Raw genomic sequence first — 57,671 nt, 5'->3', positions numbered from 1 at the left:
CGCTTTAAGCTCCGGAATGTAATTAATAACCGGCTCTTCAACAGACTGTATAAGCCTGTCATCTAGCGCACAACCTATTAATATTGACGTAACCGACTTAGCCATTGAAAACGACGCTACAACCGATTGCTCATTGTACCCGCTAAAGTACTTTTCGCACATAAGGCTGTCGTTTTTAATTACTAAAAAAGCAACAGTTTTATTATCCTTAAGATAATTTTCAAAGTTATACTCCTTTCCTTTAACGGTTAGTTTTTTAGGTACCTTGGCATTTTTAGCGTCGGTAAATGTAAACTTAACCGAATCTGCATGAGCCGTGCGGTACGGGAATATTTTATAATCAGTGATGTTAGCAAAGTTATAATAGGCAAACCTTCCTATTTTACATGAAACAGATACACAAGCTATAAGGGTAATTACAATAAAATAACAGGCTACTCTTTTATACATAAACATATTCGTTGATTGGAAAGCTCAAATGTATACAAAAGCAGTTTTTAAACACAATAAAAATTCATGAAATGCGCTTAATTGTTGGTCTAACACGCCACATTGGCAAAATTTTTGTTATTTTGTAGATACACACTGATTAACCGATTATTGAATGAAATATCTCATAATATTATTATTTACTCTTTTTAGCACAGCTGCTTACTCTCAAAAAGATACGGGGGCTAAAGGAGGTATTGCCATACCCCGGGATAAAAAACCCGATACTACGGTAAAACCATCGCTCACTACTGTAAGCCCTGATGTAGAAAATCCGTTTAAACTAAAACCGGATAAAAAAAATCCATCTTATATGCCTGCATTTACCATAGGCAAAAAGAAAGAGGAGTTTAGCATGACGCAGCAGGAAAACTTTATAGACCGGTCTAAAGAATTTGCAGACAGAACTACTGTAAAGCCACGTGGAGAATCTGCTGCAGAGTTTAAGGGAAATCAGGACTTTGGCGAAATACGTACAAAGTCTGAATTTGTTGATATTATGGCGGCCGACTTTGGTGCTGAGGATGGAGACATTGTAAGGGTTTTAGTAAACGGCCAGGTAGTTATACCTGAATTTACACTGTATAACACCTATAAGCCGCTTCATATAAGGCTTGATCCTGGATTTAATAACATAGAATTTGAAGCAATGAACCAGGGAACAAGCGGACCTAATACCGCACTGTTCATTATATACGACAACAACGGTAAGATGTTGATGAAAGAAGAATGGGGCTTGTGTACCGGATTTAAAGGAAGGGTTATGGTTTTTAGGGAGTAGCAAAAAAGGCTATTTAATATACCCTTCTGTATAAATCAGCATCCCAGTTTTTAAGCATCCAAGAGGTAATTTCTAATTTACTCTTAATGTTTATTGGCACATGATTATATAAAAGCTCCTCTGCTCTTGTAAAAGAATTAGCACTGCTTAGGTTGTGTTTTTTAAAAAAGTCGTTTATAAACTGTAGCACCTGCTGACCATTAGACCGATCCAGGTATTTTCCGTTAACGCTACCCGAACGACTCATTTCCCAACGGTAGCCGTATTTAAGATGCTTTCTCTCAAAAGATTTGGTGGTACAGATTGATATTTCCATGGTTGGTTAGTTTTTTTGGGAGATAAATTATACTTTATATGTAGCTTCAAGCCAGTTTTTCACATCGGCACATGTACGAGCGGTGTATGGAAGCCTGGTTTTAATATGCGTACAAAGCCTATTGAAAGTAATATCAGAATTCCACATTTTCTCCTGCATATAACGTGCTACAAAACTTTCGACCTCTACATTATCCTGCCACCTAAATACAGCGGTCGCATTCGCGCTTTCATTCAGTGATTTGGTGTTACCATTCCACAAATTCTTAATGTTTAGTATAAATAGCGTTACCATACTTTCTGAATTTTTACGTTGAACTTAATATTTCAAAATTCGAAAAACTTTATTGTACTGGTAAGCGTACTTTTACCTGAATTGAAACAATACGTAAATTTACACACGCAAAAAAAATCCCCTCATAATTTCTTATGAAGGGATTGTAAACAATTTAGTAAGATGAAATCAATTTGTATAGCGCTCGTTTAGCTCTTCAAAGTCTTCGTCGTCAGAAGATATGGACTGGTTTTGGTCTTCGTCTAAATCAAGATTATCCTCCAGGATATCGTCATCCTGGTTAAACGCATCACTTTCCAGGCTGTTTCCTCCCTCTTCATTCCAAGTTCCCTCGTCATCGCTGGTGTTGTACTCGCGCGTATCTGAGTTACTGGTAGGGTTGGTATCTTTTGTATAGGATACACCTGGCTGCTCCAGTGCCAAATATTTGTCGGTTTCGTCTGAAGGATTAGTACCTCTGTTAGGTACATCAGCATCACTCCCAGATACATTACTCTTTTCTTTTGGGTTATTTTCTCTCTCTTTCATAGCGTGATTTTTAATGTTTTTAGAAGAAAATAATAGAACGGATATCGTTTAAGTTAAGCAACTTAAGGTTTGTCTTAATCAGATTTTTTAGCAACTGTCCGCAACAAACCTCGCCTACCTCGTTTACATTATTTTTCTCAATTTCATTTGCGGCCTTTTCATAGGAAATGGCTGCCGGGTCTACACCCGATCTGTTGGTAGTAATTATACGTTCCATAATAAGCACTTTAGAGGTTATCTTGTGTGTAATAACATTTCCTAAGTTACTAACATATTTTGTATAAAATCAAAAAATCCTGATAAATAATCAGGATTTAACATATTATATAATTTCTTACAAAAATTCTTATAAAGTATTCATTTAATCAAATTCAAACTCTTTCCCGTCTTCGGCAAGTTCGGTATTTTTAAACACAGTCATCGCTTCTTCCCTAAATAGTTCAATACTATCATAGCGGGTAGAATAATGCCCAAGTATTAAGGTTCCGGCGTTTGCTTTTAACGCTATGTGCGCGGCTTGGCGCGCAGTGCTGTGCATAGTGGGCTCACAATAACGTTCTTCGCTATCCAAAAAAGTACTCTCATGGTACAAAACGTCAACATCTTTTATTATTGGAACTATACTTTCTATATACATTGTATCACTGCAAAACGCGTAGCTTTTTGGCGCCTGCGGATCAAACGTAAGGAGTTCATTATCAATTACTCGACCATCTTCAAGGGTAATATCTTTACCTGACTTTATATTCTGATAATAGCAGGTTTCAATTTCGTAGTCGTTAACTGCATCAATATTCAATTTTCGTTCTGCAGGTTTTTCCTTAAACAAATAACCGTTAGCGTACACCCTGTGTTTAAGCGGTATGGTGGTTACTGTAACCTTATCATCTTCATAAATTAATTCAGACGAAGCAGATGTAAGCTCACGAAAAATAATATTGTAGCTGGTCCAGGAGTTAGTAAGTTTAAGCTGGGTTAAGATAAGTTCTTTTATCCCCTTTGGACCGAAAATAGTAAGGTCGTTCTTTCTGCCAAGTAAAGCAAACGTAGATATAAGACCTATAAGCCCATAAACGTGATCGCCATGCAAGTGCGAAATAAACACCTGATTTATTTTACCAAACTTTATTTTGTGCTTACGGAGCTGCACTTGAGTCCCTTCACCGCAGTCTATAAGGTACATGCGGTTTCTCATTTCAAGTACTTGTGCAGTAGGATTAGTTAACGTACGCGGTGTAGCCGCATAGCAACCTAATATGGTTAATTTCATTACAATAATCGGAATTTATACGTATTTGCAGCATTACCTGCAAAGCCGCACAAGTTACGAAATAAGCGTTTAGTAATTTGCCATAAAAATACTAAAATCCTAAATCGCGTTCTATTTCCTCCATTTCTATAATGTCGAACGCTTCCTGTAAGGTAGGTACTATTACAAGCTCTTCGGGATTTTCTTCGTCATCATAATCAAATCCGTTAACTACCAAAACAAATGATTTTTTTGACGCGCGATGTTTATTAGAAATTTCTAAGTAAGGCAGTAAAGTTTCTATGGATAAATCAGCCTGGTTGCTTAGGTTTATTATAATGTTCTTATCGTTTAAAGCAGCATATTCATTAACAACCTCATGCAAAAACTCAGAAGCATTTGCAGCTGTGTCCTCTAAAATAATCGTATTGCCTTTAACTTCTGAATTCATTTATATAACGGGTTAATTAATGTACTGTTATTGCTTTATTTTACTGGCCAATAGGTAAATCACAGCCATACGCACCGCAACACCATTTTCTACCTGATCTAAAATCACAGATTGCTGCGAGTCGGCTACATCACTGGTTATTTCTACCCCACGGTTTATAGGACCAGGGTGCATAATTATAATTTCTTTATCAAGCGAATCTAAAAACGCCTTGTCTACACCATATTGCTGAGAATACTCTCGCGTCGACGGGAAATAATTAACATCAAGTCGCTCATTTTGTACACGCAGCATGTTTGCTACATCGGCCCATTCCATTGCTTTCCTAAGGTTTGGTTCTACCGTAACGCCAAGGGATTCTACATAACGAGGGATAAGTGTTTTAGGCCCACAAACTTTAACCTCGGCTCCCTGCATCTGAAGTGCAAAGATGTTAGAAAGCGCCACCCTGCTGTGCAATATGTCGCCTACTATAACCACTTTTTTACCTTCAACACCTCCTAAGCGTTCGCGAATGGTATACGAGTCCAGCAATGCCTGTGTAGGATGTTCGTGAGCACCATCGCCTGCGTTTATAATACTTGCGCCAACATGCTTAGATAAAAAGTGGGCTGCTCCAGGTTTTTCATGACGCATAACCACCATATCTACTTTCATGCTAAGTATGTTGTTCACGGTATCTATAAGAGTTTCTCCTTTTTTAACGGAAGACTGTGCCGCACTAAAGCTAATAACATCGGCACTTAGGCGCTTTTGAGCCAATTCAAAAGAAAGCTTAGTGCGGGTACTGTTTTCAAAGAAAATATTGGCTATGGTAATATCCCTAAGCGAAGGCACTTTTTTTATAGGCCTGTTAATTACCTCTTTAAACTGGTCTGCGGTTTCAAAAATAAGGTCGATATCATTTTTATTGATATACTTTATTCCTAATAAATGATTAACGCTAAGTTCTTTCATCTTGTGTGTTGTGTGTTGTGTGGTGTTTGTGCGTGTGTGGTGTTAAACGATGTAAACAGAATCCTCCCCTTCGTTTTCCTTCCAGGAAACCCTTACCTTTTCATTATTTATGGCGTCTACCTGCCTTCCCCTGTAATCAGGCTGTATAGGAAGATGCCTGCTAAAACGGCGGTCTATTAAAACCAGTAATTCTATTTCGCTTGGTCGGCCAAAAGACTGTATTGCCGTTAAGGCAGATCTTATGCTCCTGCCTGTATACAACACGTCGTCTATGAAAATTACCTTTTTGTTCTCTACAATGAAGTCAATCTCAGTTTTATTAGCCTCCAAAGGTTTATCGCCTCTGCGAAAATCATCCCGAAAGAATGTTATATCCAACAAACCTAATTTAATTTGCGGTACATTATATTCATTCTCAAGGATATGCTTAATTCTGCGGGCCACAAAGCTACCACGGGGTTGTATACCAATAAGTACAGTTTCAGAAAAATCAAGATGTTTTTCTATAAGCTGACAGGCCAAACGATGCAATATTATATCTACTTCTCGAGCGGTAAGCAATATTTTATGGCTCATAGTGCGGTGTTGTGTTTCGATGGTAAAATTAGTCAAAAAAAACAGCCACTCAAAATTATAATAGACTGTATTTAAAGAGAGCTAAAATGACTTAATACAAAATATTAATTTTTAGCCAATTAGTCGATTGTTAACACAACTTAGCTTACAATAAGATTAATTTTAAAACTCAATAACCTAAAAACAAAAAAATGAAAAACAAAGCCATCAAACTGTTGTCATTAGTAGCTATTGCACAGTTATTTACAGGATGCGAAGCCATAGAAGCTATATTTAAAGCAGGTATGGGAGTAGGAATTTTTATAGTTATAGCTGTAGTTGTGCTTATAGTGTGGATTATAAGCCGCATGCGTAAGTAGTAAATAAAAAAGGTGTAAACAGCCAAGTCCGTTTACACCTTTTTTTTCTAACTCCTAACGTCAATAACCGTTAAGCTGGCTTGGCATTTTTTAGTACCGCTATAACCTCACTGGCTTTGCTAAGCTGCGCATACTTTAACGCCGTATTTCCTCGGTCGTCTTTAATCTCCGGTCTGGCACCGTTTTGTAAAAGATAACTAACAATCTCTACCTTATTGTAGCGCGCAGCTATCATAAGTGGTGTAAGCCCATTAGATAGTTCGTTAACATCGCAGCCGTATTCTACAAACTTTTTAACCGTATCAAAGTCGCCTTTCATAATGGCAACTACAAGCGGTGTCCTACCTTCGTAATCAACACTGGTAATTACGGATGAACTAATCTTTTGAGTCTGTTTTGCAAAAGTTGCCTGAGAAAATACCAGTAGTGCCACGCCTACATAAATGATCGTTTTTTTCATGATGATGATTATTTTGATGATTGAAATTATTTAACGTAACGGTTGATTAGGCCGTTTAAAATAATAGACGACAAGTTTTAAGATTTGTTACAGTCGCGTGTAATTTTTTTCAAAAAAAAAACCTGCTACAAAAATGTAACAGGTTTCTATAAACTAAGATTGTTGTAAATTATTCTTCGGTAGGAGCTGCAGTTTCCTCAGCAACTACTGATTCTTCAGCAGAAGAAACAAACCCTTTGGCTTGTAACATATTATACCAGTTAAGAATTTTTTTAATGTCAGACACATATACACGGTCTTCATCAAAATCCGGCAAAACAGCACGGAAATAGTCAATAAGAGCCTTGTTATCTTCTTTGTGAGATAAAGCAGGGCCATCATTCTCTTTCTTTGCAATGTTTACAAAAACTTCAGAAAGGCGTGTTTCGCCATCATACGTGTAAACAGATATTTCTGAAAGCAGGCTTACATTACTCCTAAGACCTACCGATACTTTTTTACCATCAGTTAAAGACTCTGCAAGAAAACCGGTGCGGGTTTGCAGCTTAAGCTCATAAAGGCCCGGCTTGCCCGAAATAGCTAATATTTTTTCAATACTCATTATGCTGTATGTTTTTATCCTGTTTTTTTAAGGAAGGCAAATATCTAATGTTTGATTTTAAAAACAAAAATTATCGTCCTTTTTTAGCAATAAATTTCATTTTGTAATCAGGCCTGGTTTTACCCTCCATAATATTTTGAAGCTTTTTATTTATCAAACGCTTTTTTAACGAAGATATTCTGTCTGTAAATAAAATTCCTTCAATATGGTCATACTCGTGTTGTATAACCCTGGCTATTAAACCATCATAAACATCAGTGTGCTTGTTAAAGTTTTCATCAAAGTATTCTATAGTGATTTTTTCGTGCCTGTATACGTCTTCACGAACCTCCGGTATACTTAAACAGCCTTCATTAAAGCCCCACTCCTCTCCTTCTTCTTTAAGGATAACCGGGTTTATAAATGCCTTTTTAAATGTAGACAATTGTTTTTGTTCTTCCTCGCTCAGCTCATCGTCTTCGCCAAAAGGCGCTGTATCTACTATAAATAAACGCACTGCGAGGCCTACCTGCGGCGCAGCCAGGCCTACCCCGTGTGCATTATACATGGTGTCAAACATATCTGAAACCAGTTTTGCCAGTTCCGGATAGTCTTGTGGTATATCTTCACCTTTTTTTCTTAGTACGGGGTCTCCGTATGCTATAATGGGTAGTATCATTTCTGTGTTAGTGTTATGCTTTGTGTTTGAGACACCGTTAATTTCGGCAAAAATAGTAAATAATGCTGACTTTACCACACAGCGTAAAATGCTAATTTTTTGTGAGAATTTGCCCTATGATTTATAAACCGCTGCGGCATTGCTTACCTTTGCAGCTACACTAATAAGCATGATACAACGCGTAAGGCTATTTACAGAAAACACTTATTTTACCCGTGCACTAATTGTTACAGTAGCCGCAGCTCTGCCTGTGCTAATTTTAAACAAATTAGGTCATTTCGATGCTGGCTTTACCATAGCCTTGGGTGCTTTTTTAACCTACCCCGCAGATATACCCAGCAACCTATGGCACCGTACGCGCGGGTTGTTTTCTGCTGCCGTTATCATATCTGGTAGTACGTTGCTGGTCAACTTACTACACCCTTTTCCTTGGGCGTTTTACCCTTTACTTACTCTATTGGTGTTTTTACTGTCTATGATTTCGGTATACGGGCAGCGCGCCAATATGATTTCGTTTTCGGGACTACTGGCTATTGCCTTAGGAACCGGGCACATACATACCGGTACAGATATTTTTATGTATTCTGCACTTTTGTTTACAGGTTCGTTCGTATATATGGTGCTGTCGCTAACGTTTAACTACTTAAACCCGCACCGATACACTGAATTACAAATTGCAGACTGCCTGAAGCTTACAGCAAAGTACATGAAACTTCGCGGTGATTTATGGGATGCGGGCGCTAATCGCGAAGCTATTACAAACAAACAGCTCAATTTACAGGTAGAGATAAACACAACGCATGATAACCTTCGTGAAATTTTATTACGTACACGTAGTAATGCGGGCAGCAGTAATCGCAGCCGAAAAATGCTTATGGTGTTTGTGTCGTTAATGGAAATATTAGAGCTTGCACTTTCCACTTCGTTTGACCACAATAAACTGCATGAAATATTCGGTGCCCATTCCAGGGTTTTAGCTACGTATCAAACCCTTGCTTACAACCTTGCCGCTACCTTAAAAAAGCTTGGTAAAAGCCTTGAAGACCATAAAGTGTACAGCCCAAAACACAATCTTACCGAAAATATTCATGCATTGGAAAAAGTAATTAATGAGTACGAACAAGAGGTAGGAAAAGAGGATGCAGCAGAAGGTGTATGGATGCTTTTAAACATGTTGCACTATGCGGAAAAGCAGGTAGAGAAGATAAAACTCATAGAGCGTGCCCTTCACCCAGAAACCGTTTTTAAGGAATTACCTGAAGGTCGCAGGAAAGACCTTCAAAAATTCCTTACACCGGAAGATTATCCGTGGAGGTTGCTTAAAGATAACCTGAGTTTTTCCAGTACTATCTTCAGGCATTCATTACGGTTAACCATAACCATTGCCATAGGTTTCATCGCCGGAAATATATTTCCGCTGCAAAACTTTTACTGGATACTCCTTACCATTGTTGTAATAATGAGGCCCGGGTATGGACTTACAAAACAACGGTCTTACCAAAGGATATTAGGTACCGTACTGGGTGGGATTGTAGCCTTTGCCCTGCTCCACTTTATATCTCACCCGGTAATTATAGGTACGCTCGTAATAGTATGTATGCTGCTTGGTTTTACATTTACAGCAATAAATTACAGCGTAGGAGCCACATTTGTAACCATGTACGTTATTTTTTTGTACTCACTACTTACGCCTGACATTGGCGCTGTAATACAATTCCGCTTTTTAGACACCGCGATTGGCGCAGCACTGGCATTTGTGGCAAATTATTTTTTCTGGCCGTCGTGGGAGTTTTTAAATATGCCACAATACATAAAAAAAGCTATAGAAGCTAACCGGGATTATCTTCAGGAAATTTCCAGCTATTATAACAATAAAGGAGAGGTTACTACAGGTTACCGGCTTGCCCGAAAAAATGCGTTTGTAGCCTTAGGTAATCTTATGTCGTCTTACCAACGAATGACACAAGAGCCTAAAAGCAAGCAAAAACAACAGCAGCAGGTTTATAAAATAGCCGTGCTGAACCATACCCTACTTTCATCACTTGCGTCTGTAGGAACATACATACAGTCACATAAAACAACTAAGGCAAGCGAAGCATTTAACGCGGTGGTAAATACGGTTACAAAAAACCTGGAACAGGCAGCCGTATTAATGACACTTGAAGCAAACGCCGCAGAAGCTGCAATACAGCAAAACGAAGAGTTGGCCATGCGCTTTACCGAGCTTAAAAATATACGCGCCAGGGAACTACGGGAACTGGAGCTTGAAGACGAACAGGAGTTTAAGCTAAGAATGGAAGAAGCACAACTGGTTATAGAACAGCTGGTATGGCTTAACAGCCTTAGCGAACGTATTCTTAAAGCGGTACGTAAGCTTGAGTTAAACCGTTAAAGTTAACGAAGAATTCAAATATTTAAACATAAAAAAGCCCGGCATTGCCGGGCTTCTAATCTATAAGAAAGTTACGCTTTAGCCGAAACTTTTTTACTTAACTCATCTGAAATAGCAGAACGCTCAAATTTAAGTTTACCTGCCATAGTTTCTATAACCACCGTTTCTTCAGTAAGCTCGGCAAGCCTACCGTGTATCCCACTTTTGGTAATTACCTTATCGCCTACTTTAAGAGCGTTGTTAAATTCTTTTTCTTGTTTAATCTTTTTTTGCTGAGGCCTTATCATAAGGAAGTACATAACCACCACAATGACAAGCATAGGAGCAAATGACACAAATTGTTCCATTGTATAGTATTAAATTTATTTTTTAGTGAGCCGGCATACCAATACCCGCGCTTTCAATATTTGCTTTAAAAGATACCTGTTCTGTGCCCTTCTCTGTGTTTAGGGTAAGGGTAACAGTTTTACTTACATCGCCGCTTTTTCCTGTAGAATCAAACACCACATGAACCTCACCAGTTTTACCCGGAGACACAGGCTCTTTAGTATAATCAGGTACGGTACATCCACAACTTGCCTTAGCATCTGTTATTAAAAGATCTGCAGTACCTGTATTAGTAAATTTATAGGTATACTCTACTTTTTCACCTGCCTTGATTTTACCAAAATCATGCTCGGTAGTTTCAAATTTTATAACTGGCAGTTTACCTGAATTTGCATGTGCAAGCTCGGCTTTTTTTGCTGTAGTGTCATCAATGGTAAGTGCTGCATTTTCCTTTTTGCAAGAAACTAAAAGTAAAGATGACATAACAATAATTTGTATCGACTGTTTTATCATAATATATAGCTTTAACAGGTTATTATTTTACATTAATCCCCTACCGGTTTTCATCATTTTTTTAGACTCCTGGTACTCTTTAATAAGGTTATCCAGGATACCGTTGATAAAAATACTACTTTTTGGTGTACTGTATTCCTTAGCTATCTCCAAATACTCGTTAATAGTAACTTTCGCCGGTATAGAAGGAAACTTAAGAAACTCACATATTGCCATCTTAAGAATGATAGAATCTAATTCGGCTATACGCTCTGCATCCCAGTTAGGGGTTTTATCAATAAACTCTTTAGCAAGTTCGTTGTTATTGAGTACCGTTTTACGGAATAAATCCCTTGCGTAATCTTTATCATCAAGATCTTTATACAACCTTGGTATTAAAAGAAACTCTCTTCCTTCCTGTGGTGGAGTAAGAGATTTTAGCTGTTTGCTGATTGCCGTGTTTACCAGCGGAATATCATCTACCCAGGTTAACTTATAATCCTCAAGATATTCGTACAGCTTTTCGTTTGGAGCTATTACTTCATCAAAAAGAGCCGCCACAAAATCACGATCTTCATTAAAAGTACTGGTACGTGTAGCCATGTAGTTTTTATATAGCTCACTTTCCTTTACCGCCTCAAGCAATAGTAATATGTAATCGTCATTGTTTTTCCAGTTATACACCTTTCGGTCTTCAAGGGCTATACTAAGCGCATTGCTTTCATACAACTGTTTAAGTACAATATTGTTTACAAACTTTTTGTTGGGATTACGCTCCTCTGGCGTGGCAATGTGTTTTTTCTGGATTTTTTCCAAATAATCTTCTTCAGCATTTCGTAGCTCCATAAGAGCCGAAATCATAATGAGGTAGAGGTCCCGAATGTTATCAATACTCTGAAATAAGAATTTCTCTTCCTTGTCCAGGTTATCTGAACCATTTTGAAGCATCGCATAAATGCTCTGCATTACTTTAACACGAATATGTCTCCTGTTTAACATCCGGATATAAGAACTTTAAATTATTACGGGACGAAAGTCTCCTTTCGTCCCGCAAAATTAAAAATAATATCTTTTTCAGCTAATTATTTAGCAAATTCTTTTTTTCGGTCATCTATACGGCGCTGTGCAATTTGCATAGCCGCCTGATGCGTTGTAATATTATGGGTTTCAGCTTCGTGGAATATTTCAAGTGTGGTGTTGTAAATATTCTCGGTCCTTCTTAATGCTTCGTCTTTACCGTATCCGGCAATTTCTCCGTAAACGTTAATGATACCGCCTGCGTTAATAAGGAAATCCGGTGCGTAAGCAATACCACGCTCCTGTAGTATTTTACCGTGAATACCTTCTACAGCAAGCTGGTTGTTAGCAGCACCAGCAATAACTTTTGCGTTTATAACATTTACAGTAGCATCATTAATTGTAGCACCAAGCGCACATGGAGCATAAATATCTACGTTTGCACCGTAAAGATCTTCGCCTGTAAATATAGTAGCACCATATTTAGCAGAAACAGCATCAAGCCTGTCCTGGTTAATATCTGTAATAAACACTTCAGCACCCTCTTTTGTAAGGTAGCTTATCAGTGTTTCACCCACGTGGCCAGTACCTTGTACCAAAACTTTTTTACCTGCCAGTACATCTGTACCAAACTGGTATTTGGCAGCAGCTTTCATACCCATATAAACTCCATATGCAGTTACCGGACTAGGATTACCTGATCCTCCCCTACTTTCAGATATACCTGTTACGTGAGGGGTTACATCTCTGATCAGATCCATATCGGGAGTGGTTGTGCCCACATCTTCTGCTGTAATATATTTTCCACTAAGTGTGTCTACAAACTGACCAAAACGTGTAATAAGTTCAGGAGTTTTATCTGCAGCGGCGTTACCTATTATAACGGCTTTACCACCGCCCAGGTTCAGGCCAGATATAGCCGACTTGTACGTCATACCCCTAGATAACCTAAGCACATCGTTAAGCGCTTCCCATTCGTTAGCATATTTCCACATACGGGTACCTCCAAGAGCCGGACCCAAAACTGTGTTATGGATACCAATTATTGCTTTTAAACCAGTATCTTTGTCATGGCAGAAAACTACCTGTTCATGATCATTGAATGAAGGCTGACCGAATACCGGATCTACCTTAGCAAGCTCATTGGCCTTAACAACTTCTGCTATCATCTGAAAGTGTATTTAGTTTTAAAAAAATTAAAAAGCTGAAAACAAATTTACGAATTTTGTATTACAAATGTGTTTTAAAACGGTTTTTTTGTGTAATTTACAATTTAAAGTCAAATTTCTACACATAGTATAAAATTGAATTATTTTATTTTTTAACATTTTCTTAAAGGCATTTTATAGCTTTACAAAATAGTAATGAAAGAATTACAATACCTAAACAAATACTTTGCTAAATATAAATTTCAATTTCTTTTAGGAATTTTAATTACCATAATAGCGCAAATATTTTCGCAGTTCACTCCAGTGTTTGTAGGAGACGCTGTAACCGCAATAGAAATGTACACTAAAGGGCAATGGGGCGCCGAAAAAGTACAAACAGAACTGATACATGCCATTTTGATTATACTAGGCTCTACTATGCTGGCGGGGGTACTGACCTTCTTTATGAGGCAAACGCTTATAGTAATGTCCAGACATATAGAGTTTGATCTTAAAAACGAAATATTCAGGCATTACGAGCGTCTTCCGCAGAGTTTTTACAAACAGCATCGCACAGGCGACCTTATGAACCGCATAAGCGAAGACGTTAATAAGGTAAGGCAATACGTAGGGCCGGCAATTATGTATTCACTTAACACGGTTATCGGCTTTGTTGTTATCCTTACCCAAATGATAATGATTTCTCCCAGCCTTACCCTATACACCGTATTGCCATTGCCACTATTAGCCTATAGCATTTTTTGGGTAAGCCGCGAAATAAACAAGCGTAGTGCCCTTACACAACAAAACCTGTCGCAACTCGCCACATATTCTCAGGAAATATTTTCCGGTATCCGCATCATCAAAGCCTACGCACTGGAAGACCAAAAGGAAGCCGGTTTTGTAGAACTTTCACGCGAAAGCAAAGCGAAAAACATGAGCCTTGCCTGGGTAAATGCCATGTTTGGCCCCCTAATGGTGCTGCTTATAGGCATTAGCAACTTGCTGGTAATATTTGTGGGAGGCATGATGTACATTAACGGTACGGTAAAGAACATGGGAACCCTTGCCGAATTTATTCTTTGTATAAACCGCCTAACCTGGCCTGTAGCTTCGTTAGGATGGATATCGAGCATGATACAGGAAGCGGAAGTTTCGCAAAAAAGGATAAATGAATTCCTTAAAACGGAACCCGAAATTAAAAACACCGTAAAGGAGAAAACTCCTGTACAAGGCAATATTACGTTTAACGGTGTTAGCTTTACTTATGAAGACACAGGTATTGAAGCACTTAAAAATGTTTCGTTCAGCATCAACAAAGGTGAAACACTAGCCATATTAGGTCGTACGGGAAGCGGAAAAAGCACCATACTATCATTAATATCAAGGCTTTACAATACCAATATCGGAGAAATATTAATAGATAACAAGCCAATAGAACAGCTTAACCTGCACGACCTAAGAGAACGTATCGGGGTAGTGCCGCAGGATGCCTTTTTGTTTAGCGACAGCATAAAAAACAATATAAAGTTTGGCAAAGAAGATGCTACTGATGATGAAATTAAAGACGCAGCCAAAATGGCCGCCGTACATCATAACATTAAAGGGTTTGCCAAGCAGTATGACACTGTTTTAGGTGAGCGTGGCATTACACTTTCGGGTGGGCAAAAACAAAGGGTTTCTATAGCAAGGGCATTAATAAAAGATGCTCCCGTACTGCTGCTGGACGACTGTCTGAGTGCTGTAGATACAGAAACAGAAGAAACTATACTGAACAACCTTAAGAAGTTTTGTAAAAATAAAACCACAATTATAGTAAGCCACAGGGTGTCATCGGCTAAAAATGCCGATAAAATCATTATTCTTGATGACGGTAAAATCGTAGAACAAGGCACTCACAATCAGCTAATAGCCCACAACGGTTACTACAAAGAATTGTATATGTTGCAACTGTCCGAAAAAGAATTATAATAATTGTTGGATTATTAAGATTTTTTTTAGATTTTTGGGATACGCATAAACCAAAAACTAAATCAAAAGGATTATGAGAGAAAATGACATGCTGGAAAAGGAAGAAATTTTTTCGAAGGTATTAAGAGCCGGAAGAAGAACGTACTTCTTTGATGTAAGGGCGACTAAAGCAGACGATTACTACATCACTATAACAGAAAGTAAGAAGTTTACTGAAGAGGACGGTTCATTTCACTTTAAAAAACATAAAATTTACCTATACAAAGAAGACTTTGCTGCATTTAGGGAAATTTTAGACGAAATGACAGAGTTTGTACTGAATACAAAAGGTGAAGAAGTAATTTCAGAAAGGCACCAAAAAGACTTTCGTAAATACTTTTCAGAAGAGACTGAACTGGAATCTGTTACAGAAAGTTTTACAGATTTAAGTTTTGAAGACATATAGCTGGGTACTCCCTTACAGGGGGTATTTTTTTTAGCTGATAGTTATAAAAAAACCATCTGCATATGCAGATGGTTTTTTTATGTTTATAGTATACAAACCACTACCTCAAAGTGAAGCTTGAGTTTGAAACCAAAGTCCCTTTATCAAAAACATTAACCTGGTAAAGCCCTTTTTCAAAGTCTTGTCCCATTAGGCTCTGTTTTACATCCATAGTTTTATTCTCATATTTTGCCGTAGTAACAAAACTATACGTTAATGTTTGTCCGTCAAAACTTTCTACTTTCTTATCACCTATAACATTATTCTTAGGATCAATAACCTGAACATAATATGTTTTGTCACCGGCAATCGCAACTTCGTTACCTGCAATGGTAAAAGCAATATCTATCTGGTCTACTCTCCTAGCCTTATCTGTCTCAATTAACTTACCGGAACTACGCTTTTTAAACGTTTTTGTGGTAAGGTTAGTTATGGTAAGTTTTTGGGCTTTTTCTACTTTCTGGCTCAGGTTACTGTTTTGTGCAGTAAGTGTGTCGTTATAACGCTTGCTTTCTGTAAGCGCGCTACGGGTACTGTCGCGTTGCGTGGTAAGTACACCGTTTTCTTCTTTAAGCTTATTATTCTCAGCAATCAGCGCATCGTGCTCACGTTTCAGTTTTACGTATAACGTTTTAAACTTAGCCATAGAGGCGGCGTTACCATCTGATTTTTCCACTTTAGCAATAAGTTCTACAATTTTAGCCCTTTCCGCCTCAAGATCACCTTTAAGGCCGGTATTTTCTTCAATAGCCTGATCGTAGCTTTCTTTTTGAGCTTTAAGATCTGCAAGTAACTGATCCTTTTCTGACATCAGTTTAACTTCTTTTGTTTTGCTCTCGGTGCTCATTTTGTACATCCACCCAAGGCTACCTGCCAAAAGTAAAGAAAGTACAATAATAACTACCTTTAGGCTAGAGTTGTTCTGTTGTTTTTCCATCTTTTATACTATATTATTTTTTTCAAATTTAATTATTATTTGACACCTTAGTGGGCTTTTAACGAAAAATTACAGAAAAGTGTTAACTTTGACCCAACAAAATTACCATGAAAAATATCGTACTTTTTACCCCTGCAGACCTGCTTAAATACACCAAGCAGCGTAGTGGCGAAATTAAATTTGGCGAACGTATAATTACTGTTCCTAAAGATGCGGACCCGTTTGAATTTATAAAAAGTTCTGAAGCAGGATTTGTTTTACTGGGTATTCCGGAAGATATAGGTATACGCGCAAATCATGGTAAAGCCGGCGCTGCAAAGGCATGGGTACATTCGCTAAAAAGCATTTGTAATATGCAGCACAACCGCTTTTGCAAAGGAAGTAGCCTTATTGTGCTGGGTCACCTTGATGTGACCGAACTGATGGAACAGGCAGCACAATTAACCAATACGGATAACGAAGGCAGAAGAGCACTCTCTGCACTGGTAGAAAAACTAGACAAGGATGTTTCTCACGTCATCTGCAGGATTATTCAGGCAGGCAAAATCCCTATTGTTATAGGCGGCGGACACAACAATGCTTACGGCAATATTAAAGGTGCGGCACTGGCAAAAGGAAAGCCTTTAAGCGCCATAAATTATGATAGCCGCGCCAGGCTCAGGATGCTTGAAGGCAGGCATAGTGGAAATGGTTTCAGCTATGCATTTGAAGAAGGTTTTTTAAAGAACTACTTTATATTTGGGCTACACGAGAGTTATGCAAATAAAGGCATACTGGAAACGGTTAAAAAATATAACGATCGTATTCGCTACAATACTTACGAGCAAATCGCAGTAAGAAAGGAAAAACACTTTACCCAGGAACTGGCGCTTGTAAAAGGTTTTGTTACAGATGACCCGTTTGGGTTAGAGATAGATATGTCTGCCCTGCCCCATTTCCCTACAGATACCATGAGTGCTAGCGGTTTTAGCATAGAGAAAGCCAGGCATTTTGTACACTTCTTCGGGCAACTGAAAAACGTTACCTACTTTCATATTTGCGAGGCTGCCCCTGAACTGGAATGTGAAAACTACACCCATCTTACCGGGAAAGTTATTGCGGCACTGATCTCTGATTTTATAAAGTCGAAAAGTCTCTTAGCGAATAATTTGGTATAACTGAAACATAAACCTTAAACATACAAATGCCTCTGCATAATTTTGCAGAGGCATTTGTATTTTAAGTATCCTGACAAATGGATTAAGATACAAAATAAAAAAGCCCCAGCATCTTACGATGTGGGGCTTACCCGCGGAGAAAGAGGGATTCGAACCCCCGGACCTGTTACAGTCAACGGTTTTCAAGACCGCCGCATTCGACCACTCTGCCATTTCTCCAGTAAAACGCATTCATTACCTGATTGCGAGTGCAAATATAGTAAGGTTTTTCAGTTATACAAGCGCATTATAAACAAAAATGGTTAAGTTTTATGTTAGTAAAACTTAACCATTTTATAATCTGAAACTTAAAAAAAATATTTTTTTTCTAAAAGTTCACATATTCTGTAATTTCAAGGCCATAGCCTATAATGCCTACACGCTTGCCATGTTCAGAATTTGTCAGCAAACGAATTTTGCTCACATCAAGGTCGTGTAATATCTGCGCACCAATACCAAAATCCTTAACATCCATTTTGGGCTGTGGAGCCTTTAATTCACCTTTCTGTTGTAACAACTTTAATTCACTTATACGGTTAAGCAAATGTGCAGGTTCAGTATCCTGGTTAATAAATAATATGGCACCTTTACCCTCTTCATTTATTTTCCTGAACATATTATCCAGTTTGGTATCTGCATTATTAGTGAGCGTTCCCAGCAAGTCGTTATTTATCTGGGTACTGTTTATGCGGGTTAGCACAGCATCGCCATTGTTCCAGCTACCCTTTGTAAGTGCTATATGGATTTGCTTGTTTGTTGTTTGCTCATAAGCCCTTAACCTGAATGAGCCAAAGCGCGTTTCCACCTGAAAATCTTCTTTCTTTTTTATCAGGCTGTCATGCTGCATACGGTAGGCTACCAACGCTTCTATAGAAATCAGTTTTAAATCAAATTTCTTGGCAACCTCCACCAACTGAGGCAAACGCGCCATAGAACCATCTTCATTCAAAATTTCTACCAATATACCTGCAGGTCTAAGCCCTGCCAAACGGGCAAGGTCTATAGAGGCCTCTGTATGGCCCGTACGCCTTAGCACGCCACCTTCTTTTGCTCTTAGAGGAAAAATATGGCCCGGTCGGCCTAAATCATGTGGCTTAGTGTTTTCGTCGACTAATGACATTATGGTTTTAGCCCTGTCGTGCACAGAAATACCTGTAGTACATCCGTGACCTATAAGGTCTATAGATACCGTAAACGCCGTTTGATGTAGCACTGTGTTATTGGTAACCATAGGGTGAAGATCTAACTCATCGCAACGTGCTTCAGTAAGCGGTGCGCATATAAGTCCGCGACCGTGGGTAGCCATAAAATTAATCATCTCCGGCGTCACCATTTCGGCTGCAGCAATAAAATCGCCTTCATTTTCACGATCCTCATCATCTACCACTATTACTACTTTACCCAGGCGTATATCTTCTATAGCCTCTTCAATAGTATTTAGTGTAAAGATTTTGTCTGTTGTTGTAGTTGTCATAGTTAGTGTTTACTGTGGTAATGGGTTACAGCATTTTTAATAGCTGCCTTGTTAATAAAGAATACAATAAAATAAACCGGAGCTAGCAATAATACTGCCAGGAATGGTAGGCCCATTTTTTTACCGGTTATTTTCCTAATGTCTGCAAAACACCTTCCCGAGCTGATTACAAAAGCAAACAACCCTATTAGTACTGCAATTTCAGGAATTAGCAATACTGGCTTAGTCTTCAGTTTAAATGCTAAAATTATGGCAGTAATATTTAGCACAATTGCAGCTATAGAGTGCACCTTAAACCGGTCGGCAAGTATTTCAATATTAAGATAATCCAAATCATATAGATTACCTTGCTCCATAAGAACCTCTTGGTTTATGCCTCTGTTATCAAGTGTCTTAATTATTTTTTTACGGTAAATTTCGGTACTGCCGCGCTGTTTCGACTCTCTTAATAATAAAATAAGCGAATCATTATCCATTTCCTGTAAAGCAAACCATTCATCATCCTGTACCGGTGTAAATGCAGCAATATTAACCGTGGGCTGCAATACTTTCTTCCTTTTGCTAAACAGTTTTGTAAACGGAACAGTAAGCCAATCCATATCTATAGAAAGGTTCATATCGTTTGTAGCCCTATAAGTAAATAAAATGGCAAACGGCGTTAATACAAACGATGACATCCATGAACCGGCAAATGGCGGAATACCATTTTCCTGGGCCACTTTTTTACCAAATGTGTTTATAAAGTGGAATATAATAAAAATCAACACGGCAAATACTATTGGAAGCCCTAGTCCGCCTTTACGTATTATAGCCCCAAGCGGCGCACCTATAAAAAACATCATAAGGCATGCATAGGCTATTACAAACTTATCGTAAAGCGCAATCCAGTGTCCGTTGATGTTTTTAATTTTTTCTTCGAGAGCAGTTTTACCCGATGTTACTACATACTCGGTACTGCCTTCGTTATTAATAGCTAAATCCAGCACCCTGGCTTTCTCTTCCTTGTTTAGTACAGAAAGTAAATCTGCCGGGAACACTTCTTTAACCGCCTTCTTTGTACTATCGGCAGGAGTAGAGAATTTTGGCGGCTTTACAAAAATACTTGTAGGCCTCACTACAAGGTTATCTGCGGTACTTTTTAATTCTTTATTATAATTTTTTTGAAGTGAATCCAGTGTAAAGTTTAGTTCCTTTACGTTAAGCATATTATTAGTATGAACAACCTGGTCGTCCTCGGATCCTGTGTTATTTAATGCTGTAAGATCTATGTTCATTAACTGCCTGGAAAATTTACTTTTCAAAAAAGGCATCTTGTTCATAGTAGCCTGATCTTTAGCATCCAGCTGTTCATAATAATAGCCATCATATAACTCTAATTGCAGTAGATTACTCTTTTCGCTACTTTTAAGCAATCCTGATTTTGCTTTAATAACAGTAACATTTCCCGTAACGGACTTTCGTTTGTGTATCGTTACTCCTGAGAGTTTCTCACCGTTTTCACCATCTTTCTTATCTACCTTTATATTAAAGCTCCCTATACTATTAAACTGCCCGGCAATAATGGCCATAGCAGGTTTTTTCTGTACAATATTTTTTCGGAGATTGGTAAATTTAAACTGCGCTTGCGGAATTACATTGTTTGCAAAGAAAAACGCAACAATACTTAAAAGCACTATAAATATAGTAAGCGACCTCATAGAACGCCCCAGTGAAATCCCCGACGATTTCATGGCGGCAAACTCGTAATTCTCGGCAAAATTACCAAATGTCATTATGGAAGCCAGCAATATAGAAAGCGGTAATACCAGTGGTACTATGGTAGGCGAGTAAAACCCTAAGAATTTTACCACTATAAACAATTCAAGGTCTTTACCTGCAAGCTCGGCTATAAATAACCATATACCCTGTAATATAAAGATAAAGAACAGGATAATGAATACAGATAAAAATGTTTTTATAAACGAGGTAAGTATGTATCGGTCAAGTATTTTCACCGTTTGAATTAATCTAGTCGGTTAATATAATAGTTAGGGTACTTCCCTGCTGTAAAGGTAAAATGATTTTTAGATAATGGCTGGTTTACTTTAAACGAATTTATCGTAAACGTAGTTTTTGTTCCGTCCTTATCTAACTGTATTAAAGTATATATGTGATGTGTTTGAGAATCAACACCTAATAATATATTCTTTACATCAGAATGCGAATCGGTAGGGATCAGTTTAATAAACTGTATTTTCCTGCCCTTTACATTCATGGCAATATCCATATAATACTTGTAACCTGAGTTAAAAAATGTAAGCATCTTACCCGGAGTAAGGCCGTCGTTTTTCTGGTTATCGCCGTTAGAAATGGTTATCTCCTCGTCCTCAGGCACAATGTTATACACTTTCTTACCGTCGAAAATACGCGTTACCCCCATAAAGTTCAGTAAGTATTTCTGACCCTGAAGGGTAACATTACCTTTACTCTCCTGGTTTAAATTCTTTTTGTAATTGCTTACCTGATAACGGAAGTCTATAACAATGTTATCATAACTTTTAATTTTAGCGGTAACGTCATTCAACATTTTCTTGGCTGCAGCAGATTCCTGTGCAAATACCTGTGCGCTAAATAGTAAAAACAGTAAAACAAAAATCCTTGATATAGCCCGCATCTTAATGGTCATTTTCTTCATTTCTAAAAAATTGCTCTAAAGAGACCAAATCGGGGATAAGAACATTCCTGGCTTTACTACCCTCAAAAGGCCCTACTATTCCTGCTGCTTCCAGCTGGTCTATAAGCCTGCCTGCACGGTTGTAACCCAGTTTCAACTTACGCTGCAGTAACGATGCCGAACCTTGTTGTGCGGTTACAATTACTTCAGCCGCTTCCCTGAACATTGAATCTCTTTCGCTGATATCTATATCAAGATTAGTGCCACTTTCCTCACCTATGAATTCAGGAAGCATATAAGCTTCGGGATAACCTTTTTGCCCGCCAATAAATTCTGTGATCTTTTCAACCTCAGGGGTATCTACAAATGCACACTGTACCCTTACAAGGTCGTTACCCTGTGTGTACAGTAAGTCTCCCCTACCTATAAGCTGGTCTGCACCGGGGCTATCTAAGATAGTACGTGAGTCTATTTTACTGGTTACCCTAAAGGCTATCCTCGCTGGGAAGTTGGCTTTAATAATACCCGTAATTACGTTAACCGATGGCCTTTGTGTAGCAATAATAAGGTGAATACCAATAGCCCTGGCTAACTGTGCCAAACGTGCTATAGGGGTCTCTACTTCCTTACCCGCCGTCATAATAAGGTCGGCAAACTCGTCTACTACCAATACTATATACGGAAGAAAACGGTGCCCATTCTCAGGGTTAAGCTTTCTGTGTTTAAACTTCTCATTATATTCTTTAATGTTTCTAACCATAGCATCCTTTAAAAGGCTGTAACGGTTATCCATTTCTATACAAAGCGAATTTAACGTATTGATTACTTTGCTGTTGTCAGTAATAATAGCATCGCCTCCATCAGGAAGCATGGCCAAATAATGACGCTCTATTTTGTTAAACAGCGTAAGCTCTACCTTTTTTGGGTCTACCAGAACAAATTTAACTTCTGCCGGATGTTTTTTGTACAACAGCGATGTAAGGACAGCATTTAACCCTACCGACTTACCCTGCCCGGTAGCACCTGCCATAAGTAAGTGTGGCATCTTAGCAAGGTCTGTAACAAACGTTTCATTACTAATGGTTTTACCCAAGGCTATAGGCAGCTCCATTTCAGCGGTCTGAAATTTAGGCGAAGCTATCACACTGCGCATAGAAACCATAGTAGGCCTTGTATTAGGAACCTCAATACCTATGGTTCCTTTACCCGGAATAGGCGCAATAATCCTGATACCCAGCGCGGCAAGCGATAATGCAATATCGTCTTCCAGGCTCTTAATCTTAGAAATACGTATACCGGCCTCAGGTACTATTTCGTACAAGGTAACTGTAGGACCTACGGTAGCCTTAATTTGAGCGATGTCTATTTTATAATTTCGAAGCGTGTCTACAATCCTGTTCTTGTTCTCCTCCAGCTCGTGCTGATCTATTGTTATCCCCCCTGTAGAGTACTCTTTAAGAAGCTCTAACGGCGGAAACTGATAATTAGACAGTTCCAGAGTAGGATCAAATTCCCCAAAATCGCGCACAAGTCGGGCAGCAAGGTTCTCTTCAACCTCTGCTTCGTCCTCTATTTTTTCGATAACAAAGTTCTCGTCATCGGTTTCTATGATTTCGTGGACTTGTGGAGCTATGGGCACTATTGGTGCAAGTTTTTGCTTTGGCACATCAAGATTGATTTCAGATGCCTTTTCTATGGTAGGCTTAAGCGCGTCTTTGTTTATTTCAAACATAGAAACCGGAGGTGCTACAACGGGCGGCGTAACGGCAGCCGGGGCAATAGGCGTTTCGGGGATTACCCTAAGCTCCATATGTTCAGCTATCTCATCATACTCCTCATCGTCAGCCGGCATATCCTCATAATTAGGATGATACTCTTCCTCATCTTCAACTTCAGGTTCAGGCACCGATGTTGCAACCGGCGTTACAACGCTTTGCACACGCGGAACTGCTTCTGCCACAACCTCCTCATTGCCAATTTCTTCTTCAGCCTTTTCAGGTTTAGGCTTCGGCTCAAAAAATGTTTTAATTGCATCTGGAGAAATCTTAACCTTAAGGAACAGGAATATAGAAAGGGCAAACATAAGCACTAATAATGTACCGCTTTTACCCAAGTAATCCTGAATGAAAAGGTTTAACTCATAGCCTACAACTCCTCCTAATTCAGGGATGTAGACATTAAAGAAACCAAAAAAGACCGATAAGATAACGGTAAGGTATAAATCCCAAAACAATGTACGTTTAAGTTTACCTACCGGCAAATCAAGCACAAGGTAGGCACCAAACATAAAAAAGAATCGTATTAATATAAACGACGCTACCCCAAAGCCGTTGTACAAGAACAACTCGGCGAGTAGAGCACCAAATTTACCCAGCCAGTTTTGCACAGGTACAGCACGGTCTGAAAACTGTGTTAAAGCACTCTGATCTGCCTGCCAGTAAAATAAATACGAAACAAACGATAGCAACATGGCTACAGAAAACAAAAAGAAAAATAACCCGAAAATAACTTTATTCCTTCGGGAAACGCGCCAAGGCCTTTTTTCTGCCTGTTCTGTATTTGGTTTATCGTTTGTTTTTTTCGCTTTTGCCATACGTTTAGTGATTCCTTATCGGTAAAAATATCAATTTCAGAACAATCCTGCTATCCTCGGATAGTAAATAATTGCTCCTACAGCCACCGCGGCCATTGCCGCAAAAAATACGGCGCCGGAGGCTATATCTTTTATAAAACCTATTTTTTCGTTAAATCCCGGGTTAATAAAATCGCACAGTTTTTCTATAGCGGTGTTAGCGCCCTCTATAGCCATTACAAGGCCTATAGCAAGGGTTTGCATCATCCACTCCTCTCTTGAAATGTGGAAATAGAAACCTGCAACAGTAACCAGTATGCCCAGGCTAAACTGAACCATAATGCTATGCTCAGTAGTAATAAGCCTGTAGGCTCCCATTACAGAGTAGTAAACGCTTTTTACCCTGCCCTTAACAAATCTGTTATCTTTCATTTATTACAAAGAAGCCAGCGCATTATCATAGTCAGGCTCGTCTTTAATATCCGGCACCTGTTCTGTGTATACTACTTTACCCTCCTCATTTATAACTACCACCGCACGCGAGTGAAGCCCTGCTAAAGGTCCGTCTGTAATAGTAAGCCCATAATCGGCACCAAAACTACCATCTTTAAAGTCTGAAGCGGTAAGCACATTGGCTATACCTTCAGCACCGCAAAAACGGGTTTGTGCAAAAGGCAGGTCTCTTGAAACACAAATAACTTTTGTGTTTTCTAATGATGCCGCTTTTTCATTAAACTTACGTACCGATGCAGCACAAGTTCCTGTATCTATACTTGGGAATATATTTAGTATTACCTTACTTCCTTTAAAGTCGGCAAGAGATGTTGTAGAAAGATCTTGTTTAACCAAAGTAAAATCCGGAGCTTTAGTTCCATTTTCAGGCAGGTTGCCTACTGTGTGTACCAGGTTTCCACCCAAAGTTATATTAGCCATAGTAAATGTTATATTTTAATTCAACGCAAAAGTAACAAAATATATCCTACTCCCCACAGGTGTTTTTACACCTGGGTAAAAGAATCCTGATAAAAAAAGCCGCCCGTTGGGCAGCTTGTTATTCGTTTGCTATTCGTTATGCAGAAATGCCTGTCGGTTTAGCAGCGTTTCATCACTTTCTACATGGTCCTCATCGGGCACGCAGCAGTCTACAGGGCATACAGCAGCACATTGTGGCTCGTCATGAAAGCCTTTACACTCTGTACATTTACCGGGAACAATGTAGTAAATATCATCGCTAAGCGGGGTTTGGGCTGCTTCAGCATCCACTTCCTCACCAGACGGCAGTACTATGCGCCCGTGTAGTTTTGTTCCGTCTTTATAGCGCCAGTCATCGGCACCTTCATATATTGCAGTGTTTGGGCACTCCGGTTCGCAGGCCCCACAGTTTATACATTCGTCAGTTATTTTAATTGCCATGGTAATCTATGGTATTAATACGTAAATTTGTAGCAAAATTACGTCCAAATCCATTATTATACAAACATAATGACGTTAACAGAAAGAAAAAAAGCATTTGCCACCCTCGGCACTTTCCTGAGCCAGTTTACACCTGCAACTACACAACCCGCGGAAGGCATTCCTTTTAATGAAGATTTTTTTGATAAGTACCTAAACCTTATAACACAATCTCAAATACATAACCACTGGTTTACACCAGAGCAGGTTTACTTCGCTACCGCTCAGTGGGCAGAAGCACTTACTACAGAAAACCTGGATAAATGGCTGGATAATTATAACCTTGAATCCGTAGAGCCGAAAACCGTAGCACTGGTGTTAGCAGGTAATATACCTTTGGTTGGTTTTCATGACTTTATTTCGGTTGTACTAAGCGGGCACCACGTTTTGGTAAAACTTTCCAGCAACGATAAATACCTGCTCCCCGCTTTAGCACAATACCTTATAGCAGTGGCGCCCGAATTAAAGCAACAAATTACCTTCACCGAAGAAAAACTGGAAGGATTTGATGCCGTAATAGCTACCGGCAGCAACAATACAGCCCGCTATTTTGAATATTATTTTAGAGACAAACCAAATATTATTCGTAAAAACAGGAACAGTATAGCGGTACTAACAGGTAACGAAAGCAAAGAAGAACTTTTTGCGCTGGGAGAAGATATCTTCAGGTATTTTGGTTTAGGATGTCGCAATGTTTCAAAATTATTTGTACCTCAAGGCTATGATTTTAAAGTATTTTTTGAAGCAATATTTCCGTATAGCGAAATTATACATTACGAAAAATACGCCAACAACTACGACTACAACAAAGCTGTTTTCCTGATGAGCAACTTTAAACTATTAGATAACGGTTTCCTTACCTTGAAAGAAGACAGCAGCTACGCCTCCCCTATTTCAAGTGTATTCTACGAGTACTATGATGATATTGAAATAATTAAGCAAAAACTAGAGGCAGAATCAGACAAAATACAATGCATAGTAAGTAATGCTGAATTTAGCAATGCCGTAAAATTTGGACATACACAAAAACCGGGATTGTTAGATTATGCCGATAATGTGGACATAATTTCATTTTTATCAAAAATTTGATAGAATTATTTAGAAAAATTTTGGTGGTAAATCAGCCGATAATTAGGAAATTTGTTGCACTTTATAAGTAATAACACAATGAAAAAGCACAACTTTAGCGCAGGACCATCAATCCTGCCACAGGAAGTATTCGAAAAATCAGCTCAGGCAGTACTGGATTTTAACGGTTCAGGCTTATCTATCCTGGAAATTTCCCACCGCAGTAAAGACTTCGTTGCCGTAATGGAAGAAGCCCGCGCACTGGCACTTGAACTTATGGGTTTAACAGGTAAAGGTTACCAGGCACTATTCTTATCCGGTGGCGCATCGCTGGAATTTATAAGGGTACCTTACAACCTATTAAAAGAAGGTGGTAAGGCAGCTTACCTAGATACCGGTACATGGGCTGCGGCTGCAATAAAAGAAGCTAAGAAATTTGGCACTACCGAAGTTGTGGCATCCTCAAAAGATAAAAATTATAACTACATACCTAAAGGGTACACTATACCTACCGATGTCGACTATTTTCACTGCACCAGCAACAATACCATTTTCGGGACACAAATGCAGGATTTTCCTGAAACGGATGTTCCACTGGTATGCGATATGAGCTCAGATATATTTTCACGTGAAATAGATTTCAGTAAATTTGGCATCATATACGCAGGAGCGCAAAAAAATATGGGGCCTGCCGGTACAGCACTTATAGTAATCAAAGAAGAACTGTTAGGTAAAACAGGGCGAAACATACCTTCATTATTAGACTATCAGCAACATATAGATAAAGAGAGTATGTACAATACTCCTGCGGTATTTCCTGTATATGCCTCTTACCTTACACTGAAATGGCTTAAAGAACAAGGCGGTGTTAAGGCTATTGAAGCTAAAAATAACGAAAAGGCAGCACTGCTTTACAACGAAATTGATCGCAACTCACTTTTTGTAGGTACAGCCAATACTGAAGATCGTTCTAAAATGAACGTGTGTTTCCTGCTTAAAGACGAAGCCCATACAGAGCAGTTTGATAAGCTATGGAAGTCAGCCGGTATTAGCGGGCTTAACGGACACAGGTCTGTAGGCGGTTACAGGGCGTCTATATACAATGCCATGCCAATAGAAAGCGTTCAGGTACTTGTAGATGTAATGAAAGAACTGGAAGAAAGCATTTAATTGTTTCAGGTTTTGCCGTTACTAACGGAATCTGAAATCTAAATTCTAAAATCTGAAATAATAAAAATGAAAATATTAGCAAACGACGGCATTTCTAAAGCAGGACTAATAGCCCTTGAAGATGCCGGATACGAAGTTATAACCACTAAAGTTGCCCAGGAACAGGTAGCTAATTACATAAATACAAACGATGTTGCGGTAATACTGGTACGTAGCGCAACAAAAGTGCGTAAAGATATTATTGACGCCTGTCCCGGCCTTAAAATCATTGGTCGCGGTGGCGTGGGTATGGATAACATAGATGTGGAGTATGCGCGTGAAAACGGAATACACGTAATCAACACGCCTGCATCGTCTTCTGATTCAGTAGCTGAACTGGTGTTTGCACACCTGTTTAGTGGTGTACGTTTTTTATACGACAGTAACCGCCAAATGCCGCTTGAAGGCGATACTAACTTTGAAGGCCTTAAAAAAGCATACGCAAATGGTACAGAACTTCGCGGAAAGACGCTTGGAATCATAGGGTTTGGCCGCATAGGCCGCTCTGTGGCACGTATGGCACTGGGACTTGGTATGCGCGTAGTTGCTACAGATAAATTTGTAGACGAGGCTGAAGTACGCGTAGATTTTTACAACGGCCAGTTTATTAATGTAGCCATTAAAACAGAACCGGTTGAAGATATTCTTAAGGAAGCCGATTTTATTTCGCTACACGTACCGGCACAAAAAGAAGGCTATGTTATAGGCAAGGCCGAATTTGAAACCATGAAAGATGGTGTGGGCATTGTAAATGCGTCGCGTGGCGGTATTATAGACGAAGTAGCCCTACTTGCGGCACTAGATAGCGGTAAGGTATCATTTGCCGGACTAGATGTTTTTGAAGATGAACCAAAACCCGCAGTACAGGTGCTTATGCACCCTAAAGTATCGCTTACGCCACACATAGGCGCGGCGACACTTGAAGCGCAGGACCGCATAGGCACAGAACTTGCCGAGCAAATATGCAGCCTGCTTAAACCTTAATTTTTGAGAAAACCAATTATATTATGAATGGAAACGGGATTATCTTACGATAGTCCCGTTCTCTTTTTGTATACATACCATTCTCTTCAATGTACCTTAAACAAAAAAACTCCTGCCAAAAGCAGGAGTTTTTATATACAATAACGTAAAGCGATTAAACAATTTTAAAACGCTTACGGTCGTTTTCGTTAAGGTAAATTTTACGAAGACGCAGGCTCTTAGGCGTTACTTCTACGTACTCATCTTTCTGGATGTATTCCAGCGCTTCTTCAAGCGAGAATTTAATAGCAGGGATAATCCTTGCTTTATCATCGGCACCCGAAGAACGTACGTTTGTAAGTTTTTTGGTTTTAGTAACGTTTACAACCATATCATCGCCACGGCTGTTTTCACCAATTACCTGACCTTCGTAGATATCTTCGTTAGGATCTACAAAGAACTTACCACGCTCCTGTAGTTTATCTATAGAGTAAGGAATAGCCTTACCATTTTCCATAGATATAAGTGATCCGCTTAGACGTCCTGGGATTTCGCCTTTTAGTGGCTGGTACTCAAGGAAACGGTGTGCCATAATAGCCTCACCTGCAGTAGCGGTAAGCAACTGGTTCCTTAAACCTATAATACCACGCGAAGGAATGTTAAACTGAATGATCATACGATCACCTTTTGGCTCCATGCTTAGCATTTCACCTTTACGTAGCGTTACAAATTCTACCGCACGGCCTGAAAGGTTTTCAGGTAAGTCTATGGTAAGTTCTTCGATTGGCTCACATTTAACACCATCAATTTCTTTAATGATAACCTGTGGCTGGCCTATCTGAAGTTCGTAACCTTCACGGCGCATCGTTTCTATAAGTACAGACAAGTGTAGTACACCACGGCCAAATACCATAAATTTATCTGCACTGTCAGTTTCGTTTACGCGTAGCGCAAGGTTTTTTTCAAGCTCTTTGGTTAACCTGTCTTTAATGTGGCGAGAGGTAACAAACTTACCTTCTTTACCAAAGAAAGGAGAATCGTTAATTGTGAAAAGCATACTCATTGTAGGTTCGTCAATAGCAATGGTAGCCAGTGCCTCAGGATTTTCAAAATCAGCAACAGTATCACCAATCTCAAAACCTTCAAGACCTACAATAGCACAAATATCACCAGCGTGAACTTCTTCTACTTTTCTACGGCCTATACCTTCAAAAACGTGAAGCTCTTTAATTTTAGACTTGATGATTTTACCATCACGCTTAACAAGGCTTACGTTTTGGCCTTCTTTAAGCGAACCGCGCTGTAAACGACCAATAGCAATACGGCCTGTAAAGCTACTAAAGTCCAGCGATGTTATAAGAAGCTGAGGCGTACCTTCAGATACTTTTGGGGCAGGTATGTGCTCCAGTACCATATCCAGTAGCGGCTCTATGTTTTCAGTCTTGTTTCTCCAGTCTGTACTCATCCAGTTTTGTTTGGCACTACCGTATACAGAAGGGAAATCTAGCTGCCATTCTTCTGCACCAAGTTCAAACATCAGGTCAAATACTTTTTCGTGTACTTCTTCAGGAGTACAGTTTTCTTTGTCTACCTTATTAATAACCACACAAGGCTTAAGGCCAAGCGAGATTGCTTTTTGTAGTACAAAACGCGTTTGAGGCATAGGGCCTTCAAAAGCATCTACAAGTAGTAGTACACCATCAGCCATGTTTAGTACACGCTCTACCTCACCACCAAAGTCGGCGTGGCCGGGAGTGTCTATAATGTTGATTTTTGTGCCTTTATAAGTAACAGACACGTTTTTAGATGTAATGGTAATACCACGCTCACGCTCCAGGTCATTGTTGTCCAGGATAAGGTCGCCGGTGTTCTCGTTATCACGGAACAACTGGCAGTGGTACATAATTTTGTCTACCAGGGTAGTTTTACCGTGGTCTACGTGGGCAATAATAGCAATGTTTCTAATAGCAGCCATCTTCGTTTTTTTGAAGGTGCAAAGGTACACTTTATTTTGACAAAAAAAACATTAGTTATGAGCATGTTAGCGTAACTGAGTAAAAATTTACACCTTAATAACGAAACGGTTACACTAATGTACATTTTACCACTTGTTAAAGCACACTAACATAAAACCTAAAATTTACAAATTAGAATATAACAACCGGTAAAAAACCTTAAAATGCTGATTTGTATGCCCTAAAAACAGTAAATCACTGCTAATGAATAAAAAGCAATATTAAATAAATTACTATTTTTTAAATTTTAAGATTTGTTTAAGCTAAACACAGTTTTGTTTAATGTAAATTTGTTTAATGTTTTTTCAAAAAAGATGAACAATATAAAAAGTGCTTTTACGATAAAAGATCTTGAGAACCTTACAGGCATCAAGGCACACACCATTCGTATATGGGAAAAACGATACGGAGTACTGCAACCTATGCGTACCGATACCAATATAAGAGTGTACGATACCAAAAGCCTGCAAAAATTGCTCAATATAAATACGCTTAACAACTTTGGGTATAAAATAAGTAACATTGCAAAATTACCCGAAGAGCGTATACCACAAATGGTAAAGGAAATCATTACCAGTAAAACGGTAAACGACCACGTACTAAGGAACTTTAAGTTGTCTATGATGAACTTTGACACAAAGTTATTCCTGGATACCTATAATGAGTTACTTGCCGCAAGGCCTTTTAGGGAGATATTTTACAACAACTTTATTCCGCTGCTGGAGGAGATGGGAAATCTTTGGCAAACGGAGACCATAACACCTGCCCACGAACACTTTATAAGTAACCTTATTAAGCAAAAAATAATGGTAAACATAGAGTCGCTTCAAAATACGCCTCCAAAGTTAACCGAAAGGACGTATGTATTGTATCTGCCCGAAGGAGAAATACACGAAATAGGCCTTATGCTCATCAATTATGAGTTGCTGCACAAAGGCTATCATACGGTCTACCTGGGCGAGACTGTACCCGTGGACGATTTGGTGAATATAAAACAGATTTTTGAGCACGTTACATTTGTTACCTACATGACTATAGAACATGAGCCTGGTGAAACAAACAGGTACATACAAGAACTTAAGTCGAATGTCTTGACTGATACCGATACCGAATTTGTACTTAGCGGACGATGTAGCGATTTCTTAAGCGATACGCTCAAGACAGAACAAATAAAAACATTCAGGGCAGTAAGGGAGTTTACAGACACACTTGAGTAAGTTTTTATGATTTAATTAACACGAAATAAAATACATAACCACATTAAATAGCTAACTTTTGGCATGAAAAAAAATATTAAAATAATAGGTTCGGGATTCTCTTCGCTTGCGGCAGCCTGCTACCTGGCTAAAGAAGGCCACAAGGTTACTGTATACGAAAAAAATGCCACCCCGGGCGGACGTGCCCGTAGGCTGGTTAAAGACGGCTTTGTGTTTGATATGGGGCCTACATGGTACTGGATGCCCGATGTGTTTGAACGTTTTTTTTCTGACTTTGGCAAAAAACCTTCAGACTATTACAGCATAGAAAAACTGTCTCCTGCTTACAGGGTTTATTTTGGAGAAAATGATTTTGTGGATATTGCTGACAACCTGGATGACATTGCAAAGACATTTGAATCCATAGAACCCGGAAGCGGTAAAGAGCTTCAGGATTTTATGGCGGAAGCACGCAGCAACTACGATATAGCTATTAAAAACCTTGTGTACAGACCGGGAGAATCGCCATTGGAACTTGTTACTACACAAACTGTAACAAGGTTGGCTCAATTTGTAAGCAACATTTCTCGAGATATACGCAGGCGTTTTAAAAACACCAAGCTGGTTCAGATACTGGAATTCCCGGTGCTTTTCCTGGGCGCTAAACCTTCTGATACGCCATCGTTTTACAGCTTTATGAACTTTGCCGACTTTGGTCTTGGCACATGGCACCCAAAAAATGGTATGTACAGCGTAATAGAAGGCATGGTACAACTTGCTACAGAGCTGGGCGTTACCATTGTAACTAACGCACCTGTAAGCAAAATTGGCGTTGAAAATAGTGAAGCACATACCCTGGAAATCAATGGAGAAGAAATAGCTGCCGATATGGTAGTATGCGGAGCTGACTACCACCACGGGGAAACATTACTGGAGCCCCAGTACCGTAAATACAGCGAAAAGTACTGGGACACGCGCACATTTGCGCCTTCTTCCCTGCTTTTCTATGTTGGATTTAATAAAAAGCTGAAAAACGTGCAGCATCATACACTATTTTTTGATACCGATTTTGATGTGCATGCTAAAGACATTTACGACAATCCACGTTGGCCGGATGAACCGTTGTTCTATGCCAGTTTCGCATCTAAGACAGATAGTAGTGCAGCACCTGAAGGCCACGAAGCAGGTACGTTCCTCATTCCGCTGGCGCCAGGTATAGAAGACACACCCGAACTGCGTGCCAAATACTTTGACATTATAATAAACCGCCTGGAAAAACTTACCGGGCAAACCGTTCGCGAGAGCATAATATTTACAGAATCGTTTTGCCTTAATGATTTTATTAACGACTACAACTCGTACAAAGGCAATGCTTATGGCCTTGCTAATACCCTGTGGCAAACGGCTTTTCTAAGGCCAAAGCTACGCAGCCCGAAAGTAAAAAACCTATACTTTACAGGGCAGCTTACCGTACCCGGGCCCGGTGTCCCGCCGGCACTTATTTCAGGAAAGCTGGTTGCCGACCTGGTAAAGAAACAACTTACTAAATATACAACTGAAACCTCACCCGCATGAAAACCATTTTTGATAACGTATCATTTGCCTGTGCACGCCTCATCACCCGGGCTTACAGCACTTCGTTTTCTACAGCAGTAAAAATGCTGGGTCCTTCTATACGACAGGACATTTATAATATATACGGCTTTGTGCGCCTTGCCGACGAAATTGTAGATACGTTTCACGACTACAACAAAGAGGTACTTTTTTCTCGCTTTGAGCAAGACCTTGAAAATGCACTTACCGATGGCATAAGCCTAAACCCTGTTTTAAACGGGTTTCAGCATACGGTAAGGAAGTATAACATTCCGCGCCACCTGATCGATGCCTTTATGAAAAGCATGAAGCAGGACTTAATTAAGAAAGACTACACATCGTTTGCTGAATATAATGAGTACATTTACGGCAGTGCCGATGTGGTGGGGCTTATGTGCTTAAAAGTATTTGTAAACTGTAACGATGAGCGCTACGAAGAACTGAGGCCAAGTGCCATGAGGCTGGGGTCGGCATTTCAAAAGGTAAACTTTTTGCGTGATTTAAAGGCAGATACCGAAGAACTGGAGCGCAGCTACTTCCCGAACATGAACCTTAACAACATGACCGATGCTACAAAGCAGGCCATTATCGATGAAATTGAGGCAGATCTTGCTGCGGGATATGCCGGTATTATCCAGCTGCCTAAAGAGGCTCGGTTTGGCGTTTATACCGCTTACGTTTACTACAGCAAGTTACTTACGAAGCTAAAAAACACGCCGCCATTAGAAATAAAAAACCGCCGTATACGCGTACCTGACTATCAAAAGGTAACGTTACTGGCTAAATGCTATGTAAATTACAGGCTGAACATCCTTTAAAAAATATATTATGCCCATCTGGATACACATTATTGTTTTTTTACTCACCTTCTTCATGATGGAGTTTATGGCGTGGTTTACCCATAAATACGTTATGCACGGTTTTTTATGGGTATTACACGAAGACCACCACAAAAAAGACCACGACTCCTGGTTTGAACGAAACGATGCTTTTTTCATATTTTATGCCCTGGTAAGCATAGGATTCTTTTTACTTTGGCAAAATAACATCTTGCAAATAGGCCTTGCCATTGGCCTCGGAATATTTGCCTACGGTTTTACCTACTTTATGGTACATGATATTTTTATTCACCAGCGCTTTAAAATTTTCCGTAAGGCAGAAAGCCGGTACGGAAAAGCGGTAAGGCGTGCGCACAAAATGCACCACAAACATATTGGTAAAGAGCACGGCGAATGCTTCGGTATGTTGCTGTTTCCGTTTAAGTATTGGAAGGATGCTAAATAACATCTGATTTTAAATATAACAACAGGCTATCTTCGGATAGCCTGTTTTGGTTTTATAAAAGTCCAGTGGCAAACCTTTAAATATCATAAAGAATTGATAAATAAATATTTACAAATTATACTAGATTATATTTAAAATAATATTATTAATAATAAGTTATCAACAATTTTACAACTATAAGGGTCAGTTTTGTTAAATTAACCTAATTAACAACTGATTATATGAAAAAAATTACAATTTTCGCAGCATTGCTTCTCAGCATATCTGCGTTTTCACAAAAACTTACCGATTACGAGCGTATTGAGGTAGACGGAGAATTTACCAATCCATTATTCTCACCTACGGGCGAATATGTACTGCTTTCCGGTGAGCACCTTCAGGGTGTATATTTGTTAGAATTAAAATCCCGGGAGGTAAAACAAATTTCTAAAGCTCCGGGGAGCGGGTATGCCTATACCTGGGACAGTACGGGTAATTCATTCTACTTTAAAGAAAAACCGGAAAAAGGGTACTTTTCAGAATCGAAGGTTTATAATTATACGTAAGGGATAATTATAAAACTACGGTTGAAAACTTTAACCACAATTACTTACCAAGCTTTACCGGAAATAAAGATGGTATTGTTGTGTACACCAACCTTGCTACTTTAAAAATTGAAGCAAAAGACCTATCTTCTAAAAAAACCTGGACTATAACAAATGAGCCGGGCCAATATTACAATGCACTTTTATCTCACGACTGTAAAAAAGTAGCCGTACATAACGGCGCAGACATTTATATATACACTATTGATGGCAGTACACCAGGTAAAAAAATAGGTTCGGGTATTGCTACAGCATGGAGCGAAAACGACGACTACCTGATAGGATTTTTAGACGAAAGTGAAGACGGGCATACCGTAAGCAATAGCGAACTATATCTTTTTGATGTTGCTACAGGTAAACAAAAAAAATTATCTGACACAGAGGTCTTCTTTGAAATGTACCCTACTGTACATAAAAACCAGGTAATCTTTTCTGACGACAAAACCGGACGCCTATTTATTGCCAACCTAAAATAATTATCACATGAAAAAACTTAGCTTCATAATATTGCTGTTGTTTGCAGCACTATATAGTAATGCCCAAATTATAGTTTTAGATCCCGGACACGGTTACGGCGCCACTACAAGCGACAATCCGGACGGACGTACCGCGACGGAAATAGAAACAGCGCTCAGCGTAGGCCAAAAAACAAAAGACCTTATAAATGCTAACTGTAACTGGACTGTTTACCTTACACGTACCTCCAATCTTAACGGATGGATTTCGGTAAACCAGCGTGCCCAGATGAGTAACAACTGGAATGCCGACAGGCTGCTTAGTATACATTGTAACGCCGGTGGCGGCACAGGGACAGAAACGTTTTACTGTACTGCAGACGATACTGATACAGCACCTGATATTTCTTTTGCCCAAAAAATACAGGCCGACATGGTTTCTTATGGCTCATGGTCTAACAGGCGCTGTGTAGAAGACAACAGCTTTTTAGCCTACCACCTTGGTGTGCTGCGCTACTCATCGGCTACGGGTTGCCTTAACGAAATTGGGTTTGTAGACTACACCGCTGACGCCACTAAACTTAACAGCGACAGCTGGAGGAATAGCTTTGCCAATGCGTATTTCAATGCTTTTAAAAGCAACCTTAATCTTACCTGCAGTGCCACTACACCCGGCACTTTTACACTAACGGTAACTCCTGAATGCATAGGTACCGCAACACGAAACAGGCTAAACTGGACTACATCGGCAAATGCTACTTCTTATGACATTTATCGTAACGGAGCCTTATATGCAAGTGGTATAACGGGTACACAATATCTTAATACAAGTGTTACAGGCGGTACAACGTATACTTACTATGTAAAAGCGAGAAATGGCAGCGCAGGTACTAATAATGCTAATGGTACACTAACCGCTAACACTTTAGTTTGTAATGCTACTCCGGGGAGCTTTACACTTTCGGCAACGGCTACGTGCAGCGGATCGCAAAGTGCTATTAACTTAACCTGGACTACATCGGCTAATGCTACTTCTTATGACCTGTACAGAAACGGAAATCTGTATGCTACTGATTTAACCGGAAACTCGTTCCTTAACACCTATCTAATAAATGCAGGTAGTACCTATACATTTTATATGGTAGCCAAAAACGCAAATGGTACGCTAAATAACTCAAACGGTACCATATCGCGCACCGCTGTAAGTTGCGCGCGTCCTGGAGCAGGTATTAAAGGCGGCGATGATATTCTTATAAGCCCTAACCCTACAAGCGGGCTGTTTACCATACAACTACCTAACAATACAGAACAAATAACCTACCAGTTGTTTGACGTTACCGGTAAATTAGTACAGCAAAAAACGCTAAACACAATTGGCGAAAACACCGTAAATGTAGATATCAGCAACCTGTCACCGGGTACCTACCTGATTAACCTGCAAAACGGTTCAGAAACCATTTCTAAGAAAATCATCAAAAACTAAACCTGTATCTACATTACAAAAACAAAGGGCTGCCATACTTTTATGGCAGACTTTTGTATATATAAAACTTATATATTAAAGCAAAAACCTCTCAATTTAGCGCTATGAAGAACCATCTTTTGTAACCATATCAAGCGTTTTTAAAATGTCGGGGATACGATACGGCCCTTGCATGTTTCTTATTTTATCTGCTGCGAACAAAGTGTCTATACCTATAGCCGAAACATATAGCGGATTTTTACTTTCTCCCCTATGTACTTCTATTACGGTATCTTTATTGGTATGAAAACCCGTTTTTGCTATACCTATTACCGGTATGCGTTTGCCTAACAATTCAAAGGTTTTTCCGCCTAGCCCGTAACTCCCGTTATTATCAGTATAAATATGCCCGTCTACAATTACGGCATCCAGAAAATCGGTACCGGTCTTTTGTAAAAGGGCTTTAATGCATGGTAATTCCCTTTTATAAAATTCGCCCGGTATATACTCTGCCACATCATCTACAAACGCTATAATGGTTTGCCTTGGGGCAGCATCTTCCCATTCAAACAAAACGCCTACAGCTTTTGCCTGATTATCGTAGTAATACACGTCTATAGCTAATATCATAACTACTAAAAGGTTATGGAAGTTCTACTTTCCTGAAGTTGTTAATCTTGTCAAGGTAAAGTATGGTTTTACTTTGGTCATCGTTTTCGTCGTACATCATTTCAAACTTGGCACCATATACCACCTCGTCAAAAGTGTAACTGGTACTAATGGCAACTGTATTGCTGTACAAATCGTCAAACGCCTTTACATACAATATAAACTCCCCTTCTATCAGCCTGAAATCCTCTTCTGTAAAGCCATGCAATGGGCTGTTTTCGTCTATAGGGTGTACCAGCGTCCAGCTCAGCGACATAGAACTTATCTTGCTCATTTCCAGCGGAAGCTGGTAAAACTTATTTACAGGTATGCTGTTTTCCTCTACTACGATGCCCAATGTAACGCGTACTTCGGCATCGAGTAGATTGGTGTTTTTATGCGAAGCCACACGCATCATAATTGCCTTACCACCTTTATAAGGAGAAATCAACGCATTATGCGAAAATATAAGGTGCGCCTTAGGCCTGCTGAAACGCCCGTAGAACAAACCTGTAGCAATGGCAAAACTAAGTAAACCCGTAAGTGCCTCGGTTGCAGCCACGGCACTGGTTATAACACCGGTGGGGCTTATATGTCCATAACCTACCGTAGTAAACGTCTGTGCGCTAAAAAAGTAGGCTTTACCAAATTTTACCCATTCCGAACCTGTGGTTCCTATACCGTTTAGATTTTCTACCCCAATAGAATAGTAAAGCAGGGCGAAGATAAAATTGATTATGGTGTAAAACAGGAAAATTATACCCAAGAACTTCCAACCAGGCATATTAACCAAGGTATGGTACCAACTGATTCGCCCGAAAAATGAAAGGCCACGCTTTTCTATATTTGCCGAACCATCTTTATTAATAAACCGGCCACCGTAGCTGGACGCGCTGCTTCCAAAACCGGTTGTAGTACTGGACTGTGCATTGTTATTTATACTTTTAAAGATATTCATGGTGTTTACTTTTCAGGGAATAAAAGTAACTATTTTAACCATAAAAAAGAGGTTGCTTATTAAAGCCACCTCTACTTGTATTTCAATCGTTAAAATGGAATGCAGTATTTTTTACCTGTACTCCAAAATCTCAAAATCTTCGTACACTACTCCTACAGGTTCCATTTTTACCACCTGGAAATCAAATCCGGATGTAGCTACCGTAGGCAGGTAATTGTCCTCTAACATTTTAGACACTTCGGCAATGGCATCGTCTTCGCTTACAATAGTGTCGCTTTCTATAAGTAATACATTTTTAAAAGGCGATAGTTTATGAAGGTCAACATCGTCTATCAACGGGTCGTCTGCAAGCATTATTATTTTTATAGACCGTTTTTCTACTGCCTGGGTTAGTGCAGTTTTAAACGCGAAATTATTTTGGGGTAAGGCAATTTCACTGCCCCCCGGTATTAATAGTAAAGTGGTGTGTTTCTGTAGCATTTTCCTTTTCTTCATTTTGCGGCGAAATTACCGGTATACACGTCAACTTCAAAGCAGATTAACATTACTAAAACATCCCGAAAAGGTTATTATTTCGACACTCGCCACGTATCTAGCACATTAACGAAACAAGCGGTTTGAAACTTTAGGATATTGCCAATATTTCTTAAACAAAATCTTAACTAGCTGTTTAACATTATATTGGGCTAACTAAACTGTTGTAATCACTAATTTTAAACAACATAAGTAACTAACTTCAAAAAACTATTACCATGGACAGACAAATGTATCATTATGCTACGGTATCTAAAGCATTACAGGAACTGGCAGAAAAGGGTTACAGCACTGACTTTAACTTAGAAGAACAGCGCATTGTAGACCACAAAGATGATTTTACTATTGAACATATTTACCGCTACGAAGGCGAAAGCGATCCCGGAGATGAAGCTACCGTTTACGGACTTAAAGCTGTAAGTGGCGAAAAAGGCGTATACGTATCTACACCAGGTGCTTATAACGACCACAGTGCCGCAGCCATTTTAAACGATTTAAGCATTAAAGGGCGTAGCTAAACATTTTTCCTATGACCCGCCTGCAACAAAAACTAGAAAAAATAGGGCGCGACCCTAAAGTAACTGCCAAAGCCGTTGGTCTGCGTTATTCTTTAGATACCCATAAGGGCTATTTTAGAAAACGCCGGGGTATCGGCTTTTCTTACGCTGATGAAAATGGAAATACGGTTAAAGACAAAGAAGTGCTGTCGCGTATAAAAAAGTTGGTTATCCCACCGGCATGGAGTAACGTGTGGATTGCGGAAAAAGAAAATGCGCACCTACAGGTTACGGGTATAGATGCAAAAGGCAGGAAACAATACCGTTATCACCCAGAGTGGAACCGTATACGTAATCAAAGTAAATTCTTTAGGTTACGCCGGTTTGCACTGTCGCTGCCCGCTATACGTGAGCAGGTGGAGAAAGACCTTGCAAGACACGGACTTCCTTATGAAAAAGTGGTAGCCCTAGTAGTAAAGCTCATTGAGCTGACCAACATCCGTATAGGAAACGACGCTTATAAAAAACTTTACGGATCCTTCGGGCTTACTACGCTTAGAGACAAGCACGTTACGTTTAGCGGCAACACCGTTTGGTTTGAGTTTAAAGGTAAAAAAGGCGTCATGCATAAAATAAAACTCCAAAGCGCACGTATGGTACGCCTGGTAAAAAAATGCAGGGATATACCGGGTCAGGAACTTTTTCAGTATTATGATGATAATGGCTCGCACCACTGCATAGGCTCTGCAGATGTAAATGCTTATTTAAAAGAAATAACCGGAGAAGATTTTACTGCCAAAGATTTCAGGTCGTGGGCAGGTAGTGTAAATGCGCTGTGTGCTTTTCATGAAACCGGCAATTTTGAATCATTAACAGATTGCAGGAAAAAAATCGTAACCGTGTTAGATACCGTTGCTAAAAAACTAGGCAATACGCGTACCGTCTGCAAAAAATATTATGTACACCCCACTGTGGTAGCCGCTTACGAAAAAGGCACCATTTGGAACTACGCGGCACAGTCTGACACAGCATCCGAACACTTTACCGCGGAAGAAAACGCACTTGTAGAGCTACTTTTGCATGAAGATATAGCGCAGGTGGTTGCATAACGTACCGTTTAGACTAAAATATGACCCATACAACTCAAAACCCCTTATAAAATAAGGGGTTTTTGTGTTAAACTGAGTACTTTTATCCCGCACACCACTTAAAACGTTACACCACTTAAAACGTTACACCATGAAGAAACTTGCCGCAACCTTAATGCTGTTATATTCCATAAACTGTATTAGCCAGTATGCCGACCCCAACTATCCCATACCTGCATCGGGTTATGGTGCAGACGGTACACACGCTGTAGCTGTAGAAACATTTGATAACCCAAATTTCGCCGGGCATACTGTAAATATTTATCACCCAGCAGATATCAGTATACCTGTACCCACCATATTTTACAGTCACGCCTATGGTGGTACAGATCCAAACAATATTATAGGGATGCTGAATTTTGTAGCCAAAAAAGGTTACGCCATAGTATTTGTACCGTATCAAACCCTTGCAAGTACCAGTACACCCGAAAGATATGCTAATCTCATTGCAGGTTTCCGGAAAGCGGCGCAAGATTACCCTAACATTATAAGTACTGATAAAGTGGGATTTATGGGGCATTCATTCGGTGGAGGCGCATCGTTTGGCATAGCGCATGAACTCTTTACAACAGACGGCTGGGGAACAAACGGACGATTTATATACGCCCTTGCCGAATGGTATTCATACAATGCAGATAACAGTGTATTAAGCTCGTATCCGGATAATACTAAAGTATTGATTGAGGTTTTCGCTGATGATACTACGAATGACCACCGCATGGCCATAGACATTTTTAATAACCTAAACGTAGCTCCATCCGAAAAAGATTTTGTTATGGTACCATCCAGCACTGTAAATGGCTATAACTATCAGGCAGTACACAACTTACCTAATACATCTGCCGCGTTTGACGCTTTAGATTATTACGCTTATTATCGTTTTATAGATGCGCTTATCGACTACACATTTAATGGCGCTCCTGAAGGAAAAGATGTTGCACTTGGGCATGGAAGCGCTGCGCAGGTAACTATGCCGGGCGAAATGAATCCGCTGCAAAGTATGGCGGCTCCCTACCCTATTCATCCTCAAAGCTATTACAGCTTTCCTTGCAACTACCAGGACAACCCACGTGCAGATTACTGTACCGCTGCCGCTATAGATGATATTGCCGGCACAGAAGTAGTATTGTCTCCTAACCCCGTTAATGATGTATTGAATATCAGTACTACAGCACCTCAGTTAAACGTAAATGTGTATAACACCCTGGGGCAAAAGATAGCTACGCACACAACACAAGGGAGCTACACCAGTATATCAATGCAGGGTTTTGCCCAAGGCATTTACCTGGTGGAAGTTAACGGCAACACCCACAAAATACTACACAATTAAGCTGCCTTTTTGTGAATAAATCTGATTATAGGGCTAAGGTTTCTGAGAGAAAATAAAGTATCTTTGCAACCCTATGGAACAGTTTATAGTATCAGCACGTAAATACCGCCCACAAACCTTTAAAGATGTTGTGGGGCAGCAGGCTATTACTAATACACTACTTAATGCCATAGATAACAACCACTTAGCACAGGCACTTTTGTTTACAGGGCCTCGTGGTGTGGGTAAAACTACCTGTGCACGTATATTGGCACGCAAAATTAACCAGGAAGGCTACGATGACCCGAATGAAGATTTTGCGTTTAACGTGTTTGAGCTCGATGCGGCAAGTAACAACTCCGTTGACGATATACGAAACCTTATAGACCAGGTACGCATACCACCACAAACCGGTAAGTACAAGGTTTACATTATAGACGAGGTGCATATGCTTTCTCAGGCGGCGTTTAACGCGTTCCTTAAAACGCTTGAAGAGCCGCCAAGGCACGCCATATTTATATTAGCTACTACCGAAAAACACAAGATAATACCTACCATATTATCGCGATGCCAGATTTTCGACTTTAAGCGTATAACGGTTAGAGATGCAAAAGAACATCTTGCTGAAGTGGCGCGTAGCCAAGGAATCAGCTTTGAAGATGATGCCCTGCACATCATTGCCCAAAAAGCAGATGGCGCCATGCGCGATGCGCTGTCAATATTTGACAGGGTGGTAAGTTACTGCGGTACAAACCTTACAAGGCAGGCAGTTACAGAAAACCTTAATGTACTTGATTACGAATATTACATTAAAGTTACCGACCTGATACTGGAAAACCGCATACCCGACCTGCTACTGATTTATAACGAAATCCTGGCTAAAGGATTTGACGGGCACCACTTTATTGCAGGACTTGCCTCGCACTTCCGTGATCTTTTAGTATGCCAAAATCCGGCTACGTTAGCACTGCTTGAAGCGGGCGAAGTGGCACAAAATATGTACCGCGCGCAAAGCCAAAAGGCAAGCCAATCGTTTCTTTTACAAGGAATTGATATTGCTAACGAATGCGACCTGCGCTACAAGGCCAGCCAAAATCAGCGCCTTTTAGTAGAACTCTGCCTTATGCAACTTGCCTCCATCACCTTTGATGGAGAAAAAAAAAAGTTGACGGGTTTATAATCCCTGCACATTACTTTGAAAATTACAGCCCTTCTATAGCTGTACCACAACCTGTTGCTGAAATTTTACAGCAAACCAATTCCTATACACCATCTACACAAACAGTTAGCAAAACCGAAGAGACTACCGCAACATCAGTAGTGCAACCGCTCCCTGTGAAGGAACTTGAAGTAGAAAAATCTGAGGTAGTTGCTCCACCAAAACCGGAAGTAACCGATGATGGTTCGCCTAGGGTTAGTGCGTTGTCGCTATCGAGCATCTTAAAAAAAAGGCAGCTACAGGAAAGCCAGCAGTCGATCCAAAGGCATGCTGAGGAACTTCCGCGGCAGTCATTTACCGAAACCGACATGAAGCTGTTGTGGAATAAATTTGCCCAAAGGCTAAGCGATGGTGGTAAAAAAATCATGGCTACGTATATGCAAATTAATGACCCAATACTGGATGCAGATGGCGTAACCATACGGCTTGAACTTCCTAACGAGGGTAGTAAGGCACAATTTGACAACGAGAAATTGGAACTGGTAGGCTATCTGCGCGGAAAGCTGCACAACCATGACATAACGGTTCAAACTTTTGTAAATGAAGAGGTAGCGTCGCGCCATGCATTTACCCCGGAAGAGAAATTCGAAAAGCTAAAAGCATTAAATCCCGCAATTGAAACGCTGAGAAAATTATTTGACCTTGACGTTTAAGGCTATTTTTACTGTACTACTTTAATAAGAAAAATTACAAATAATACCATATAAAAAAGGGTAACCTCAGTTTGAGATTACCCTTTTTTATATGGTAGCTTAATAGGTGTTTGTTTGCCTAAATAGTAAGACAACAAACTTCTATTAAGACAGTACACTATTCTTCGTCGTCCTCGTCTTCGTCTTCGTCGCTGTAGTCACGATCATCATCATCATAGTCGTCATCGTCATCATCGTCGTCACCATCTTCATCATCATCGTCCTCATCAGTATCATTACCATCAGCATCTTTTACCTTTTTAGGAGATTTAGACTTCTTAGGTTCGTCCTCATCTTCATCCATCTCAAGGTCTTTTAATGCATCCAGGTCATCTGCCGGCTCGTCAATATCATCGTCATCAAAGTTCTCTATCCTGTCAGCAAGCTTAGTACTTACCTTTACCAGGTAAATAGTGTCTTCAGTCCTTACTTCTACGGCCTCTATAGTTTCGTTTTTGGCGTTTTTAAAACGGATGATATGAGAATCATCATACCCATCAGGAAACTTCTCTACCAGCAGGGTAAGGATTTCATTAGTAAGCTTAGCGTAATCAACAATAACTCTTTTCATAAGTCAATTATAAATCTAATAGGTACGCAAATATAAGAGGTGCCACGATAGTAGCATCACTTTCTATGATAAATTTAGGGGTATTTATATCAAGTTTTCCCCATGTGATTTTTTCGTTTGGCACCGCACCAGAGTACGAACCGTAGCTGGTTGTAGAATCAGAAATCTGGCAGAAATAGCTCCAGAAAGGTACATCGTGCATTTCCATATCCTGGTACAGCATAGGAACCACACAAATAGGGAAATCACCTGCTATACCACCACCTATCTGGAAGAAACCTACACCATTGTCGCTGTTTTTAGTATACCAGTCAGCAAGGAATGTCATGTATTCTATACCACTTTTCATGGTAGTAGCCTTAAGCTCTCCTTTTATTACATAAGAAGCAAAAATGTTACCCATGGTACTATCTTCCCAACCGGGTACTACTATAGGCAGGTTTTTTTCGGCAGCAGCGTACATCCAGCTGTCTTTAAGATCTATTTCATAGTATTCTTCAAGAACGCCGCTTAAAAGCATCTTGTACATAAACTCATGCGGAAAATAGCGCTCTCCTGCATCGTCTGCATCTTTCCATATTTTGTAAATATGCTTTTGTAAACGACGGAATGCTTCATGTTCCGGAATACAGGTATCTGTAACGCGGTTAAGACCACGCTCTAACAAATCCCACTCTTCCTGAGGTGTAAGATCACGATAGTTAGGCACCCTTTCGTAGTGGCTGTGGGCCACCAGGTTCATAATATCCTCCTCAAGGTTAGCGCCTGTACATGAAATGATTTGTACTTTATCTTTACGAATCATTTCGGCAAATATTTTACCCAATTCTGCTGTACTCATGGCACCTGCAAGTGTAACCATCATTTTGGCACCGTCTTGCAGTTGCTTTTCATAAGCTTTAGCCGCATCTACAAGTGCTGCAGAGTTAAAGTGCAGGTAGTACTTTTCGATGAACTGGCTTATTGGTCCTTTGTTCATTGCTGTTTTATTGTTTTAGTTTATATCAATCAATCCTAATTCCTCTACTTATCTGTGGCATCTACGTTGTAGCCCAGTATCCTAAGCACATCGTTAGCCTGCTGTTGCTCAGAAAACACCTCTGTAGCAAAGAACCCATTTTCATCCTTATCTATAAGTATATGTTTGGGCTGTGGTATAAGGCAGTGGTGAAGACCGCCATACCCACCTATGGTTTCCTGGTAAGCACCGGTATTAAAGAATCCTATATATAAAGGCTTATCTTTATTGTACTTAGGCAGGTATATGGCATTAAGGTTTTGCTCAGAGTTGTAATAATCATCGCTATCGCAGGTAAGCCCTCCAAGCAGCACACGCTCGTACTGGTCGTTCCAGCGGTTAATGGCAAGCATAATAAAACGCTTGTTTATAGCCCACGTATCCGGCAGGGTGGTTATAAAAGAAGAGTCAATCATATTCCACTTCTCCCTGTCATTTTGCTGTTTTTGGTAAAGCACTTTATAAATAGCGCCACCGCTTTCGCCTACGGTAAACGATCCGAACTCTGTAAAGATGTTAGGCACATCTACTTCTGCTTCCTCGCACGCGATTTTTATCTGGTTAATGATTTCATCAATCATATACTGGTAGTCGTACTCAAAAGCCAATGAATTCTTTATAGGGAAACCACCACCTATGTTAAGGCTGTCCAGCGAAGGACACTCTTTCTTAAGGCTAACGTATACCTTTAAACATTTGGCAAGCTCATTCCAGTAATACGAAGTGTCTCTTATACCTGTATTAATAAAGAAGTGAAGCATTTTTAGCTCCAGGTTTTTATTTTCCTGGATTTGTTTACGGTAAAAAGGTACAATATTCTTGTAGCCAATACCAAGCCTTGAAGTATAAAACTCAAACTTAGGCTCTTCCTCGCTGGCGATACGGATACCAATTTTAAACTTACCGTTTATCTGCTCCTGAAGCAAATCAAGTTCCTCAAAGTTATCTATGATAGGAATCGTACGGCTATGGCCTCCATTAATAAGCCTTGCTATGTTTGCTATGTATTGATCACGCTTAAAACCGTTACAAATTACGTAAGTATTACGATTTATTTTGCCGTTCTTAAGTAGGTTTTCCACTATATCTACGTCAAACGCGGCAGAAGTTTCTATATGAATCTTGTTTTTAAACGCCTCGTTCATTACAAACTCAAAATGCGAGCTCTTGGTACAGTAGCAGTAGTAATATTTACCTTCGTACTGGTTTTTTTCCATAGCATTACGGAACCAGTCTTTGGCTTTTCTTATATTTTGAGAAATTTGTGGCAGGTAGGTAAACTTCAGGGGGGTACCGTACTGCTCTACAAGCTTCATAAGATCTATGTTATGAAACTGCAGCTGGTTGTCCTTACTTAGCGTAAATTCTTCCTGCGGAAAATAAAAGGTTTGGTTGATAAGGTCGAAATATTTTGTGTTCATTATCAGTTTGTTTGTGTAGGGGGTGATTATAAATATAAGATTCCGATTCTTAGAGGATTACCCTATCTCAAACCCTGATGTTAGCGTACCTTATCTGCAGCTTTTCGCGGCTGCAAAGTATGTTATACAAAACTTCGGCAAACATTACGCTACTAACAGCAATTTTAGCCGGAACCACAGGGGCCGGAACCAAATTTTTGCTGTTGGCCCAAAAGGGCAAAAACGACGTAAGTTTTATTTTCATCCCGGCAAATGTAAAAAAATATAATACGTATTTAAAAACAAATGTCTTAAAAAAATGTTAGTTCTGATAGTCATCAAACGCTTTGATTATCAGATGATTTTCCACATTTTTATTAATAACTGCATTTCCTATTTTTTCAAGCAGGGTAAATTTCACCTCACCCGACTCATTTTTCTTATCATGTATAAGCAATGAAGTGATTACTTCTATGTCTTCTGCAGTAAAAACAACCGCAGGATAAAGGGCAGTGATTACCTCTTTTATTTCGCGATACTCTGTTTCGTTTAACAACGCCATTTCTTTAGATATATAAGACTCTAACACCATACCTATAGCTATGGCCTCGCCATGCAACAGGCTTTGCCTGGTCTCACTTTCTAAGAAATAAGACTCTATGGCGTGACCCAGGGTGTGCCCGAAGTTAAGTATCTTACGCAGTCCTTTTTCATTAGGGTCTTGTATTACTACCTCGTTTTTAATTTCAACAGAACGATGGATAAGCACTCCCAAATCATCTGTGGTAAGCGAATCAAGGCTTGTGAACTCATTCCAGTAGTTCCTGTCGGCTATCAGTCCATGTTTAAGCATTTCCGCTAAGCCAGAACGCATTTGTTCCAAGGGCAGCGTTTCTAAAAAAGTAGTATCTATAAGTACGGCTATCGGGTTGCTAATAATACCTATCTGGTTTTTCAGCACGCCCAGGTCTACCCCGGTCTTCCCCCCTACCGATGCGTCTACCATGGCCAGCAGCGTTGTAGGCACATTAATAAAATCCATACCGCGTTTAAACGTAAGCGACACAAAGCCACCCATATCTGTAAGAACGCCGCCACCTACATTAATCATAAGCGCTTTACGATCGGCACCAAGCTCTGTAAGCGCTTCCCATAGTTGTATGCAGGTTTGTATATTTTTGTTTTCCTCTCCCGGCTCTATCTCTAAAAGCTCAATGGGTATCTCTGTAGCCATATTGGCTAAAAAATGCGGAAGGCAGTTTGCGGCAGTATTCTCGTCCGATAAAATAAAGATGCGGCTGTACCTTCCGGCAACAAGCAACTGCTGCAGGTACGCATAACATTCTTCATTAAAATAAACATTGTAACCTGTGCCGGATATGTGCTGCATTTTATCTTTTTTATTGAATAGGCAAAATAACGTATTTTATATGATAAATTCTTAATCACTATGTATCTTTGCGGTAAATTTTTTAACCCAAATGGAAAAGATTTTCAACAACACAGCTGATGCTTTTGCCCTTAAGAGCGATACCGAACTGGAAAGGGCTTACTTTTTGTTTAAAATGATAGCATCGCAACCATTGGTTCGTATAGGTACCGCGGTAACTAACTTTGCACTTAAGGCACACCTGCCTGTAGAGGGCCTTATCCGCGCCACCGTATTTGACCACTTTTGTGGCGGAACTACCGAAGACGACTGCCTGCCTGTAGTAGATAAAATGTATACTAAAGGTGTATCGTCTGTACTGGACTATTCGGTTGAAGCGAAAGAAGAAGAAAGCGAATTTGACAAAGCACTGGATATCACACTAAAGGTTATAGAATTCTCTAAAACACGCCAGGCGATTCCGTTCGCGGTGTTTAAACCCACAGGCTTTGGCCGTTTTGACCTTTGGCAGAAACTGGGCGAAGGAAAAACCCTAACTGTAGAAGAGGCGACCGAATGGCAAAAGGTAACAAACCGCTTTGAAAGGGTATGTAAGGCAGCGCACGACGCTAACCTTCCCGTACTTGTAGACGCAGAAGAAAGTTGGATGCAGGATGCCGCAGACAACCTTGTGGGCGATATGATGGCAAAGTACAATAAGGAAAAAGCTATTGTGTTTAATACCTTGCAAATGTACCGCTGGGACAGGCTCGATTACCTGAAAAAACTGCACGAACGTGCTAAAAAAGAAGGTTTCCATATCGGGATGAAAGTGGTACGTGGCGCTTATATGGAAAAGGAAAACAAACGTGCGGAAGAACTTGGCTACATATCTCCTATATGTATAAGTAAAGAGGCAACCGACATAAATTATAATGAATGTATTGCCTACATGATTGATCATATTGATACTATGGCAATATTTGCAGGTACGCATAACGAGGACAGCTCTTACAAACTAATGAAATTAATGGCTAAAGCCGGACTGGAAAAAAGTGACAAGCGCGTTTGGTTCGGACAGCTCTATGGAATGAGCGATAACATTAGCTTTAACCTTGCCGCTAACGGGTACAATGTGGCAAAATATTTGCCGTTTGGCCCTGTGCGCGACGTAATGCCTTATCTTATACGCAGAGCGGAAGAAAACACTTCGGTAGCCGGGCAAACCAGCCGCGAGCTGAACCTGCTGAAAGCAGAACGTGAACGCCGCAAACTGGAATAACAAAAAACAGACCGCACCAAAATAAAAAACCGCCACATCTACTGATTTAGATGTGGCGGTTTTTTATTATTATAAAATCGCTATAAAATAAGTGCTACTTATCTATAATTGCATCCTGAATTACTTTCTGTATATCTTCTCTTATATTTCCTCTACTAAGTTTATTGTCTGCTGACTCAGGGTATGTGCGGTTACTTAAAAACACATATACAATACCTGTTTCAGGATCTGCCCAGGCCATTGTTCCTGTAAAACCTGTATGCCCAAAACTGCTTTTAGATACACATCCGCAGGTAGGACCCGATGCAGTTATCTGCGGTTTATCAAAGCCTAACCCACGTCGGTTACCCTCTGCACAGGCATAACATGTATTAAATGTATCAAATGTTTTGGCACTAAAATAATGCTTTCCTCCATAGTAACCCTTTTGCAGGTACATTTGCATAATCTTGGCTACATCAAGGCTATTACTAAATACACCGGCATGCCCTGCCACGCCACCCATCATGGCAGCCGCCATATCATGCACATAACCCTGTATTACCTGATAACGGAAGTAATTATCTATCTCCGTAGGGGGTATTACACTCTTATCAAATTTCTTCAGCGGATTATACGTAGCTGTTGTCGCACCAAGTGGCTTAAAGAAATTAGCATCGGCAACCACATCCAGCGTTTGGCCGGTTTGCTTTTCAATAAATTCTTTAAGCAGTATAAGGTTAAAGTCGCTGTACTTGTACTCTTTCTTAGGCAGTAACGGGCTTGCAGCAATCTTATCTATCATTATTTTTGGATAATCGGCACGCAGATATAAGCCTTCAGCTACTTGAACCGGGAATTCCGGCGATGCCACTCTACGATAATACAACGTATCAGGGTGTGCTAATGAATCCAGTGTTTCTTTATAAAAAGGTTGCCACGCCTGAAAACGCGACTGGTGCAGTAACATATCCTTTACGGTAATATTTTTTTTATCCGTTTGCTGAAATTCAGGTAACAAATGGCCCAACCTATCTTCCAGCTTCAAATGCCCGCGCTCATACTGCTGCATTACATTAGGCAGTGTGCCAAGTATCTTAGATAAAGACGCTACATCATATATATCGGTATTTTTTACCGGGGTTGTATTTTCGTATGTATGGTAGCCAAATGATTTTTGGTACACTACTTTACCTTGCCTTGCTACCAGCACCTGACATCCCGGAGTCATTCGCTCTGCAATAGCCCTTTTAGCAATAACGTCTATCTGTTTTAACTTCTCTGAACTTAAGCCCACATTTTCAGGGGTTGAAAAGCCAAGTCTTTCTAAAGACTTGGTTTGTAGACCATGGTTCACTTTAAAACCTCCGGCGCTAACAGGCATTTTACCTTTGCTGCCTATCGCCCCAAAAATAATTTCAGCAGCAACAGTTTGAGCAAAAATATTATTTTGGTGTGCCTGGATAACGGTCTTTATGTTTTTAAAACTCTTGATGCCGTTTAATGCATACGGTTTAGCAAACGAAGTAAAAATAACGCGCTTATTTTTGGCAATAGAATCCAGCCACTGAATATCTTTAGTAGAAAAATCGTGCTTTTTCCAGGCACCATCTGCCTTATGATAACCAACAATTACCGTTGTATACGCTTTTAAATCCTGCATTAATGAAGGCAGGCTGTCACGCTTTACTTCTGTTACCGCGGTATATTTTCTCAACTGATCCAGGTACTGAGACCCATCATCATCGCCCAGTTTTACGTAGGCTATGTTTTCTGTATCTAAATTGGCAACCGGAGCTGTATTTTCTTCATTTTTAAGAACAATAACTGCATCTTCATACAGTTTGTAATTTAAATCGTCATATTCCTGCGCATTTAAATCTGCATAAAGATTACGTAAATCCACAGGAGTTACTTTAGTAAGCCCTACCCGAAATTTATGTGCAAGTATTTTTTTAACAGAATACTCTAATCTATCGTCGGTTAGCACGCTGTCTGCGTACGCCTGTTTAAAACGCTCTACTGCCACAGGTACGTTCTCAGCAAATAGCAACACGTCATTCCCTGCAAGAAAGGCTTCAAGGTCAACGTCCCCAGGCTGCATGTATCCGCTAGCCCCTTTCATGTTAAGAGCATCTGTAAATATTAGTCCTTCAAAGCCCATTTTACCCTGCACAAGTCGGGTAATAGTATTATAAGACAGCGATGTAGGCAAGCCCGGCGTAGGCTCTAATGCAGGTACATTTAAGTGCGCTACCATTATACTTGCCAGCCCTTGCTTAAATATCCATTTATACGGAAACAGCTCAGTATTTTCAATACGTTCGTCGTCGAAGTTTAAAGCCGGTAAGCCGTAATGGGAGTCGGTAGCCGTATCTCCGTGGCCGGGGAAGTGCTTTCCTGTAGCGTAAATACCGCCTTCCTGAACACCTTTCATAAGAGCCACAGCCCTATTGGTTACGTTAAGTTTGTCTTCGCCAAACGAGCGGTTACCAATTATAGGATTAAGTGGGTTAATGTTAATATCTAAAACGGGAACAAAGTTAAACTGCACGCCCATTCGCTTGCACTGTTTAGCCATCTGAAGCCCCATTTTATGAATAAGATTCATATCCTGTACAGCGCCCAGCGTCATATTCCAGGGGTAACGGTAGGTAGAATCTAAGCGCATGGCAAACCCCCACTCTGCATCAATACCTATAAAGAGCGGTAGTTTACTCTCTTTTTGATAACGGTTTGTAAGCTTAGCCTGCCTGTAAGGGCCTCCCTGAAAAAAGATAATACCACCTATTTTGTAGTCCTTAATAAGCTTATCTACACCTTTTATGTGCGTAGAATCTTTGTTTGAATAAGCTGCAACCATAAATAGCTGGCCCACACGTTCTTCAAACGACATACTGTTGTAAACACTATCGGTCCATTTCTTTTCCGCATCTGATTTAAAGGTAAGCGGTTTATGCTGGGCAAATAATCCCTGAACAGCAAACAACGTGATTAAGAAGAAAAATCTCATTAATAATTGTGTATATATTTAAACAGCAAATCATCACTACTTACATAGTGATGATTTGCTATAAACAAATGAATTTATTTTATTTAAAAAAACGGCTATGCCAGCTTTCTGCTGCGGGAACCTCCCAGTAGTCGTTAAACTCTCCTAAGGTGTTTACAAGATTATTGAAAACGATGGTATTAGCAGAGACTGACTTTTCCTTTGCAAGCTTTTTAAACTCGATGAGCGGCTTATGGGAAAGAAACTCACCTTGTTTAAAGGTTACATTCATTTTATCTAAAAGATCTACCGCATACTTCTGCTCAAGCTGCTGTATAAAATGCACCGAAGCATCTATGCTGCAACCGGTAGCCGACTGGTTTTCCTGGTTTACCGCCAGGATAATAAACCTGTTGTATTTAATTGTATAAGAAGCTTCCAAGCCTGTACCATGTGCTGCCCAACTTTCTACAAAGTCTTTAACGGCTGCATCTATTGCGGCAACTTCTTCATCAGTAAACTTCCTGTTACTTTGATAAATCCAGATTTTAGATTCTTCAGGAAGTGTTTCAAACGGAACGTACATATATCTGTGTCCTAAGTGTTATAAATCTTTTGCATTTGCAATAAGCTCCGCCACATCCATTACCTGTACATCGTGCTCGCGATTTTTAGCTTTAACTCCATCGGTAAGCATGGTATTACAAAACGGACATCCGGCAGCAATTATTTCCGGCTGTGTTTCAAGCGCGTCTTCAGTGCGCTCCACGTTTACATCTTTATTTCCTTTTTCCGGTTCCTTAAACATTTGGGCACCTCCTGCGCCACAACATAAACCGTTAAGCTTGCTGCGTTTCATCTCTACCAGTTCAGCATCAAGCTTTTCTATAAGATCACGTGGGGCTTCATAAATATTATTGGCTCGGCCCAGGTAACAAGGATCGTGGAACGTAATTTTTTTTCCCTTAAACTGGCCGCCCTCTACACTAAGCCTGCCATCGGCAAGAAGTGATTTCAGGAACTCGGTGTGGTGTACAACTTCATACTTACCACCCAGCCCGGGATATTCATTTTTTATGGTATTAAAGCAGTGCGGACACGCCGTAACTATCTTCTTAACCTCGTAAGCATTAAGTACTTCAATGTTTGTCATGGCCTGCATTTGGAACAAAAATTCGTTTCCGGCTCTTTTTGCAGGATCTCCTGTACAGCTCTCTTCGGTTCCTAAAACGGCAAATGAAACACCTGCATTGTTAAGTAACTTAACAAACGCTTTGGTAATTTTCTTAGCCCTGTCATCAAAACTGCCCGAACAGCCTACCCAAAACAAAACTTCAGGCTGTTGCCCGGCGGCCATCATGTCGGCCATTGTAGGTACTTTAATACTCTCGCTCATAATATATTAATCTTGATCGTGCTTACCATCATCAAATACTTGGATGGTAACCTCTTTTTCTATAAGTTCTGTAAACTTACCCCTGTACCTTGTGGCTTTAACAAGGTGATTGTCTATCCAATGATAGTTACCTCCCCTTGGTTTACCCATAAGCATACCGTGGTATTTAAATCCGTATTTTTTAAGCCACTCTTCGGTTACTTCGCGGTGCGCTTCCGTACGCGATGTAAAAAAATAAATTATATGCCCTTCGTCATACCAGCGGTTAAGCGTCTCCAGCGCGTCTGGGTATACCTGCGCTGTAACCATCCTTTCCGGTTCTTCATTTGGTATGTCGTCGCATATGGTTCCGTCTATATCTATAAGATAATTTTTAATGCCCTCAGGGAGTATAGGGCTTACATGCTCGCCGTTTTCGGTAAGCGGCTGCAGGTTTTTATCAATGTCTTCAGCTTTCATGATTTAAATACCGTTAAAAATATATTATTACAACTCTTCTTTCCAGTTTAAACGGTCCATTTGGCTATACTGCCAAGGCGCACCGTTATTTTCAATATTACTCATCATGCCGTTTAGCTCTGTAGGGGCAGCGCTTTGTTCCATAACAAGGTATCTTCTCATATCCATTATAATAGATAATGGGTCTATATTTACAGGGCAAGCTTCCACACAACCGTTACAGGTGGTACAAGCCCAAAGTTCTTCCGGAGTAATGTAGTCGTTTAGTAACGACTTACCATCATCAACAAATGTGCCGTTGTTAGCATCAATGTTTCTACCAACTTCTTCTACCCTGTCGCGGGTTTTCATCATAATAGCCCTTGGGGAAAGCTTTTTACCGGTAAGATTTGCCGGACAAGATGATGTACACCTACCGCACTCTGTACAGGTATAGGCGTTCATTAGTTGTACCCAAGATAAATCCTGAACATCACTTGCGCCAAACTTAGCAGGGACTTCTCCTTCTGTAGCGGGAGCCGCAGCAAATGGGTCGGCGTTAGGATCCATCATTAGTTTTACTTCAGCAGTTACCGAATCAAGGTTTTCAAACTTACCTTTAGGTTCCAGTTTTGCGTAGTACGTATTAGGAAATGCTAAAAGAATGTGTAGGTGCTTAGAATAGTAAAGGTAATTCATAAAAATAAGAATACCTGTTATGTGCAGCCACCAACAAACACGCTCTATGATTTCTACTGTTTCTGGAGCAATACCGTTAAATAACGGAGATATAAAACCCGAAACAGGGAACGAACCGGCAGCGTGATAATGACCAAAGCCAACGCCTTGAAGGTAATGGTCTGCAGCATTCATGGTGAGAAACAGGAACATAAGTACTGTTTCAAAGTATAATATGTAATTCGCATCACTTTTAGGCCAACCTTTAAGATCGCCATGTGCAAAACGCCAAAGCTTTATTACATTTCGGCGTAGCCAAAATATAACCACAGCCACGATTACACCCAGGGCAAGGAGTTCAAAAGACGCTATAAGGAAATTATAAAAACCTCCCATAAAAGCAAATAGCCTATGGGTACCAAATACACCATCGGCTATTATCTCAAGCAGTTCTATATTAATCAATACAAAACCTACGTATACTATAATATGTAATATACCTGCAACAGGCCTGCGTACCATTTTGCTTTGGCCAAGAGCAATCATGGCCATATTGTTCCATCGTGCAGATGAATTGTCTGACCGGTCTTCAGCCCTTCCGAGCTTAATGTTGCGAACTAATTTTTTAACATTTTTGGCAAAAAATCCAAAACCTGCTACCAAAAGCAGTACAAAAAGTATATTATCGATGTAGGCCATATATTGAGGCATTTTATTCAACAAATATAAAAAAAAGTGTGATTATTTTTTCACTTCTTCATTATTTGTATCATCTTTTGGTGCTACGTAAGGTGTTGCCTTTTTACCGAAAAGTGAAAAATGTACATATCTTTTTGGATTTGCCTTAAGATCAGCTAAAAGCTCTTTAAGCTCTTTAGATGCGCCATTAAGATTGGCATACATAGCCTCGTCTTTCATTAGCTTACCTAAAGTACCCTTCCCAGCTTGTACATCTCCTATTATCTGGTCTACGTTAGCTAACGATTTTTCAAGCTTTTTAACCGCGGCACCCAGATTTGCCTCATTAATTGAGTCTGACAGTTTAGCAAAGTTTCGGCTGGTTTTGTCAAGGTTAGCCATAGTGGCATCTATGTGTCCTTTATTTCCTTTAAGCGTACCGTTAAGCGTATGAGCAGCGTCGTTAAACTCACGCATTGTGCTACTCATTTCTGCAATGGCTATGCGTAGATTTTGCTGCGTTTGCTTATCCAGAATCCTGTTCATGTTAGTGAGCAGGCTATCTGCACTGGTAACAGTGGCTTCAACTTTTGTTTGAAGTGGCCCAAGTTTATCACCCACCTGCGCAAACATACCTGGCTTAAGTTCTCCCGAAAGGTAATCACCGCTTTCGGCAAGCTGGCTGTGTTTCATGTCCGGTATTAGGGCAATCTGTTTTCCTGACAAACCAAAACCAGGCTCATATAAGGTAGCTACACTGGTTTTAGAAATAGGGAAATCAGTATTTATAAGAAGCTCTACCTGAACTTCTCCTTTTGATGCATCTTTAAACTCAATTAAATTAACCTTACCTACCGTTACACCATTAAGTGTTACCGGGGCAGATGGTGCTAAACCTTCTACATTAGTGTATACTACGTAAAACGTTTTATAAGAATTAAAGATGTCTTTTCCTTTTAAGTACATATAGCCCCATATAAACAGGAATATAGAGCCAAGGACTAAAATCGCGGTTTTTGCTTCTCTAGATACTTTCAAAATGTGTGTATTTTTTTAACAAATGTAGGGTAAATAATTTTATGTAAGTGTGAATATTATTCTAAAGCTTGCTTAACAGGTATAATCTCATTGTTTTTTATTGCTACAATATATGCCGACTTATACCCTTTGGCCTGCGCCTTCTCTAAAAGGGATTCAGCATC

60 protein-coding genes, 1 tRNA gene and 1 pseudogene (2 of these 62 only partly in view) are annotated in these 57,671 nt (G+C 39.9%); 22 read left to right on the top strand and 40 right to left on the bottom strand.

Annotation, left to right across the window (positions count from 1 at the left end; all coding sequences use genetic code 11):
* On the bottom strand, positions 1 to 450 hold the 5' portion of the coding sequence (locus ACLI08_RS09265; protein ID WP_411428203.1) for a serine hydrolase domain-containing protein. 654 nt of this gene lie to the left of the window's left edge; the window shows 450 of its 1,104 coding nt (coding positions 1-450); the start codon lies at positions 448 to 450; its stop codon lies off the left edge, out of view.
* 154 nt (positions 451 to 604) lie between these two features.
* Between ACLI08_RS09265 and ACLI08_RS09260 the strand changes: the two genes are divergently transcribed.
* Positions 605 to 1,270, top strand: coding sequence for a hypothetical protein (locus tag ACLI08_RS09260; protein WP_411428202.1), 666 nt, complete (start codon positions 605 to 607; stop codon positions 1,268 to 1,270).
* Positions 1,271 to 1,283: 13 nt separating this feature from the next.
* On the opposite strand, the gene ACLI08_RS09255 is transcribed toward ACLI08_RS09260, so the two are convergent.
* The 8 genes from ACLI08_RS09255 to pyrR all read right to left on the bottom strand — a co-directional run bounded on the left by ACLI08_RS09255 (position 1,284) and on the right by pyrR (position 5,641).
* Positions 1,284 to 1,586 (bottom strand): hypothetical protein, encoded by a 303-nt coding sequence (locus ACLI08_RS09255; protein WP_411428201.1) that lies wholly within the window; start codon positions 1,584 to 1,586, stop codon positions 1,284 to 1,286.
* A gap of 27 nt (positions 1,587 to 1,613) precedes the next feature.
* Positions 1,614 to 1,880, bottom strand: a complete 267-nt coding sequence (locus ACLI08_RS09250) for a hypothetical protein (protein WP_411428200.1) — start codon at positions 1,878 to 1,880, stop codon at positions 1,614 to 1,616.
* Positions 1,881 to 2,048: 168 nt separating this feature from the next.
* Positions 2,049 to 2,408, bottom strand: a complete 360-nt coding sequence (locus ACLI08_RS09245) for a hypothetical protein (RefSeq protein ID WP_411428199.1) — start codon at positions 2,406 to 2,408, stop codon at positions 2,049 to 2,051.
* 19 nt (positions 2,409 to 2,427) lie between these two features.
* Positions 2,428 to 2,625 (bottom strand): hypothetical protein, encoded by a 198-nt coding sequence (locus ACLI08_RS09240; protein ID WP_411428198.1) that lies wholly within the window; start codon positions 2,623 to 2,625, stop codon positions 2,428 to 2,430.
* Positions 2,626 to 2,769: 144 nt separating this feature from the next.
* Positions 2,770 to 3,678 carry a ribonuclease Z gene (locus tag ACLI08_RS09235; protein ID WP_411428197.1) on the bottom strand — a complete coding sequence of 303 codons (909 nt, stop codon included), beginning with the start codon at positions 3,676 to 3,678 and terminating at the stop codon, positions 2,770 to 2,772.
* Between the two features lie 91 nt (positions 3,679 to 3,769).
* Positions 3,770 to 4,108 carry a ribonuclease Z gene (locus ACLI08_RS09230; RefSeq protein ID WP_411428196.1) on the bottom strand — a complete coding sequence of 113 codons (339 nt, stop codon included), beginning with the start codon at positions 4,106 to 4,108 and terminating at the stop codon, positions 3,770 to 3,772.
* Positions 4,109 to 4,135: 27 nt separating this feature from the next.
* The gene (locus ACLI08_RS09225) at positions 4,136 to 5,065 is read right to left on the bottom strand and encodes an aspartate carbamoyltransferase catalytic subunit (protein WP_411428195.1); all 930 of its coding nucleotides are present in this window, start codon (positions 5,063 to 5,065) and stop codon (positions 4,136 to 4,138) included.
* A 42-nt stretch (positions 5,066 to 5,107) separates the two neighbouring features.
* A complete protein-coding gene (pyrR, locus tag ACLI08_RS09220; protein WP_411428194.1) occupies positions 5,108 to 5,641 on the bottom strand; it encodes a bifunctional pyr operon transcriptional regulator/uracil phosphoribosyltransferase PyrR in 534 nt (177 codons plus the stop codon).
* A 191-nt stretch (positions 5,642 to 5,832) separates the two neighbouring features.
* Between pyrR and ACLI08_RS09215 the strand changes: the two genes are divergently transcribed.
* Entirely contained in the window at positions 5,833 to 6,000 is a 168-nt protein-coding gene (locus tag ACLI08_RS09215; protein ID WP_411428193.1) for a hypothetical protein, read from the top strand.
* A 70-nt stretch (positions 6,001 to 6,070) separates the two neighbouring features.
* Here ACLI08_RS09215 and ACLI08_RS09210 read toward each other — a convergent pair whose 3' ends face one another.
* The 3 genes from ACLI08_RS09210 to def all read right to left on the bottom strand — a co-directional run bounded on the left by ACLI08_RS09210 (position 6,071) and on the right by def (position 7,719).
* Positions 6,071 to 6,460, bottom strand: a complete 390-nt coding sequence (locus ACLI08_RS09210; protein WP_411428192.1) for an ankyrin repeat domain-containing protein — start codon at positions 6,458 to 6,460, stop codon at positions 6,071 to 6,073.
* 169 nt (positions 6,461 to 6,629) lie between these two features.
* Positions 6,630 to 7,061, bottom strand: a complete 432-nt coding sequence (locus ACLI08_RS09205) for a DUF5606 domain-containing protein (protein ID WP_411428191.1) — start codon at positions 7,059 to 7,061, stop codon at positions 6,630 to 6,632.
* Positions 7,062 to 7,131: 70 nt separating this feature from the next.
* On the bottom strand, positions 7,132 to 7,719 hold the full coding sequence (gene def, locus ACLI08_RS09200; protein ID WP_411428190.1) for a peptide deformylase: 588 nt from the start codon (positions 7,717 to 7,719) through the stop codon (positions 7,132 to 7,134).
* A gap of 139 nt (positions 7,720 to 7,858) precedes the next feature.
* Between def and ACLI08_RS09195 the strand changes: the two genes are divergently transcribed.
* A complete protein-coding gene (locus ACLI08_RS09195; protein WP_411428189.1) occupies positions 7,859 to 10,111 on the top strand; it encodes an FUSC family membrane protein in 2,253 nt (750 codons plus the stop codon).
* 71 nt (positions 10,112 to 10,182) lie between these two features.
* Here the strand turns inward: ACLI08_RS09195 and yajC are convergent, their stop codons facing one another.
* The 4 genes from yajC to ACLI08_RS09175 all read right to left on the bottom strand — a co-directional run bounded on the left by yajC (position 10,183) and on the right by ACLI08_RS09175 (position 13,116).
* The gene (gene yajC, locus ACLI08_RS09190; protein ID WP_411428188.1) at positions 10,183 to 10,458 is read right to left on the bottom strand and encodes a preprotein translocase subunit YajC; all 276 of its coding nucleotides are present in this window, start codon (positions 10,456 to 10,458) and stop codon (positions 10,183 to 10,185) included.
* A 22-nt stretch (positions 10,459 to 10,480) separates the two neighbouring features.
* Positions 10,481 to 10,921, bottom strand: a complete 441-nt coding sequence (locus ACLI08_RS09185; RefSeq protein ID WP_411428187.1) for a DUF1573 domain-containing protein — start codon at positions 10,919 to 10,921, stop codon at positions 10,481 to 10,483.
* 57 nt (positions 10,922 to 10,978) lie between these two features.
* Positions 10,979 to 11,896: a transcription antitermination factor NusB gene (gene nusB / locus ACLI08_RS09180; protein ID WP_411428186.1), complete on the bottom strand. Its 918-nt coding sequence runs from the start codon at positions 11,894 to 11,896 to the stop codon at positions 10,979 to 10,981.
* Positions 11,897 to 12,012: 116 nt separating this feature from the next.
* Positions 12,013 to 13,116, bottom strand: coding sequence for a Glu/Leu/Phe/Val dehydrogenase dimerization domain-containing protein (locus ACLI08_RS09175; RefSeq protein WP_411428185.1), 1,104 nt, complete (start codon positions 13,114 to 13,116; stop codon positions 12,013 to 12,015).
* Positions 13,117 to 13,311: 195 nt separating this feature from the next.
* Here ACLI08_RS09175 and ACLI08_RS09170 point away from each other — a divergent pair, with 195 nt between their 5' ends.
* Together ACLI08_RS09170 and ACLI08_RS09165 are read left to right on the top strand one after the other, a co-directional pair.
* Entirely contained in the window at positions 13,312 to 15,066 is a 1,755-nt protein-coding gene (locus ACLI08_RS09170) for an ABC transporter ATP-binding protein (protein WP_411428184.1), read from the top strand.
* 73 nt (positions 15,067 to 15,139) lie between these two features.
* Positions 15,140 to 15,511 (top strand): PUR family DNA/RNA-binding protein, encoded by a 372-nt coding sequence (locus ACLI08_RS09165; protein ID WP_411428183.1) that lies wholly within the window; start codon positions 15,140 to 15,142, stop codon positions 15,509 to 15,511.
* Positions 15,512 to 15,611: 100 nt separating this feature from the next.
* Here the strand turns inward: ACLI08_RS09165 and ACLI08_RS09160 are convergent, their stop codons facing one another.
* Complete coding sequence (locus ACLI08_RS09160) at positions 15,612 to 16,487, bottom strand: hypothetical protein (RefSeq protein WP_411428182.1); 876 nt, start codon at positions 16,485 to 16,487, stop codon at positions 15,612 to 15,614.
* A 107-nt stretch (positions 16,488 to 16,594) separates the two neighbouring features.
* Between ACLI08_RS09160 and ACLI08_RS09155 the strand changes: the two genes are divergently transcribed.
* Positions 16,595 to 17,644: a formimidoylglutamase gene (locus tag ACLI08_RS09155; protein ID WP_411428181.1), complete on the top strand. Its 1,050-nt coding sequence runs from the start codon at positions 16,595 to 16,597 to the stop codon at positions 17,642 to 17,644.
* Between the two features lie 134 nt (positions 17,645 to 17,778).
* On the opposite strand, the gene ACLI08_RS09150 is transcribed toward ACLI08_RS09155, so the two are convergent.
* The 8 genes and pseudogenes from ACLI08_RS09150 to ACLI08_RS09115 all read right to left on the bottom strand — a co-directional run bounded on the left by ACLI08_RS09150 (position 17,779) and on the right by ACLI08_RS09115 (position 25,795).
* Positions 17,779 to 17,863, bottom strand: a tRNA-Ser gene (locus tag ACLI08_RS09150).
* Positions 17,864 to 18,011: 148 nt separating this feature from the next.
* Complete coding sequence (gene ribB / locus ACLI08_RS09145; RefSeq protein WP_411428180.1) at positions 18,012 to 19,157, bottom strand: 3,4-dihydroxy-2-butanone-4-phosphate synthase; 1,146 nt, start codon at positions 19,155 to 19,157, stop codon at positions 18,012 to 18,014.
* Between the two features lie 548 nt (positions 19,158 to 19,705).
* Positions 19,706 to 21,151: pseudogene (locus tag ACLI08_RS09140) on the bottom strand (LptF/LptG family permease); the annotation flags it as partial.
* A gap of 8 nt (positions 21,152 to 21,159) precedes the next feature.
* A complete protein-coding gene (locus ACLI08_RS09135; protein WP_411428179.1) occupies positions 21,160 to 21,831 on the bottom strand; it encodes a LolA family protein in 672 nt (223 codons plus the stop codon).
* Positions 21,812 to 24,403 (bottom strand): DNA translocase FtsK, encoded by a 2,592-nt coding sequence (locus ACLI08_RS09130; protein ID WP_411428178.1) that lies wholly within the window; start codon positions 24,401 to 24,403, stop codon positions 21,812 to 21,814. The genes ACLI08_RS09135 and ACLI08_RS09130 overlap by 20 nt, the downstream gene beginning before the upstream one ends.
* A 36-nt stretch (positions 24,404 to 24,439) precedes the next feature.
* Complete coding sequence (locus ACLI08_RS09125) at positions 24,440 to 24,814, bottom strand: diacylglycerol kinase family protein (RefSeq protein ID WP_411428177.1); 375 nt, start codon at positions 24,812 to 24,814, stop codon at positions 24,440 to 24,442.
* 3 nt (positions 24,815 to 24,817) lie between these two features.
* Positions 24,818 to 25,315 (bottom strand): thiol peroxidase, encoded by a 498-nt coding sequence (gene tpx / locus ACLI08_RS09120; RefSeq protein ID WP_411428176.1) that lies wholly within the window; start codon positions 25,313 to 25,315, stop codon positions 24,818 to 24,820.
* 129 nt (positions 25,316 to 25,444) lie between these two features.
* The gene (locus ACLI08_RS09115; RefSeq protein WP_411428175.1) at positions 25,445 to 25,795 is read right to left on the bottom strand and encodes a 4Fe-4S dicluster domain-containing protein; all 351 of its coding nucleotides are present in this window, start codon (positions 25,793 to 25,795) and stop codon (positions 25,445 to 25,447) included.
* A gap of 69 nt (positions 25,796 to 25,864) precedes the next feature.
* On the opposite strand from ACLI08_RS09115, the gene ACLI08_RS09110 reads away from it, so the two are divergent.
* The 3 genes from ACLI08_RS09110 (at position 25,865) to ACLI08_RS09100 (ending at position 29,095) form a co-directional block, all read left to right on the top strand.
* Positions 25,865 to 26,923: an acyl-CoA reductase gene (locus ACLI08_RS09110; protein WP_411428174.1), complete on the top strand. Its 1,059-nt coding sequence runs from the start codon at positions 25,865 to 25,867 to the stop codon at positions 26,921 to 26,923.
* A 78-nt stretch (positions 26,924 to 27,001) separates the two neighbouring features.
* Positions 27,002 to 28,072, top strand: a complete 1,071-nt coding sequence (gene serC / locus ACLI08_RS09105; protein ID WP_411428173.1) for a 3-phosphoserine/phosphohydroxythreonine transaminase — start codon at positions 27,002 to 27,004, stop codon at positions 28,070 to 28,072.
* Positions 28,073 to 28,138: 66 nt separating this feature from the next.
* On the top strand, positions 28,139 to 29,095 hold the full coding sequence (locus ACLI08_RS09100) for a D-2-hydroxyacid dehydrogenase (protein ID WP_411428172.1): 957 nt from the start codon (positions 28,139 to 28,141) through the stop codon (positions 29,093 to 29,095).
* A 154-nt stretch (positions 29,096 to 29,249) separates the two neighbouring features.
* On the opposite strand, the gene typA is transcribed toward ACLI08_RS09100, so the two are convergent.
* Entirely contained in the window at positions 29,250 to 31,049 is a 1,800-nt protein-coding gene (typA, locus tag ACLI08_RS09095; protein WP_411428171.1) for a translational GTPase TypA, read from the bottom strand.
* A 354-nt stretch (positions 31,050 to 31,403) separates the two neighbouring features.
* On the opposite strand from typA, the gene ACLI08_RS09090 reads away from it, so the two are divergent.
* The 7 genes from ACLI08_RS09090 to ACLI08_RS09060 all read left to right on the top strand — a co-directional run bounded on the left by ACLI08_RS09090 (position 31,404) and on the right by ACLI08_RS09060 (position 37,684).
* Positions 31,404 to 32,306: a MerR family transcriptional regulator gene (locus ACLI08_RS09090; protein WP_411428170.1), complete on the top strand. Its 903-nt coding sequence runs from the start codon at positions 31,404 to 31,406 to the stop codon at positions 32,304 to 32,306.
* A 63-nt stretch (positions 32,307 to 32,369) separates the two neighbouring features.
* The gene (locus ACLI08_RS09085) at positions 32,370 to 33,860 is read left to right on the top strand and encodes a phytoene desaturase family protein (protein ID WP_411428169.1); all 1,491 of its coding nucleotides are present in this window, start codon (positions 32,370 to 32,372) and stop codon (positions 33,858 to 33,860) included.
* Entirely contained in the window at positions 33,857 to 34,696 is an 840-nt protein-coding gene (locus ACLI08_RS09080) for a phytoene/squalene synthase family protein (protein ID WP_411428168.1), read from the top strand. Before ACLI08_RS09085 ends, ACLI08_RS09080 begins: the two co-directional genes overlap by 4 nt.
* A gap of 10 nt (positions 34,697 to 34,706) precedes the next feature.
* On the top strand, positions 34,707 to 35,162 hold the full coding sequence (locus ACLI08_RS09075; RefSeq protein ID WP_411428167.1) for a beta-carotene hydroxylase: 456 nt from the start codon (positions 34,707 to 34,709) through the stop codon (positions 35,160 to 35,162).
* Positions 35,163 to 35,383: 221 nt separating this feature from the next.
* Positions 35,384 to 35,707 carry a hypothetical protein gene (locus ACLI08_RS09070; RefSeq protein ID WP_411428166.1) on the top strand — a complete coding sequence of 108 codons (324 nt, stop codon included), beginning with the start codon at positions 35,384 to 35,386 and terminating at the stop codon, positions 35,705 to 35,707.
* A gap of 80 nt (positions 35,708 to 35,787) precedes the next feature.
* Entirely contained in the window at positions 35,788 to 36,222 is a 435-nt protein-coding gene (locus ACLI08_RS09065) for a TolB family protein (protein ID WP_411428165.1), read from the top strand.
* A gap of 7 nt (positions 36,223 to 36,229) precedes the next feature.
* Positions 36,230 to 37,684, top strand: a complete 1,455-nt coding sequence (locus ACLI08_RS09060) for an N-acetylmuramoyl-L-alanine amidase (protein WP_411428164.1) — start codon at positions 36,230 to 36,232, stop codon at positions 37,682 to 37,684.
* A 102-nt stretch (positions 37,685 to 37,786) separates the two neighbouring features.
* On the opposite strand, the gene ACLI08_RS09055 is transcribed toward ACLI08_RS09060, so the two are convergent.
* From ACLI08_RS09055 to ACLI08_RS09045, 3 genes are all read right to left on the bottom strand, one after another.
* Positions 37,787 to 38,293, bottom strand: a complete 507-nt coding sequence (locus ACLI08_RS09055) for an endonuclease V (protein WP_411428163.1) — start codon at positions 38,291 to 38,293, stop codon at positions 37,787 to 37,789.
* Positions 38,294 to 38,306: 13 nt separating this feature from the next.
* Positions 38,307 to 39,269, bottom strand: a complete 963-nt coding sequence (locus ACLI08_RS09050) for an ion channel (protein ID WP_411428162.1) — start codon at positions 39,267 to 39,269, stop codon at positions 38,307 to 38,309.
* Between the two features lie 111 nt (positions 39,270 to 39,380).
* Entirely contained in the window at positions 39,381 to 39,764 is a 384-nt protein-coding gene (locus ACLI08_RS09045; RefSeq protein ID WP_411428161.1) for a hypothetical protein, read from the bottom strand.
* A 257-nt stretch (positions 39,765 to 40,021) separates the two neighbouring features.
* Here ACLI08_RS09045 and ACLI08_RS09040 point away from each other — a divergent pair, with 257 nt between their 5' ends.
* The 5 genes from ACLI08_RS09040 to ACLI08_RS09020 all read left to right on the top strand — a co-directional run bounded on the left by ACLI08_RS09040 (position 40,022) and on the right by ACLI08_RS09020 (position 44,629).
* Complete coding sequence (locus ACLI08_RS09040) at positions 40,022 to 40,321, top strand: hypothetical protein (RefSeq protein WP_411428160.1); 300 nt, start codon at positions 40,022 to 40,024, stop codon at positions 40,319 to 40,321.
* An 11-nt stretch (positions 40,322 to 40,332) separates the two neighbouring features.
* Positions 40,333 to 41,409: a DNA topoisomerase IB gene (locus ACLI08_RS09035; protein ID WP_411428159.1), complete on the top strand. Its 1,077-nt coding sequence runs from the start codon at positions 40,333 to 40,335 to the stop codon at positions 41,407 to 41,409.
* A gap of 130 nt (positions 41,410 to 41,539) precedes the next feature.
* Positions 41,540 to 42,778: a T9SS type A sorting domain-containing protein gene (locus ACLI08_RS09030; RefSeq protein WP_411428158.1), complete on the top strand. Its 1,239-nt coding sequence runs from the start codon at positions 41,540 to 41,542 to the stop codon at positions 42,776 to 42,778.
* Between the two features lie 73 nt (positions 42,779 to 42,851).
* Positions 42,852 to 43,937, top strand: coding sequence for a DNA polymerase III subunit gamma/tau (dnaX, locus tag ACLI08_RS09025; RefSeq protein WP_411428157.1), 1,086 nt, complete (start codon positions 42,852 to 42,854; stop codon positions 43,935 to 43,937).
* A gap of 155 nt (positions 43,938 to 44,092) precedes the next feature.
* Positions 44,093 to 44,629: a DNA polymerase III subunit gamma/tau gene (locus ACLI08_RS09020; RefSeq protein WP_411428156.1), complete on the top strand. Its 537-nt coding sequence runs from the start codon at positions 44,093 to 44,095 to the stop codon at positions 44,627 to 44,629.
* Positions 44,630 to 44,786: 157 nt separating this feature from the next.
* Here the strand turns inward: ACLI08_RS09020 and ACLI08_RS09015 are convergent, their stop codons facing one another.
* From ACLI08_RS09015 to aroB, 4 genes are all read right to left on the bottom strand, one after another.
* Positions 44,787 to 45,239, bottom strand: a complete 453-nt coding sequence (locus ACLI08_RS09015; protein WP_411428155.1) for a DNA primase — start codon at positions 45,237 to 45,239, stop codon at positions 44,787 to 44,789.
* Positions 45,240 to 45,246: 7 nt separating this feature from the next.
* Positions 45,247 to 46,218, bottom strand: a complete 972-nt coding sequence (locus ACLI08_RS09010) for a deoxyhypusine synthase family protein (RefSeq protein WP_411428154.1) — start codon at positions 46,216 to 46,218, stop codon at positions 45,247 to 45,249.
* Positions 46,219 to 46,262: 44 nt separating this feature from the next.
* A complete protein-coding gene (locus tag ACLI08_RS09005; RefSeq protein ID WP_411428153.1) occupies positions 46,263 to 47,678 on the bottom strand; it encodes an arginine decarboxylase in 1,416 nt (471 codons plus the stop codon).
* 301 nt (positions 47,679 to 47,979) lie between these two features.
* Positions 47,980 to 49,047, bottom strand: coding sequence for a 3-dehydroquinate synthase (aroB, locus tag ACLI08_RS09000; protein ID WP_411428152.1), 1,068 nt, complete (start codon positions 49,045 to 49,047; stop codon positions 47,980 to 47,982).
* A gap of 91 nt (positions 49,048 to 49,138) precedes the next feature.
* On the opposite strand from aroB, the gene ACLI08_RS08995 reads away from it, so the two are divergent.
* Positions 49,139 to 50,308 (top strand): proline dehydrogenase family protein, encoded by a 1,170-nt coding sequence (locus ACLI08_RS08995; RefSeq protein ID WP_411428151.1) that lies wholly within the window; start codon positions 49,139 to 49,141, stop codon positions 50,306 to 50,308.
* 94 nt (positions 50,309 to 50,402) lie between these two features.
* Here the strand turns inward: ACLI08_RS08995 and ACLI08_RS08990 are convergent, their stop codons facing one another.
* From ACLI08_RS08990 to ACLI08_RS08960, 7 genes are all read right to left on the bottom strand, one after another.
* Complete coding sequence (locus ACLI08_RS08990) at positions 50,403 to 53,300, bottom strand: glycoside hydrolase family 3 N-terminal domain-containing protein (protein ID WP_411428150.1); 2,898 nt, start codon at positions 53,298 to 53,300, stop codon at positions 50,403 to 50,405.
* Between the two features lie 79 nt (positions 53,301 to 53,379).
* A complete protein-coding gene (locus ACLI08_RS08985) occupies positions 53,380 to 53,865 on the bottom strand; it encodes an ABC transporter ATPase (protein ID WP_411428149.1) in 486 nt (161 codons plus the stop codon).
* Positions 53,866 to 53,883: 18 nt separating this feature from the next.
* Positions 53,884 to 54,675, bottom strand: coding sequence for a (Fe-S)-binding protein (locus tag ACLI08_RS08980; protein ID WP_411428148.1), 792 nt, complete (start codon positions 54,673 to 54,675; stop codon positions 53,884 to 53,886).
* A 6-nt stretch (positions 54,676 to 54,681) separates the two neighbouring features.
* A complete protein-coding gene (locus ACLI08_RS08975; protein ID WP_411428147.1) occupies positions 54,682 to 55,134 on the bottom strand; it encodes a phosphoheptose isomerase in 453 nt (150 codons plus the stop codon).
* Between the two features lie 27 nt (positions 55,135 to 55,161).
* Positions 55,162 to 56,490, bottom strand: a complete 1,329-nt coding sequence (locus ACLI08_RS08970) for a 4Fe-4S dicluster domain-containing protein (RefSeq protein WP_411428146.1) — start codon at positions 56,488 to 56,490, stop codon at positions 55,162 to 55,164.
* Positions 56,491 to 56,532: 42 nt separating this feature from the next.
* The gene (locus ACLI08_RS08965) at positions 56,533 to 57,507 is read right to left on the bottom strand and encodes an MlaD family protein (protein WP_411428145.1); all 975 of its coding nucleotides are present in this window, start codon (positions 57,505 to 57,507) and stop codon (positions 56,533 to 56,535) included.
* Positions 57,508 to 57,563: 56 nt separating this feature from the next.
* A protein-coding gene (locus tag ACLI08_RS08960) for an N-acetylmuramoyl-L-alanine amidase family protein (protein ID WP_411428144.1) crosses the window boundary here: on the bottom strand, positions 57,564 to 57,671 show its 3' end. 1,032 nt of this gene lie beyond the right edge of the window; only the last 108 of its 1,140 coding nucleotides appear in the window; its start codon lies off the right edge, out of view; the stop codon is at positions 57,564 to 57,566.

Source organism: Flavobacterium sp. RNTU_13 (genome assembly GCF_046614455.1).
GTDB lineage: Bacteria > Bacteroidota > Bacteroidia > Flavobacteriales > Flavobacteriaceae > Flavobacterium.
Note: the sequence above shows the minus strand (reverse complement) of the source record. Positions and strands in the feature narration are given on the sequence as shown.

Coding starts and splice junctions, on each gene's coding strand:
- ACLI08_RS09260 (WP_411428202.1), top strand. CDS start 605: ATGAAATATCTCATAATATTATTATTTACTCTTTTTAGCACAGCTGCT.
- ACLI08_RS09255 (WP_411428201.1), bottom strand. CDS start 1,586: ATGGAAATATCAATCTGTACCACCAAATCTTTTGAGAGAAAGCATCTT.
- ACLI08_RS09250 (WP_411428200.1), bottom strand. CDS start 1,880: ATGGTAACGCTATTTATACTAAACATTAAGAATTTGTGGAATGGTAAC.
- ACLI08_RS09245 (WP_411428199.1), bottom strand. CDS start 2,408: ATGAAAGAGAGAGAAAATAACCCAAAAGAAAAGAGTAATGTATCTGGG.
- ACLI08_RS09240 (WP_411428198.1), bottom strand. CDS start 2,625: ATGGAACGTATAATTACTACCAACAGATCGGGTGTAGACCCGGCAGCC.
- ACLI08_RS09235 (WP_411428197.1), bottom strand. CDS start 3,678: ATGAAATTAACCATATTAGGTTGCTATGCGGCTACACCGCGTACGTTA.
- ACLI08_RS09230 (WP_411428196.1), bottom strand. CDS start 4,108: ATGAATTCAGAAGTTAAAGGCAATACGATTATTTTAGAGGACACAGCT.
- ACLI08_RS09225 (WP_411428195.1), bottom strand. CDS start 5,065: ATGAAAGAACTTAGCGTTAATCATTTATTAGGAATAAAGTATATCAAT.
- pyrR (WP_411428194.1), bottom strand. CDS start 5,641: ATGAGCCATAAAATATTGCTTACCGCTCGAGAAGTAGATATAATATTG.
- ACLI08_RS09215 (WP_411428193.1), top strand. CDS start 5,833: ATGAAAAACAAAGCCATCAAACTGTTGTCATTAGTAGCTATTGCACAG.
- ACLI08_RS09210 (WP_411428192.1), bottom strand. CDS start 6,460: ATGAAAAAAACGATCATTTATGTAGGCGTGGCACTACTGGTATTTTCT.
- ACLI08_RS09205 (WP_411428191.1), bottom strand. CDS start 7,061: ATGAGTATTGAAAAAATATTAGCTATTTCGGGCAAGCCGGGCCTTTAT.
- def (WP_411428190.1), bottom strand. CDS start 7,719: ATGATACTACCCATTATAGCATACGGAGACCCCGTACTAAGAAAAAAA.
- yajC (WP_411428188.1), bottom strand. CDS start 10,458: ATGGAACAATTTGTGTCATTTGCTCCTATGCTTGTCATTGTGGTGGTT.
- ACLI08_RS09185 (WP_411428187.1), bottom strand. CDS start 10,921: ATGTCATCTTTACTTTTAGTTTCTTGCAAAAAGGAAAATGCAGCACTT.
- nusB (WP_411428186.1), bottom strand. CDS start 11,896: ATGCAGAGCATTTATGCGATGCTTCAAAATGGTTCAGATAACCTGGAC.
- ACLI08_RS09175 (WP_411428185.1), bottom strand. CDS start 13,116: ATGATAGCAGAAGTTGTTAAGGCCAATGAGCTTGCTAAGGTAGATCCG.
- ACLI08_RS09170 (WP_411428184.1), top strand. CDS start 13,312: ATGAAAGAATTACAATACCTAAACAAATACTTTGCTAAATATAAATTT.
- ACLI08_RS09165 (WP_411428183.1), top strand. CDS start 15,140: ATGAGAGAAAATGACATGCTGGAAAAGGAAGAAATTTTTTCGAAGGTA.
- ACLI08_RS09160 (WP_411428182.1), bottom strand. CDS start 16,487: ATGGAAAAACAACAGAACAACTCTAGCCTAAAGGTAGTTATTATTGTA.
- ACLI08_RS09155 (WP_411428181.1), top strand. CDS start 16,595: ATGAAAAATATCGTACTTTTTACCCCTGCAGACCTGCTTAAATACACC.
- ribB (WP_411428180.1), bottom strand. CDS start 19,157: ATGACAACTACAACAACAGACAAAATCTTTACACTAAATACTATTGAA.
- ACLI08_RS09135 (WP_411428179.1), bottom strand. CDS start 21,831: ATGAAGAAAATGACCATTAAGATGCGGGCTATATCAAGGATTTTTGTT.
- ACLI08_RS09130 (WP_411428178.1), bottom strand. CDS start 24,403: ATGGCAAAAGCGAAAAAAACAAACGATAAACCAAATACAGAACAGGCA.
- ACLI08_RS09125 (WP_411428177.1), bottom strand. CDS start 24,814: ATGAAAGATAACAGATTTGTTAAGGGCAGGGTAAAAAGCGTTTACTAC.
- tpx (WP_411428176.1), bottom strand. CDS start 25,315: ATGGCTAATATAACTTTGGGTGGAAACCTGGTACACACAGTAGGCAAC.
- ACLI08_RS09115 (WP_411428175.1), bottom strand. CDS start 25,795: ATGGCAATTAAAATAACTGACGAATGTATAAACTGTGGGGCCTGCGAA.
- ACLI08_RS09110 (WP_411428174.1), top strand. CDS start 25,865: ATGACGTTAACAGAAAGAAAAAAAGCATTTGCCACCCTCGGCACTTTC.
- serC (WP_411428173.1), top strand. CDS start 27,002: ATGAAAAAGCACAACTTTAGCGCAGGACCATCAATCCTGCCACAGGAA.
- ACLI08_RS09100 (WP_411428172.1), top strand. CDS start 28,139: ATGAAAATATTAGCAAACGACGGCATTTCTAAAGCAGGACTAATAGCC.
- typA (WP_411428171.1), bottom strand. CDS start 31,049: ATGGCTGCTATTAGAAACATTGCTATTATTGCCCACGTAGACCACGGT.
- ACLI08_RS09090 (WP_411428170.1), top strand. CDS start 31,404: ATGAACAATATAAAAAGTGCTTTTACGATAAAAGATCTTGAGAACCTT.
- ACLI08_RS09085 (WP_411428169.1), top strand. CDS start 32,370: ATGAAAAAAAATATTAAAATAATAGGTTCGGGATTCTCTTCGCTTGCG.
- ACLI08_RS09080 (WP_411428168.1), top strand. CDS start 33,857: ATGAAAACCATTTTTGATAACGTATCATTTGCCTGTGCACGCCTCATC.
- ACLI08_RS09075 (WP_411428167.1), top strand. CDS start 34,707: ATGCCCATCTGGATACACATTATTGTTTTTTTACTCACCTTCTTCATG.
- ACLI08_RS09070 (WP_411428166.1), top strand. CDS start 35,384: ATGAAAAAAATTACAATTTTCGCAGCATTGCTTCTCAGCATATCTGCG.
- ACLI08_RS09060 (WP_411428164.1), top strand. CDS start 36,230: ATGAAAAAACTTAGCTTCATAATATTGCTGTTGTTTGCAGCACTATAT.
- ACLI08_RS09055 (WP_411428163.1), bottom strand. CDS start 38,293: ATGATATTAGCTATAGACGTGTATTACTACGATAATCAGGCAAAAGCT.
- ACLI08_RS09050 (WP_411428162.1), bottom strand. CDS start 39,269: ATGAATATCTTTAAAAGTATAAATAACAATGCACAGTCCAGTACTACA.
- ACLI08_RS09045 (WP_411428161.1), bottom strand. CDS start 39,764: ATGAAGAAAAGGAAAATGCTACAGAAACACACCACTTTACTATTAATA.
- ACLI08_RS09040 (WP_411428160.1), top strand. CDS start 40,022: ATGGACAGACAAATGTATCATTATGCTACGGTATCTAAAGCATTACAG.
- ACLI08_RS09035 (WP_411428159.1), top strand. CDS start 40,333: ATGACCCGCCTGCAACAAAAACTAGAAAAAATAGGGCGCGACCCTAAA.
- ACLI08_RS09030 (WP_411428158.1), top strand. CDS start 41,540: ATGAAGAAACTTGCCGCAACCTTAATGCTGTTATATTCCATAAACTGT.
- dnaX (WP_411428157.1), top strand. CDS start 42,852: ATGGAACAGTTTATAGTATCAGCACGTAAATACCGCCCACAAACCTTT.
- ACLI08_RS09015 (WP_411428155.1), bottom strand. CDS start 45,239: ATGAAAAGAGTTATTGTTGATTACGCTAAGCTTACTAATGAAATCCTT.
- ACLI08_RS09010 (WP_411428154.1), bottom strand. CDS start 46,218: ATGAACAAAGGACCAATAAGCCAGTTCATCGAAAAGTACTACCTGCAC.
- ACLI08_RS09005 (WP_411428153.1), bottom strand. CDS start 47,678: ATGAACACAAAATATTTCGACCTTATCAACCAAACCTTTTATTTTCCG.
- aroB (WP_411428152.1), bottom strand. CDS start 49,047: ATGCAGCACATATCCGGCACAGGTTACAATGTTTATTTTAATGAAGAA.
- ACLI08_RS08995 (WP_411428151.1), top strand. CDS start 49,139: ATGGAAAAGATTTTCAACAACACAGCTGATGCTTTTGCCCTTAAGAGC.
- ACLI08_RS08990 (WP_411428150.1), bottom strand. CDS start 53,300: ATGAGATTTTTCTTCTTAATCACGTTGTTTGCTGTTCAGGGATTATTT.
- ACLI08_RS08985 (WP_411428149.1), bottom strand. CDS start 53,865: ATGTACGTTCCGTTTGAAACACTTCCTGAAGAATCTAAAATCTGGATT.
- ACLI08_RS08980 (WP_411428148.1), bottom strand. CDS start 54,675: ATGAGCGAGAGTATTAAAGTACCTACAATGGCCGACATGATGGCCGCC.
- ACLI08_RS08975 (WP_411428147.1), bottom strand. CDS start 55,134: ATGAAAGCTGAAGACATTGATAAAAACCTGCAGCCGCTTACCGAAAAC.
- ACLI08_RS08970 (WP_411428146.1), bottom strand. CDS start 56,490: ATGGCCTACATCGATAATATACTTTTTGTACTGCTTTTGGTAGCAGGT.